Here is a 56,210-nt window from a genome sequence, read left to right as displayed (position 1 = left end):
CCCGGGAGCTAATTCCGCAGTTTTCGAACTAATTCCGCGGTCCGGGATTTAATTCCGCGATTTTCGCGCTAATTCCGCGGCCCGGAAGCTCATCTCGCGGATCTTATTCTTTTTCCAATTAGGGAGGTACAGAAATGATGAGAAAGCCACGTGTAGGTATAGTAGGACTGGGAGGAATTGCGCAGAAAGCATATTTGCCAATCCTCTCAAAAGAGAAAGATTGGCAGTTAATGGGGGCGTTTTCACCAGGTGTGGAGAAGAGAAAGCAAATATGCAGCCAGTATCGAATGCAGGAATATTCCAATTTGCCGGCACTTGCTAGTGACTGTGATGCTATTTTTGTTCATAGTTCGACAGCGTCTCATTTTGAAGTAGTGGCAGAACTTTTGAATAAAGGTATTGACGTTTATGTTGATAAGCCACTGGCATCGACAGTAGCAGAGGCTGAAAAATTGGTCACGCTTAGCAAAAACAAGGGCAGAAAACTCATGGTAGGGTTTAATCGCCGCTTCTCGCCCATGTATGTTGAGGCCAAGAAACAAGCTAAAGATACATCATGGATAAGGTTTGAAAAACATAGAGCACGTTCAATCGGTCCAGGATCCTACCAGTTTACGCTGCTTGATGATTATATTCACGTGGTGGATACGGCTCGCTGGCTAGCTGATAGTGAACTGCTAGTAAAATATTCAGAAATAAAGGTGAATCAAGATAACCACCTAACCAGGGCACAGCATATCTTTGAAGCGCCTGATGGTACGGTGCTGCATACAGCTATGCATCGTCATGCAGGAAGTAACCTGGAACAACTGGAAATGCAAACGGATGGTGCTACCATTCGCATTAAAAATATGCGGTTAACAGAGATTGAACAGCAGCAAGGGAGAACAAGCATAGAGCCTTCATCTTGGGATAGTATCCTTAAGCAGCGCGGGTTTGAAAATGCAGTAGACCATTTTATCCAGTGTATAAATCATGATCTTCAGCCAGAATTGGATGGGGAAGAGGGCTTGAAAACACAAATGCTATTGGACAGCCTGCTGACTGAATCCCATCGATAATGTGATAACCTTTGTGCAAGGTAAATAGAAACGTGTTAGAACTCTAATGAAATGAAAGACTTTCCAAAAAAGTGATTGGAGGATGGATACCATGTTACTAGGCGGCATCGAAGCTGGAGGGACAAAATTTGTTTGTGCGGTCGGAGATGAAAAAGGAAATATAATCGAAAAAGTTAGCTTTCCTACGCGGAACCCGGAGGAAACTCTAAATGACGTGAAAGAATTTTTTAACCATCATCCAATTGAAGCTCTGGGAGTGGGGAGCTTCGGACCGATAGACTTGAATAAAGACAGCACTTCATACGGCATGATCTTAAATACTCCTAAAATAAAATGGAAGAATTATAATCTGCTAGGCAGCTTAAAGAAGGATTTTGATATTCCTATCTTTATTGATACCGATGTAAATGCAGCCTGCTCAGCTGAATATAAATATGGTGCCGGAAGAGATGTGGGCAGCTGTTTATATATAACTGTAGGTACGGGAATTGGTGCAGGCTTAGTACAGGACGGGAGGATTTTCCAAGGGAAAAATCATTCCGAAATGGGGCATATTTTTGTAAGGCAGCATCCGGATGATCCTTTTGAAGGTGGCTGTCCATATCATCGAAATTGCTTGGAAGGCCTAGCTTCAGGACCGGCAATCGAAGCACGTTATGGAACGAAGGGTGCATTATTGGTGGATAATGAGAATGTGTGGGAAATGGAAGCGTATTATCTTGCGCAGGCAATCATGAATTATACGGTCACCCTATATCCCGAACGAATTATCGTAGGTGGCGGAGTGTTGAAGCAGGAAGGACTATATCCATTGATTCGCCGTCATTTAGTGGAAATGATGAATGGCTATATTGATGTAGGGGAAGTGGACAAGTTTATTGTGGCGCCTGAGCTCGGTGATGCTCAGGGGGTTAGGGGCGCAATGTCATTGGTGGTTTTATAGATTGGATATGTCAAGCAGCTAGCCAAAGATTTCTTCATTGGAAGACCAGTCTTGGACTGAACCAGTTGCGTATATTATTGCAAGCAGCAAAAAAGTAACCGTCCCACTGACAAAAGTTCAGGATAGGTTACTTTTTTAGTTGGATTCATAAAGTCTTGCTGCAGGACCTTGGATTTTTAGGTCTTTTCTTTTTTCGATTTTTAGTCTTTTCTCTTTTCAATTTTTTAGCGCTTTTCTCTGCCTTGATACGAGTGCCTGAAACTGGCTAACCCTAAGCTATGCCCGTCTATTCTCCCGCTGGCTGATAAAGAAAATAGTCAAAATCAGCGTGCAGATGCTCACCGGAAGTATCCTGGCACTGCATTCCTACAAATGCCCCTGTAAAGAATCCGCCTCCTTGAATATAGTCATCCGAAAGTTTATAAGCATATAAATCAACCGGAATCAATTCCCAGATTTGGCCATCGAATGAGTAAGAATACTGATAGATATTTGTTTTAACCTCTACGCGCAGGTGAACATATTCCACATCATCTGGAATTTCAATTTCCTTACCTTTAAGCGGGCGGTCAAATGTAAAATTATCACAGGTTGTCAAATCAAGTATTCTCCCTTTTTCTTCATCCCAAGTGATATGCAGGGCAGTCCAGTTTTGTGTATTATAATAGTTTACTAGTCCGGCTGCCTGCTGGAATGAATCTGGTCGGAATGCTACCTTTGTCTCTGCTGTAAAATTAAAATGCTGCCATCTTCTTGCTGCAAATGCTTGCGTGAATTTAGAGGTAAGGGATTCCTTACCGTAAATTCGTAAATGGCCTGGATTATCTTTTAACGATATGGTTTCTTCACCTAATGGAATACGTAACGTCTGAAAATGGGGATTCAATGTTTCGGAATCGAAATCATCCTTTTCATCATAATCCTTTTCCCATCTTACTTCTTCCATATCGGGCCCTTCTATTTCAAGTGAAGGCTGATTTCCACCTGCGACAAATGGCCAATCGTTTCTCCATTCCAATCGTTGAATGGCAGTTTCTCTTCCTAGAGGGCAATATCCTCTTGGATCAAGCAATGGCTGATTTTCTTTTGGTAAGGGACGTCCAACTAAATGCATCAAAAACCATTCATCGGTATGCGTATGTACGATTGAGGCATGACCGGCTTTTTGCAATGGATTTCTTGGATGCTGCATGGAACTTATTAATGGGTTTTCAGGATGCACTTCATATGGGCCCCAGATATCTTTAGACCGGGCGATGGTTGCCTGGTGATCATATACGGTGCCGCCCTCTGCAGTCAGCAGATAGTAATAGCCATTTATTTTATAGAGATGTGGTGCTTCTGTAAGCTTAATGTCAGTTCCCTTGAAAATAATCTCTTTCTTGCCGACAAGTTTTTGACTTTCAGCATGATACTCCTGTAAAACAATCCCATTAAAATTATGATTCCCGACGCGGTGGTCCCAAAGCATATTCAAAAAGTATTTTTTCCCATCTGTGTCATGGAATAGGGAAGGATCGAATCCAGAGCTATTCATATGAATCGGCTCAGACCAATCACCATCAATCGTGTCACATGTAACCAGATAATTATGACTGTCCTTCCATTGACCATCCGTAACCTTGACATCTGTATAAATCAGCCAAAACTTTCCGTCACTATAGGACAGGGCAGGTGCCCAAATGCCGCCTGAATCGGGGTTTCCCAGCATGTTTAGCTGGCTCAGCCGATTTAATGGTCTGGATATTAGCCGCCAATTTTTTAAATCCTTCGAATGGTAGATGCCAACACCTGGAAACCATTCGAATGTAGATACGGCTATATAGTAATCTTCCACAGCACGGCAAATACATGGGTCAGGGTGAAATCCAGTCAGGATAGGGTTTTGAATTTTTGTCATTTTAAATCCACCTCATTGTAATATTTTTTAAGAAACCATAAGGATAGAAAGCGTTTTCTTTTTGTTTTAAGACTATAAAACCAGAAGCTATCTGCTGCCGGATTTATAGACCTTAAATATTTCGATGCTGTCAGCTATGGCTGACTATTTGTTCATTACTGTAATCGCATGATTCGGGCCATTAGTCAAAAACTTTTCTACGGAAAAGGCAGCAACTCCTAAAGCAGTTGAATGGGTCCGCAGTGCCGAAAAGTCAATTTGCAAATCTTTTTGGCTGAACCAAAGTGTTTGGTCGTAGATCCAATTATCCAATGGCTCCTTTAACCAATATTCTGCCGCAGCCATACGGTTCCCGATTATGACTTGCTCTGGGTTGAAAATATTTATGATGTTATTCAGTCCAACACCTAAATATTTCCCTATGTCTTCTAATAAACGGCCGGTTGCAGCATCTCCTTCTTTGGCAAGGTCAATGAGGGAGTCCAGCGAAATAGCTTCGTTTTTTGGCAGTTTTACTCCATTGCGCTTTGCATTTTCCAGCAGAGCCTTCTCAGACGCATACAATTCCCAGCAACCAACATTTCCGCAACGGCATTTTGGACCGTCAAGTTCGATGGTCATGTGCCCAAATTCACCAGAAAATCCATTATTGCCTTTATAGAGTTCACCGTTTAAAATCAGTCCAACCCCAATGCCAATTCCTACACTCACATAGATGATGTTGTTATAATCTTTGCCGACACCGAACTTCCTCTCACCATAGGCTCCTGCATTTGCCTCGTTCTCAATGAGTACAGGGACATGGAATTGTTTCTCAAGAAGCTCTTTTAGTTCGACATTTCTCCAATCAAGGTTCGGGGCAAGTAGGATTTTGCCCTCCTTGTTGACAACCCCAGGTACCCCGACACCGATTCCGACAATACCGTAAGCACTTGGCGGAGCTGATTTCGTAAGAGTGTCGATAATGTTAATGATTTCTTTGTTAATCTCTTCAAAATTCAACTCGTTGATCGTTACCGTTTCTTCATGGCAAATATTCCCCTTTAGGTCAGTTAACACCCCCAATATATAATTAACTCCCAAATCAATACCAATGGAATATCCAGCTAATTGATTGAATTCCAGAATGACAGGTCTTCTTCCGCCGTTTGATTTACCTGGACCAGACTCTGTAATAAAATGCTCATCTAGTAACTCATTGACTAAAGAAGATACCGTGCCTTTATTCAAACCGGTCAAATTCGCGATGGCTGCTCTGGAGATAGGGGAGTTTTCCATAATCTTTTCCAGGACTAAAGATTTATTTTCCTTCTTAACAACATGCTGGTTCCATGTTTTGTTTTCTTTCATAGATGTTCAACTCTTTCGCAATATTTTTAGCAAGTATAGCATGTTATTCTTTCATTATAAACTTTGTTCATCCACTAGACAAACGATGTGACCTTTGTTATTATGATGATAGCTTATAAGTTATAAGTAAAAAAACCAGGGGGTTAAACAATGAAAACAAAGAAAGCGGTTACATTGTCGTTTATTGTCTTGATTTCTGTATTAGTACTTGCGGCATGCAGTGGTTCCAGTGATTCCAGCTCTGCAAGCGGGGATGGTAAGACAGTAAAATTCATGCATCTATGGCCTGAAGGAAGTTCTGCACAGCATTATAAAATTGTAAACGAAATCATTGCCGATTTTGAAGAGGAAAATGAAGATATTAAAGTAGATGTTGAAGTATTAAGCAACGAACAGTACAAAGACAAGATTAAAGTATTATCCACTTCGGATGAATTACCGGATGTCGGTATGACATGGGCGGCGGGATATCTGGAGCCGTATGTTGATGGGAAGATGTTCGCTCCTTTGGATGACACAATTGAAAGCGGTTTATCGGATAGTTTTGTAGCAGGAACAACGGAAGCCTTTGCAATTGATGGTCAAACGTATGGCCTGCCGCTGGAACTGAACATTTCCACCATCTTCTACAATAAAGCAATCTTTAACGAATATGGTTTGGAAGAACCACAAACAATGGAAGAATTAGAGAATGTTATCCAAACATTGAAAGATAATGGTGTAGAACCAATTGCACTTGGAAATAAAGATGCTTGGACAGGTTCAATGTGGTATATGTATCTAGCAGATAGAATCGGCGGTGCTGATGTGTTGACGAAAGCAATCGATCGCAGCGGTTCCTTTGAAGACCCTGCTTTAGTGGCTGCAGCCGAAGAATTACAAGGAATGGTTAATTCAGACTCATTTGTTAATGGATTTAACGGTCTTGCTGATGAAGAAGCAAAAAGCATGTTTATGAGTGAACAGGCCGCAATGTACTTAATTGCGACGTGGGATCTTCCGAATTTCACAACAAATGAAGATATACCGCAGGAATTTAGAGATTCAGTAGGGTACTTCCAATTCCCGACTGTTGATGGGAATGGAGATACGAATAGTTATGTCGGTGGTCCTGGAGTAGGGTTATTTGTTTCTGAAAATTCCGATGTCAAGGAAGAGGCAAAAGCATTTTCTTCCTACTTTGTGGAGCAATGGGGAGAAAGGGCCGTTACTGATGTAGGGATTATTCCTGCAACGAAGGTAGATGCAGCCTCTTTGGATCTTCCGCAAATGTATGTAGATGTTTTAGAAGATCTTAATACAGCAACAAATATTACATTATATGCCGATGTACAAATGAGCGCGGGTACTGCACAAGTGCACTTGGATATGATTCAGGCATTATTAGGAAATGATATAACACCTGAGGAATTTGCCAAGCAGCATGAGGACGCACTTGCAGCAGAATAACGATTAAACAAATTATCCAGTTACTTCGAAAAGGACATATCCTGGAATCTGGGTTGTCCTTTTCTCATTTTAAATAAAACGATGGGGTTGAATGCTATGAATAGAGTAATGTCCAATAAATGGATTATTGCATTATATACGCTTCCTGCACTGCTGCTAATACTTATTCTCATTGGTATTCCTTTAATTCTATCAGGATACTTCGGGTTAATGAATTGGGATGGAATCGGTGCGATGGAGTTTATCGGATTGGAGAATTATACAAATGCACTTCAGGACGCTAAGTTTTGGGATAGTACATTGCATTCCTTTTTACTAGCGCTGTTTTCTGCACTGAGCTTAATTCTGTATCTAGCAGTGGCTTTGATATTGGCTTCGAAAATAAAAGGAGCAAACTTTTTGAGGAAAATATACTTAATTCCTATGCTATTATCTTCCGTGGCAATTGCCCAGCTTTGGATTAAGATTTATAACCCTTCAAATGGGATGCTGAATAGTATCTTAATGGGACTGGGTATTGATAATCCTCCCTCATGGCTGGCAGATCCATCGATTGTCCTTTATTCCATATTTGTTCCGATTATATGGCAATATGCCGGGTTCTATATCCTGATTTATTATGCTGCACTGAAGAACATACCGGAATCATTAATAGAAGCAGCGAAAATTGATGGAGCAACACCAATGCAGATTGCTTTAAAGATCAAATTTCCATTGATTATGAGTGTTTTTAAAGTAACCATTGTTCTAGCCATTGTTGGTTCTTTGAAATATTTCGATCTGATTTATGTCATGACAGGCGGCGGGCCAAACGGTGCCAGTGAAGTTATGGCATCCTATATGTATAAATTGGCATTTTCAAGTTATGACTTTGGTTATGGAAGTGCAATAGGCTTCCTGCTATTGATTATAACACTGATTGTTACCGTGATTATTCGAAAAGCAACAGCTACCAAAGAGGAAATTCAATATTAAAGGGAGGTCTGTATAATGGGACGAATCGGTTATTTTATACTGTATGTTTGTTTAGGTCTTGTCGCTGTGTTTCAGGTCTTCCCAATTATCTGGCTGTTTATGTTCTCCTTAAAAAATAATCAGGAGATCTTTGCTGGGAATCCATTTGGATTGCCGACAGATCCAAAATGGGGAAATTATCTAAAAGTATTTGAAGGTGGAATTGGCACTTATTTCTGGAATAGCATTTGGATAACGGCTGCCGCTACCATACTGACCATTCTTATTGCAAGTATGGCAACCTTCGCTATTACGAGAATGAAGTGGAAATATAGCAATCTAGTATTGGGCATCATCATGGTAGGTCTAATGATTCCTATCCATTCCGCATTGATTCCGTTATACAATATGTTTTTGAATGTAAATTTAATCGATAATCCATTGTCAATCGTCCTCACCTATACAACATATAATCTGCCGATAACGGTTATGATATTGCTTGGATTTTATACAACGATTCCACGCGAAATTGAAGAGGCTGCGATTATTGATGGAAGTTCGATCCATCGTTTATTTTTCCGGATTATTCTTCCGATATCAGCACCTATCATGTCAACAACCGTAATTATCAACATGATCTATAACTGGAATGAGTTTGTCTTTGTGAATACATTTATCAGCTCTGATAAATATAAAACCCTGACAGTAGGAATCCAAAACTTTATCGGACAGTATATGACAGATTGGGGAGCAATTGGAGCGACATTGGTCATAAGTGTACTGCCAATAATCATTGCTTTCTTCTTCTTCAGCAATAAGATTATGGAAGGAATTTCGGCAAGTGCTGTAAAAGGATAAAGAAAAAAAGCGGGGAAAATATTTAAGTCAAAGTAAAATCAGAACGATGCAAATCAGTTTGGGATTTTACTTTGGGATGTTTTCGTAATGAACCATTAATGGAAGGCGTATTTATTACAGCTCCGGGAATTCACATTTCGCACCTTAGATGACTGCTGAGTCTCCCGCCGGAATCTTCGTATTTTCCTGCGCTAGATTGGTAATTTTGCTTCCTAGTATGCGAAGGCGAATATGCCAAACCCAAATGGAGATAGCTTCCCGCTAATAAGCTGGTTGATTGAAGTGGAGGGAAGTCGACTCCTGCGGGAAAAGCACGTGTCTGAAGACCCCGCAGCGGTGGTTTTCCGCGAGGAGGCTGAAGCCGTGCCCTAAGGTGTGCGACTTTCGGAACGGAAATCAACGAAGCACTCACTCATCCCAGCTTTTAGATAGTAACTCACTTGCAAAAATTAACATTATTCCGTTTGGATTGGTGATTTTTTTAATAATATCCTAATCACACAGGATTAGCCTATTTGCTGCCTTTTTTGTATTCTATCGAAAGCATGCAAGCATATCCATGTCGTTATAAATGCATATGCAGGTCCACCAAAAATAAAGAATAAAGCAGGAATACCCCGGAAGATAAAATAGCTGGAAATAAGGGACACCGTAATTAAAAAGCTATGTATCGGGCTGATCAGCATAACCAAAAAGGCATTCCTAATCAATTGGAACACGTTCAATCTAAAGTGCACAAAGCTTGGAAAAATATAGTACAAGAATAAGGCAATGAGCAGCATGAATGCGAATAATGGGATATGGGTCCATGTCAGATTTTCATTGATATTCATTTGAATATAATAAATATCAAAGGCAATCAGAATCAGCATTACGTTAAGGACCAATCCTAACAGATTGCTTTTGACAAATTCCTGCCTGTAATATTTCCAAAAGGTGTTGAACATAGGTTTATCTGTATTTCCTCGGAGCCAGTCCCGAACCATGGCAAACATGGCAATACTAGATGGATAGAAACCGAGAATGATGCCGCCAGCAAATGTGAAAAGAGTCCATAAGATGTTGACATAAGCGAATCGGCTGATCCATTCTAAAATGTTATAAATAGCACTGTTAAAAACGTTCAAAAATATGACCTCCTTTATCATTGGGGGTGGGCGATATAATGCCATTATACGTCAATGTATCACCTTTACTATACTAGAAAGTCCACATGAAATAAACTTTGTTTATCTAATAGACGAACTAAGAATGAAGTGTTATACTATTTTTTGAAAGCATTTACATTAGAGAAGAGAAATTTAAAATACTAATTCTAGGAGGAAAACGAATGGCTTATTTTAATAACATTTCCAACATTAAATTCGAAGGTGCATCATCAACCAACCCATTTGCGTTCAAATTCTATAATCCAGAGGAAAAAATAAACGGAAAGACAATGGAGGAAATTCTGCGTTTCGGTGTAGCTTACTGGCATACATTTACAGAAGATTTATCAGACCCATTCGGTGTTGGATCTGCAATCCGTCCTTGGGATAAATTTCAAGGGATGGACCTTGCGAAAGCACGAGTAGAAGCAGCATTTGAATTCTTTGAAAAACTGAACGTTCCGTATTTCTGTTTCCATGATGTGGACATTGCTCCAGAAGGATCGACACTTAGCGAGTCCAATAAAAATCAGGATACGATTGTAGCAATGATTAAAGAATACATGAAAGATAGCAAAACGAAATTACTATGGAATACGGTGAATAATTTTACCCATCCGCGTTTTGTTCATGGTGCTGGCTCTTCCAACAATGCAGATGTGTTTGCATATGCAGCAGCAAAAGTGAAAAAGGGATTGGAAGTCGGAAAAGAACTTGGTGCAGAGAGTTATGTATTCTGGGGCGGACGTGAAGGATATGAAACGTTGCTCAATACAGATATGAAGCTGGAAATGGATAATCTTGGCCGTTTCTTCCATATGGCGAAAGATTATGCAAATGAAATCGGCTTTGATGCACAGTTCCTAATTGAACCAAAGCCAAAAGAGCCAACAACCCATCAATATGACTTTGACGTGGCAAGCGGGTTCGCTTTCTTACAAAACTATGATTTGCAGGATGTATTTAAATTTAATATTGAAGCAAACCATGCAACGCTCGCCGGCCATACATTTGAACATGAACTTCGCTATGCCAGAATCCATGGAATGCTGGGATCTGTTGATGCCAATCAAGGCCATCCATTACTGGGATGGGATACGGATGAGTTCCCGACAGATATTTATTCTACAACATTAGCAATGTATGAAATCTTGAAAAATGATGGTGGACTTGGTCGCGGAGGACTTAACTTTGATGCGAAAGTTCGTCGGGGATCATTCGAACCGGAAGATCTTTTCCATGCACACATCGCTGGAATGGATAGTTTCGCCGTAGGTCTGAAAGTAGCACAGAAACTAATAGATGATAATGTTCTTGATGGTCTGGTGGAAGATCGCTATAAGAGCTTTGAAGATGGTATCGGTCTCGACATTGTAAATGGAAATACGGACTTCCATAAATTAGAAGAGCATGCACTTGGATTAACCGAAATCAAAAACGAATCAGGGAAACTAGAACGTATCAAAGCAAGCATTAATCAATATCTATTAAGAGCCTATGCAGGTGAATAATTTCTGACGATACAGGGGTGGCTGCAATGAAATATGTTGTTGGGGTAGATTTAGGAACCAGCTCCGTTAAGATTCTGTTAGTCAATCAACATGGTGAAGTGACGGAAGAAGTATCCAAATCCTATCCATTGATCCGGAAACAGACCGGCTATAGCGAGCAGGACCCAAACGAATGGGTAGAACAGACGATTGAAGGATTAACGGACCTACTGAAAAAATTCGATGGTAATCCAGAAGAGATAGAGGGAATCAGTTTCTCTGGTCAGATGCATGGTCTGGTGCTTCTGGATGACCATAATAAGATCTTACGAAATGCAATTCTATGGAATGATACCCGTACCACACGGGAGTGTCAGGAAATTTATGAACGTGTTGGCGAAGAGCAATTATTGGACGTTGCCAAAAACCGAGCATTAGAAGGTTTTACTTTACCGAAACTATTATGGGTGAAAAACAATGAGCCGGAAATTTATCGTCAAATAAATACGTTTGTCTTACCGAAGGATTATGTGCGTTATATGCTGACAGGCAAATTGCACATGGAATACTCAGATGCAGCGGGTACATTACTATTGGATGTGAAGAAGAAAAGATGGAGTGAGCAAGTCGGGGAGTTATTGGATCTCGACCCGAAAATTTTCCCGCCATTAATCGATTCACATGATGAAGTAGGAACGATTACCGGAGAAATTGCCAAAGCAACAGGGCTGCATCCAGCTACCCGTGTATTTGCGGGTGGAGCGGATAATGCCTGTGGTGCGATAGGTTCCGGGATTCTGGAAGAGGGAAAAACATTAGCTAGCATAGGAACGTCTGGTGTTGTCCTCTCCTATGAAGCCAGTGGTGATAAAGACTTCAATGGAAAGGTCCATTACTTTAACCATAGCGCCCCAGATGCATTCTATACAATGGGAGTTACACTTGCTGCAGGATATAGCCTGTCCTGGTTCAAAGATGTATTTGCAAAGGATATCGATTTTGACCAATTGCTGGCAGAAGTAAATACCGTACCGGTAGGATCGAATGGTCTTATTTTCACCCCTTATATTGTCGGGGAGAGGACACCGCATGTCGATGCCAATATCCGTGCAAGCTTTATTGGCATGGATGCCTCCCATGGAATCAAGCATTTCGCCCGGGCAGTATTGGAAGGGATTACATTCTCGCTAAATGAATCGGTCGAGATCTTCCGTGAAAACGGTAAAAGAATTGATACAATCGTCTCTATTGGCGGCGGTGCCAAAAATGAAACATGGCTTCAGATGCAGGCAGACATTTTCGATGCAACAATCGTAAAACTGAGCAGTGAGCAAGGACCTGGCATGGGAGCTGCAATGCTAGCAGCATATGGCTGTGGCTGGTTTGAATCATTGAATGAATGTGCCGGCGAATTCTTGAAAGAGGATAAAGTCTACACACCGATATCAGAAAACGTAGAAAAATATAGCAGATTATTTACGATCTATAAGGAAGTTTATCATAATACGAGTTCGTTAAATGAACGTTTGATGGATTACAGGCAGTAGAATCCTGAGCAATATAAAAAGAATAACAGTCTTTAGTTGGTGTGTCAGAAAACGATTCATTTCCATGTTTTCTTACCATTAAGTAGAAAGCACTCCAATTTCAGCGATACAGCAGAAGTGGAGTGCTTTTCTTTATATTCATATGCTTCAATTAGGACCGAAGAGGTCTGGCGGGATTCCATCATTTAAGGGGAACATATTTTTCAGAAAGAAAGCGGATTCACTCATCGTGATTAACGATCAAAATGGGAGGAGGTACAGAGTAAGTTCTGAGTGGGTTCTTACTCTGGCGCAATAATGAAAAATAAAAATAATTTCTATATTGTTTCGATAACATTGATTGCTACATTAGGGGGGCTGCTCTTTGGATATGATACGGCTGTTATCTCCGGAGCAGAGCAGGCATTGCAAACGTACCTTACAGATAGTCTAGGGTTAAGTTCACTCGTACATGGATTAACAGTATCAAGTGCTCTAATCGGTTGTATTATCGGAGGGCTGATCTCTGGATTCCTTTCGAACAATTTGGGAAGAAAAAATGCGTTAATCGTTGCGGCGGTTCTTTTCTTGGTCTCTGCGCTGGGTTCAGCATATCCGGAAGTTTTCTTTTTTAATGTAGGTGATCCTACAATTGGCTTACTGAATATGTTTATTTTTTACCGGATTATCGGTGGTATTGGCGTTGGTCTGGCATCTGCCATTTCACCAACCTATATTGGGGAAACTGCTCCAGCGCAAATACGCGGCAAGTTAGTGACATGGTATCAATTTGCGGTTATCTTTGGGATGCTTGTTGTTTATTTCGTAAACTGGGGAATTGCGAACGGTCAAACAAGTGAATGGATTAATGATGTAGGCTGGAGGTATATGTTCGCATCGGAAACAATACCAGCCCTGTTATTCTTGGTTCTTCTGTTTTTCGTGCCTGAAACACCGCGTTACCTCGTATCCAAAAATAAAGGTGACGAGGCATTGAATGTCTTAGAGAAAGTGAACAGCTCGAAAGAAAAGGCGAAAGGGATTCTAAAAGATATCCATGAGTCACTAAATACGAATAAAACATCCGGAAAATTATTCTCCTATGGAAAATTGGTTATCGTAGTCGGTGTATTGCTTTCGATATTCCAGCAATTCGTTGGAATAAACGTGGCATTATATTATGCACCGCGAATATTTGAAAGTATGGGTGCCGGCCAGAGTGCATCTATGGTTCAAACGGTCGTCATGGGAATCGTTAATGTTGTATTCACTATTATCGCGATTCAAACGGTGGATAAATGGGGAAGAAAGCCACTTCTGATGATAGGTTCAATCGGAATGGCAGTAGGGATGTTTGGAGTAGCTATGCTGGCATTCCTTGATATTATCGGGATAGGCACATTACTATTTATCATCTTATATACAGCATCCTTTATGATGTCCTGGGGTCCGATTTGCTGGGTATTGCTTTCTGAAATCTTCCCTAACAAAATCCGCGGTCAGGCAATGGCGATTGCAGTTGCCGCGCAATGGGCCGCAAACTTCTTCATCTCATCAACCTACCCATCCATGATGGAGTTCAGCGGAGGCTTAACCTATGGATTCTATGGATTGATGAGTATTCTCTCGGCCATCTTTGTATGGAAATTGGTTCCTGAAACAAAAGGTAAAACGCTTGAACAATTAGAAGAAATTTGGAAACCGAAAACCGAAGAAGTTACGAAGATAGCGAAGTAAATATTCGGGTGAATCATAAAGAAAGGGAATGGACTAGGGTAATAAACCCTGTCCATTTTCTGATATCGGATAGTTCTGCAGGATGAAAAGAATACAGGCAGCTATTCGATTCTTTCTCTGGATTTTGCTTATAATCTAATATGATTCTGGGAAACAAATGGTTGTGCTGTACTTAAAAAGAGGTTTAGCCTTGTGGTGGCAGGTTAAATAAAAGTTAATGGAATAATAGAAGATCCCTTGGAGAGAACTTGTTCTGCAGAATGCTTTAATCAGGAAAATATTGAACGGAAGGAGTGTGTCGATGAATTACAATCAATTAGGAAAGACAGATTTAAAAATCAGTGAATTAAGCTTTGGCACATGGGCAATTGGTGGTGCATGGGGGAAGACAAATGATTCCGAGGCATTAAAAGGATTAGAGCGTGCAATGGATCTAGGGGTGAATTTCTTTGATACAGCAGACGTCTATGGAGACGGCCATGCTGAGGAGCTTCTGGCAAAAGCAACAAAAGGAAAGGAATCAGAAATTCATATAGCCAGCAAATTTTGCCGTGCGGGAGATATCTATGATCCGCAAAACTACTCGATGGACAAGGTCAGAGAGTACTGTGAAAACACCCTGAAACGGCTGGGACGCGAGCAGCTTGATTTATATCAAATCCACTGTCCGCCACTTGAAATCTTACAGGATGGCCAAGTGTTTGACGTGCTTGAAGCCTTAAAAAAGGAAGGGAAAATCCGCTATTATGGTGTCAGCGTAGAGACGGTAGAGGAAGGCATGTTTTGTCTGGAACACTCCAAGGCAAGCTCCTTACAGGTAATCTTTAATCTATTCCGTCAGAAGCCACTAGAAGCATTATTCCCGGCAGCAATGGAAAAAGGCGTTGGAATCCTGGCGCGAGTACCTTTAGCCAGCGGATTGCTGACAGGAAAGTTTAATAAAGATACAACCTTCGACGAAGAGGACCACCGTCACTTTAATAGAGACGGGCAAGCATTCAATGTGGGAGAGACTTTCGCAGGGCTCGAATTTGAAAAAGGGGTTGAACTGAGCCGCCAGCTTGAATGGATTGCAGAGGGCAGAGAGAATATGACAAAGGCCGCTCTGAAATGGATTGTCGAGCAAAAGGCAGTTACAAGCGTCATCCCAGGATTTCGAAATGTGAAACAGGTGGAAGACAACTTAGGGGCACTGCATGTAAGGGATTTTTCGACAGACGAAAAGAAACGGTTAGAAAGATTTTATGAAGATAATGTAAAGGAGCATATCCGCGGGGCATATTGATTGGAGCTTAGAACCAAATACTTAGTACCATGTGCTAAAAGGAGCAACGTATTATCAATTACGCTGCTCCTTTGCTTTTTAAAAATCATGATGCTGCTAAAAGACAGTGGCTACTTATCCAGAGTCTGAAATGTAAAGACGGTCTTCTTTCGATATACCTCATCTGCTTTTAAAATGACAGAAGCAAGGTCTTCATGATTTAGTGAAGAAGGCGGCGCTTGCGTCTCGAAGCACACCCCTAAATATTTTTTTGATGGGCCTTCCGCTAACTCCACTCCTTTTGTCAGGTTCGTGGAAGAATACATAACCAATCCTGGCTGATCGGTTTCAATTGTGAGCACACGGCCGCTCGTTTCCTCTTCCACAGCTATATTACTTTTCCCATCTAAGATAAAGTAATGGTCATAGCCATTGCCGACTATCGTATTCTGCTGGGAGTCCGAGTTAATACCTGCTTCCAGCTTTCTGCCCTCGCGGAAATCGAAAGTTGTGCCGGTCACGTCCTCAACTCTACCGGTAGGAATAAGAGAGGAATCTAATTCCAAGAAATGGTTGCTATCCATTTTCACTGTATGACGATGAACGGTATCTTTTAAATTGCCGCTCAAGTTGAAATAGGTATGATTGGTCAAAGTAAGCGGGGTAGTCTTATCCGTTGCTGCATTGTAATCGATTGCCAGCTGATTATCATTTGTCAGCGTATAGGTAACGGAAGCTGTTATATTGCCTGGATATCCACCTTCCCCATCAGGGCTGGTATGCTGGAGCTTGACACCAACCTTATCATCGACATGAAAAGCTTCTGCATCCCAAACCACTTTATGGAAACCACTTTCCCCGCTATGGAGATGATTTTCCCCTTCATTTGCCTCTAATGTATATGTATTTCCGTCAAGCTCAAATGAAGCCCCTTCAATTCTCCCGGCAACCCTTCCCACAATAGCGCCAAAGAAGTTCGAGTCAACCGAATAGTCTTCATAATTTTTATAACCTAAGACGACATTTTCAACCGTCCCATTTTTATCGGGTACGGCAATTTTTGTGATGATTCCACCGTAGTTGAGAATCTCTACTATCATTCCGTTATCGTTTGTTAATTGGAATAACTTCCATTGATCCTTTAAAATTTTGCCTATAACATCCATGTTTTCAACTCCCCGCTTTGTATACAATTATTATAGCAAAGATGTTGTGATGACAGCCGGGGGAATCGCGCAATACAGGGTGAGAAACGCGCGATATGGTGTGGGAATTGCGCAATAGAGCCAGAAAATCGCGCAATAAGGGGTGAAAAACGCGCAATACGACCAGGAAATCGCGCAATGTGGCCAGAAAATCGCGCGACTCTGCCGGACTCCCGGCAAACCACTCCAAATATCGCCAGCCCCATTCCCTACTTCCCCTCCCCTCGCAACTCCGCCCCAAAATACACAACCCCCCCATAAAGATCGGGAGAGGCTGCTGACAAGCACTCTCCCTTTTTATTTTATATGATTCGATTTACCTGAAAAATATATTGTCTAATCTCGCTTTTCCCTATATACTGAAAATTGCTCTAAGTCTATTAACTAGCCATTGATAAAGATAGAAAACATAACAGTTTATTAGTTGAGAAAGTGTTTGTGGACTCGCTTGTTTTTACTGCTCTTTACCGCCTGGCAAATTCAGAGAGAATGGAGGGAGCAGTATGAAATTTTCGCAGTTTCATCCAACCATCAAGATTCGAATTGTAGAATCTTTCTTGAGTTCTGCAATCGGTAATATGATTTTTCCATTTATGGCAATCTATTTATCCGCCTACTTTGGACTTAAAATCACTGGAATTCTATTATTGATTAATGTATTTATTGGCATTGCATTATCCTTTTTCGGCGGATACTTTTCCGATAACTTTGGCCGAAAGAAAATCATAGTATTTGCAGAGGTCATGCGATTTATCGCATTTACCGTGATGATGATTTGTAATTCTCCGTGGATTACATTGCCGTTGATCACTTATTTTATGATGACGGTCAATACAATCTGCTGGGCGCTTGCTGGTCCCGCAAACCAGGCTATGCTGATTGATGTAAGTAAGCCGGTCGAGCGGAAGTATATGTTCTCCATTATGTACTGGTCCAGTAATATATCTGTTGCAATCGGAGGAACGATTGGAGGATTCCTCTTTAAAGATCACTTATTTGAACTCTTCATTGCATTATCGATCGTATCGTTGATTACTGTATTCCTGATTGTGTTCTTTATTGGTGAAAGCTTTGTACCTAAAGTGAGGAAGAAGGAGAAGCTTATCAGGCATGCATCCCTTATGATAGGGAGCTACCGAGATGTATTCCGGGATAATCTGTTCATTTTATATGCACTGGCAATTGTATTGGTGATGCAGATGGAGTTCCAGCTGGGGAACTATGTCGGAATCCGGCTTGCCGAACAATTGTCGGAACAGACACTGCTCTGGTGGCAGGTTGGCGGGATTGAAGTAGCTGGTCTGCTAAGAACGGAAAATACCGTAATTGTCGCTTTGCTGGCACTGTTTGCGGCAAGCATGGTATCCCGTTTTAAGGACCGCCATGTTATGGTTTTAAGCTCATTTATATTTGTGGCAGGCTATGCAATTGTTTCCTATTCCAATAACCTGTGGTTCCTGTTCATCGCCATGCTGTTTGCTTCACTAGCGGAAGTCATGCGCGTACCGGTCGAGCAGAATTATATTGCAAGCCTGCCGCCGGAAGATAAGCGCAGCTCCTACTTAGCCATCAGCGGAATGGGATATAATCTCGCCCAGCTGATTTGTTCTTTCACCGTCATGATCAGTGCATATATCTCAAGTGCAGGCACATCATTGGTCATCGCGGGAATTGGATTTGCCGGTGTTCTATTGCTTTTGAAAATCGGACCGAGATTGGATAAGCGAGTGGCTGAGACAGTGGAATTGGAAAGTGAACATGCATAATAGATAGGATCCGTTTTATGAACAATTAAGTAAGACCCCGTCCATTCGTGAGCGGGGTCTTACTTATAGAATAGTATGGTTATAACCTTTAAGAAGAGATAAGAATTGGAGATATGGAAATATGGTAATATTTAATAAAGGGATAGGTATCGCTCGCTTTGTTTCGATAAAAATATACCTGTGCGGCAGATGGAATCCTAAAAACCTGAATGTAATGGGGACGCCTTTGGAGAGAATAACTTCTGGGCAATTTTAAATAATAATCAGTAAGCGAGGAATGTCGAAGAATCTGTAAAATAAAAACAAAATGCTTTCCAAATATAGTATAATAGTCATAGTTTTAAGGAGAATAGTTTTACATTATGGAGGTAATCAATTGGATTGGAAAATAAATTATAAAAAATGGAAACAATTTGCGGCGTTGGATCGTCAATTAAAAGAGAAGCTTGAAGAACTTGAAAGTGACAACAAACAACTTGAAGACAGTTTCTATAAAACCCTTGAGTTTGGTACTGGAGGAATCCGCGGAGAACTGGGTCCCGGGACAAATCGTATGAATATCTATACGATACGAAAGGCTTCAGAGGGATTAGCTCGTTACATAGAACAATATGGTGAAGAAGCAAAAATGCGTGGAGTTGCTATCGCCTATGATTCACGCTTCAAGTCACCAGAATTTGCTATGGAAGCTGCTCGAACCCTGGGACAGCACGGAATACAGGCATATGTATTTGAATCGCTGCGTTCTACTCCGGAATTGTCATTTGCCGTAAGATATTTGCATGCCTATTGTGGGATCGTCATTACTGCAAGCCACAATCCACCTGAATATAATGGATTTAAAGTGTACGGAAAAGATGGAGCACAACTCCCGCCTGCAGCTGCCGATGAAGTTATTGTAAAAGTTAATGAAGTGGAAGATGAATTAACAGTAGCGGTTGGTAACGTAGAGGACCTGAAAACGGAAGGTCTTATTACAATGATTGGAGAAACTGTGGATCAAGCCTACTTGAAACAGCTTCAGACGATTAACGTGAATAAGGATATTATTAAAGAGGTTGCGGATGACTTCAAAATTGTCTATACACCTTTACATGGAACCGGTAATATACCAGTACGCAGAGGGTTGGAAGGAATCGGATTCAAGCATGTCCAAGTGGTGAATGAACAGGAGCTTCCGGATTCAAGTTTTTCAACAGTTCAATCCCCAAACCCGGAGGAGCATGCAGCATTTGAATTGGCGATTCAGTACGGTGAAGAAAGCAATGCTGATATGCTACTTGGGACAGATCCTGATACAGATCGCGTAGGGGTAGCGGTTCGAAATAGCAAGGGCGTTTTTGAAGTATTGACGGGAAATCAGGTAGGTGCTCTCCTTTTAAATTACCTGATTACAGAAAAACAGAAGCTAAACGAACTTCCTAAACATGCCACGGTCTTAAAAACGATTGTAACTTCTGAGATTGGACGGGACATTGCTGCAGCACATGAATTGGAAACAATCGATACGTTAACAGGATTTAAATTCATTGGTGAGAAAATCAAAGAGTTTGAGGAGACTGGCGAGAAACGTTTCTTGTTTGGTTATGAAGAAAGCTATGGCTATTTAATCGGTGATTTTGTCCGTGACAAAGATGCGGTGCAGGCATGCCTATTGATCGCTGAAGTTGGTGCCTACTATAAGTCGAAGAATATGACATTGTATGAAGGCCTGTTATCTATTTTCGAAAAGTATGGCTACTATAAAGAGACGCTTGAGTCATTGACATTAAAAGGGAAAGATGGTGTTGAGCAGATAAATGCCATTTTAGCGGCTTTCCGCGAGAATCCTCCAGTTGAAATGATTGGAAAGGCTGTCTTGGCAATAGAGGATTATCAGGCAAGTAAGCGTATGGCAGGAAACCGGGAAGAACAAATACATTTACCGAAATCAAATGTATTAAAATATAAATTGGAAGATGGAGCTTGGTTCTGTCTAAGACCATCGGGAACGGAGCCGAAAATCAAGTTTTATTTCGGTGTAAAGGAAGAATCGCTGGAAGCAAGTGAAAAAGTGGTTCAAGAGCTGCAAAATGCTGTCATGGACCGAGTTAAAGAAGAAATCAACAGACATTAAAGTAAAGGAAGATGAAGATGGCAGGGGAAAAGAGAGCTGGCAAGCGTAGAAAACCAAGACGCCTTTGGTTAAAAATAACTTTATCCGTGCTGTTAGTTTTAGTTTTGGGTGTTGGAATTTATGCCTATTCTATTTATGACAATGCAAAAGGCGCTGTCAATGAGCAGATGCATCAAAAGGTAACTGCAATTGATGAAAAAGTAGGCAAGCAAAAAATTGAGGAAAAGGAATCCTTAAACATCTTATTGCTTGGCGTAGATAAGCGCGGGAGTGATGGTGGGCGGTCGGATGCATTAATGGTCCTTTCCTTGGATCAGAAGAATGAAAAAATGCAGCTCGTAAGCATACCGCGTGATACGAGGACGATGATTGTCGGCAAAGGCTTTGAGGACAAAATCAACCATGCTTATGCATTTGGTGGAACAGATATGTCCATTTCCACAGTAGAAGATTTACTTGATATCGAACTCGATTATTATGTTGAGATGAATATGGAAGGTTTGGCAGATCTCATTGATTCACTTGGAGAGATTACAGTGCAGAATGAGATTGATTGGATTGATGAAGGATTTTACCAAGAAGGCTATCATTACGCAGAAGGTGAACTTACTATGGATGGAGCTCAAACGATGGGCTTTGTCCGTATGCGACATAAAGATCCTCAAGGAGATTTCGGACGTACAGAGCGTCAGCGCAAGGTTATCGGGGCAATTATTGATAAGGGAGCAAGCGTAGCATCTGTAGGAAAGATCAACAGTGTCATAGATGTGCTCGGCAATAATATGGCTACCAATATGGACTTTGACGATATGAAGGATCTACTGTTAAATTATGCAAATGTACGAAGGAATTCTTCAAATTATATGCTGCAAGGCAGCGGAACAACAATTGATGGAATCTATTACTATCAGGTACCTGACGAAGAGCTTGCCAAGGTACATGAGATGATTGCAGAAATGGATTCGTAATAAAGAAATAGAAAAATAGACAACCTGCACTTGGGAATAGAGTGCAGGTTTTTTGCTGAATCAGAAATGTGGAAGTCCATATGGATATAAAGAAAACTTATCCTTTTTAAAACAAGTCCATTCCTATAAAATAAGAATTATATCATTTTTGAAATTAATCAGGAAAGACATCCGAATTTTTCATCGAAAGGGGACTATTATGGAATCTACAATATTTCTAAAAAACTTACTGGATGGGTATGACGTTAGCTTAAGCCATTCCGGGGTAAACGGTGAGAGACTTGCCGCCAGATTAGACGCACTCTCGAAAATTGGCGCTGCAGAAAACGGTGGCGTAACAAGGCTTGGCTATTCGATAGAAGAAAAACAAGCGAAGGAACTGGTCATCGGCTGGATGAAGGAAGCGGGTCTTTCTATTACGATAGATGGGGCCGGTAATGTTTTCGGTAGATTGGAAGGTAAGCAGGAGGCCCCTGCTGTCATGTCAGGCTCCCATCTTGATAGTGTGCCAAATGGCGGAAATTTTGATGGCCCATTAGGGGTGCTCGCAGCGCTTGAGATTGTCGAAGCCTGGAATGATACACGTTACATACCACCCATTCCATATGAAGTAGCCATTTTTACAGACGAAGAGGGATCCAGATTTAAGGCAGGGCTAACGGGAAGCCGCTCTTTTGTTGGCAAAATCACAAGTGCGGAATTGGATCAACTGATCGATAAAGGCGGACAAACCTTTGATGAAATTATTAAGGACTATGGAAGTAATCGACAAGCTTTCTTAGATCCCCATTATAGAACAAGGGCTATTCAGATGTTTGTCGAGGTTCATATCGAACAAGGGCTGATATTGGAAAAGCAAGACGAACCGGCAGGAATTGTAAGTGGCATTGCAGGACCATCCTGGCTGGAAGTTTCATTCAAGGGAAAAGCAGGACATGCAGGCAATACGCCTATGGAAGGCAGGAAAGATCCGGTTATCGCAGCTGGTATGTTTGTACAGGAAATTGAAACTTTGCCAAGACAAGTCAGTCAAACTGCCGTCGCAACAGTCGGTAAATTGGATGTCATCCCAAATGGTGTAAATGTCATTGCACAAGAGGTTAATATTATGGTGGATATCCGGGACATCACCGAAGAATCCCGCGACAGTCTCTTGGATCAGATTTGCCAAAAGGCCGAAGAAATCGCTGCAAATAGAGGAATTGAGGTAACATGGAATATCAATACGAGAATAAAACCATTACCGATTGCAAAGACCATGCAGGAAAGATTGGCAACCGCAATGAAAAAGTTCGATATCAACCCAACCTACATACCAAGCGGTGCCGGACATGATTCTATGATACTTGGCGAGGAGCTCCCAGTCGCGATGATTTTTACAAGAAGCAAAGACGGGATTAGCCATACACCAGAGGAATGGTCGAGTCTGAATGATTGCATTCAGACGGTACATGTATTGAAGGCGTTTATTGAAGACATGATGGAAGGGTAAGAAGGGACCATTGTGTTGAAGAAGGAATCAGAGCTCTATTCTCTGATTCTTTTTTAATAAAAGGCTGTTTTCTCAAAGATTGTTGTTTTTACATAAAATATATAAACTGCGACGTAACAGCAATGCCCGATTTCCGCTCCGGGCAGTCGCTTTTCGCGGGCACCGCTTCAGCTTCCTCAGAAGCAAGCCCGGCTTCTTGCGGGATCTTCACCTGTTGCTTTTCCCGCAGGAGTCGACTGCCCTGCGCTCCAATAATCAGCTTAATAATCGAATATCAGCAATTTGATTCAGAAAGCTTAATCTTAGCGGAGGAAATACACGGAGACTCCTGCGGGAAAAGCGAAGACGCTAAGACCCCACAGAGAGCGAACTTTGCGAGCGAGGAGGCTTAGCGCGAGCCCGCGGAAAGCGCAGTGTATTTCCGGAGCGGAGATTACCACAATATAATTTCTATAAATAATTGACAGAACAGCATAGAAATGAGGAAATTCACTTTGACTTTTTTGTCTTAAGAAAAACTGAAGACGCTAAGACCCCACTAGATGCACCTGCGTCTGCCAGTAACGCTCTGTAGTATGCTTCCTCGGTGCAAGGGAACAAAGAAGTAAACGCAAGTAGTACCCTGGCTCATCGCGAGCCCGCGGAAAGCGCAGTGTATTTCCGCAGTGGGGATAAGACACCAATCATTTCCTGTTACATCGCTGTTTCTATCAAATACAATGTTAGAGATAACAACAATACTTACGAAAAGAGCCTAATAAAAATAACTCAGTAAAAATAAAAAGCGCAGTCCCCCAGCCGCTAAATAGCCGGAGGACATGCGCCATATATCTAATAATGAACAGTCTACCTAACTTGCCCATTTCCATTCATTAAATATTTAATTGTTGTCAATGCAGGCAGTCCCATTGGGCCGCGTGCATGCAGCTTTTGGGTCGAAATCCCAATTTCAGCACCGAATCCCAGTGCACTTCCGTCGGTGAAGCGGGTGGAGGCATTATGATACAATGCGGCTGCATCGACCAGCTTCATGAATTTGACAGCGACCTCTTTGTTTTCTGTGATAATTGCTTCAGAGTGCTTTGTTCCGTATTCATCAATATGTTCAATGGCTTCATCGGCACTGCTTACTATTTTGATGGCAATATCTGTACTTAGATATTCATTGGCCCAGTCTTCTTCTCCGGCAGGAATTGCGCCAGGAATAGCTTGCATGGCGGTTTCGTCGCCATGGACGGCAATGTTATTTTCTGACAAAGTCGATACAAGGGCATCTTTATTTTTTTCGAACCAGTTTTTATGAATAATTGCGGTTTCTGCCGCGTTACAGACAGCGGGGCGGTCTGTTTTGGCATTGACCAGAATTGCCAGGGCTTTATTTACATCTGCATCTGCATCAATGTAAATATGGCAGTTCCCTACTCCGGTTTCCAGAACTGGTACAGTGGCATTGTCAACAACTGCCTGAATGAGTGAACCGCCACCACGGGGAATCAGCACATCGATATGCTGTTTCATGGTGAATAATTGCTGTGTTGCTTCCCGGTCGGTACTTGCGATAAATTGTACGGCATCTTTTGGTATTTTTGTCTGTTCGAGTCCGCGGTGGATGACTTCTACGATTTTCTGGTTTGAATGGATTGCAGAAGATCCACCTTTTAGTACAATTGCGTTTCCAGATTTCAAGGCAAGCCCTGTTGCATCAACGGTTACATTTGGACGTGCTTCGTAAATCATGCCGATAACTCCGAGGGGAACGGTAATCTTTTGTACATTCAGTCCGTTATCCAAGGTCCAATCAGAATCCACGATTCCAGTTGGGTCTTCAAGATCCGCTACCTCGCGCAGGCCTTGTGCAAAGTCCTGAATCCGTTCTTTTGTGAGGCTCAATCGGTCCATATAGGCATTGTTATAGCCTTTTTCTATGCCTTGAGCAAGGTCTTCCTTATTCGCAGCAATGATTGTTGCATATTCAGCATCCAGCACATCGGCTATGGTATGCAGTGCTTCATTCTTTTCTTCGGTGGTCAGTAATGATAAAGTCTTGGCAGCCTTCTTGGCCAAAATTGCCTGTTCTTCGACGTTCACTTTATGAATGACTGTCATCAAACTCCTCCTCAAATAGTATTAAACACCTGCAAGTACAGCGGTGTCGAGCCGGCAGACGAGCTGTTCGCTTTCAATTGCGGCATTGCTAAAGTTTTCGTTGTCGGCAGCTGTATGGTTGATAAATTGATCCAATGCCTTAGAAGAATAATTCACGACACCAAGACCAATTTCTTCACCGGTCACATCAAAGATCTTTACAACAGCACCTTGTCTAAAACGTCCCGTGACACTGTGTATGTCTGATGGATTAAGATTGGTTTGGTTCTTGATGATTGCCTCTTTGGCAGCATGATTGATGGTCAATTCCCCCTCTGGTCCAGAGTTAAAGGCAATCCACTGCTTTTTCTGATTTAAATTTTCCATGTTTTCCTGAGGATTGAAATATGTTCCGAGAGCATTCTTATAAACGGCATCATAAATAATGCCGATCGTGCTTGATTTTCCTAAAAAGGAAGAAATCCCGGATGCCATCGCAATTTTCACTGCGTCAATTTTGGATTTCATTCCGCCAGTTCCGACAGCGCTGCCAGGTTCCCCAGCTGATGCTTCTATTTCCGGAGTGATTTCATTCACCTTGGTTAAAAGCTTTGCACCTTTATTTTTGCGCGGATCACTGTCATATAATCCATCGATGTCAGACAGGATGATGAGCTGATCCGCGTTAATAAGTCCGGCTACTTTTGCAGAAAGGGTATCATTATCCCCGAACCGCAGGAAGTCCATCGTAATGGTATCATTCTCATTAACGATTGGCACAATGCCGCGATCAAGCAGAACATTAATTGTATTGCGGGCATTGTTGTAGCGGTTTTCATCGGAAAAATCACTGCGTGTAATTAAAATTTGGGATGCGACATATCCGTGTGACATGAAAATATCCGAATATGTTTCAATCAGCAGTCCCTGACCAATGGATGCGGCAGCTTGCTTTTCGGATAAGGTTTTCGGTCGGGTCAGGCAGCCAAGCTTGCGATAACCAGCTGCAACTGCTCCTGATGAAACGAGCAATACCTTATGGCCATCATCTTTTAATCGGACAACCTCTGCTACCAATTTTTCCAATTTTCTCCTGCTAACTTCTCCATTCTTGCTTGTCAGCGAACTACTTCCAATCTTAATTACGATCCGTTTTTCCTCGGTGTCAGGTGTCACTTTATCACTCCTAATTTATTGTCATCCTGATTGTTGGCTGTATATTTCTGTGCATTTATAATTTTACTGGTTCCTTACTTAATTTACTTAATTCCTTCGAGCGGGAAGCAGCGCTTTTTACTGCCTCTTCAATGGCTTTCCCGCCACCAAACTTGTCGAGAGCATCGAGTCCAGCAGCTGTTGTACCGTTTGGAGACGTAATATTTCTTCTGAGTTCCGCCGGTGTCTCTTCTTGATCTATAATCATCTTCGCGGCGCCATACAGTGTTTGCGCGCCAATTTTACGTGCCAATTCCCGTTCCATTCCAGCTTCATGGCCAGCTTCTTCCATATGCTCCATTAGCTTGTAAAAATAAGCCGGGCCACTGCCTGCTATACCCGTGTATATATCCATCATGTCTTCGTCAATGAGATACGCTTCCCCAATGCAATTCATCAATTCTTTCGCCATTTTCAGCTGGTCCATATCCACAAATTTCCCCGGGGAAACTGCAGTAGCCGATTCTTGAATCATGCTGGAAGTGTTCGGCATGACCCGAATTACCCGCTGGCGGTCGTTCAGGCCATCTTCCATGTACGATGTTGAGATGCCTGCCAACACAGAAATGAGTAATTGATCGGCGGTGATTTTCTCATGCAAGTCTTCCAATACACCATCAATGTCTTTCGGTTTCATCGCCAAAATAAATATATCTATTGTCTTATAATCTAGTTGATCCTTTGTCACGGCTTCAATGCCATATTTGTCTTTTAATTCACTCAAACGCTCAATATTGCTTCGGTTTGTAACGGTAATTTGCTCAGCATTCAATTTTCCTGATTGGACAAATCCTGAAATAATTGCCTCTGCCATATTACCTGCGCCCAAAAATGCAATCCGTTTGTTATTCAAAATGAAATACACTCCTAATTTTTGATTTCCGTTTTCTTAAGCCGTCTACTAGGGTAACACTCTCAATTTATAGTTCAAGTGTTTTTACATAAGTCGGGTGTATATGGCTCAAATAGTTAAAGTAAGCGGTAACATCGGAAGATATATGGCTTTAATCCTTACTGAGAGTCCTATATCCGTTCTCATCGTTATATATGGAAGGTGAAATAATGGAAGACAAGTTTTATAAATCTAATAAGGGAAGAGATGGAGAATATTGCAATCGAGGAGAAATGGTTTTGTTGGGGGGCTGGGGGAATTAGTTTTACTGGGCAAAAATTTGGTTGTATAAGCTGAAAGGGGCAAGGAAGGAATTAGCCTGGGCGGTGAATGGGTGTTAGGAGGGACTGGAGATTTGGATATGGAAGTGGAAGAGAAGGCTTGAGAGCATGCCGGGCGGTGGAGGGAAGAGATGTAAAGCTATGAGTATGTCGGCGGTGGAGGAAAGAGAGATAAAAGGTTATGTGTATATGGAAGAGAAAGAGTCAGGGCATGGGATGTTGTGGCAAAATATATAGGTATTCAAATTTTTGCCCCTGATTCCAAAATTGAATCAGGGGCAATTTTTACGTATGAGATAGTTAGGGTTTATAAGAATTTAAGACAAATAGGTTCTGGAGCATTTATATCGCTTTGCAATAGCTTCAATTTTCCAGTCTCAGCATCTCTTGAAAAAAGCACAAGATTATTGGTCTCCTGATTTGCCGCAATGAGAAATTTCTCTGAAGGATCTAAAACGAAATCCCGCGGCCAATCGCCTTCTGTAGAAGTGTTCTCAACAAATGTAAGTTTTCCGCTTTCATCATCTACTCGAAAGACAGCAATACTATTGTGACCGCGATTACCCGCATATACAAATTTGCCGTCGGAAGTGATGTGAATTGCGCTGCCCTGGTTATTTTCTGTAAAATCATCAGGAATAGCTCCAATTGATTGCATGATGGAAAAGCTTCCATTACTACTATCATAATTTAAAACGATGATCTCAGAGCTGAATTCAGTCATAATATAGGCAATATTTTCACGCTTTGGATGGAAAGTCAGATGTCTCGGCCCGCTGCCACCTGGGATCTCCAAACGATGGGCCTCCGCTAATTCCCCTTGCTCGCTGACAGTATAGGTAACCAGCAAATCGCTGCCCAAATCTACAGTAATCAAATATTTCTCATCTGGTGTCATGCCGGCATAATGGACATGTGCTTTCTCCTGCCTATGATCTGGGCCGCTTCCGGTATGCTGGATCGTGGAAACAGCCGGGCTGATTGTCCCATCTTCTTCATTTAACAGATAGGAATCGACCGTCCCCTTATGGTAATTTGCACTGAATAAGAATCGACGCGCTGAATCCGTGTTGACATGGCAAGGATTCGGGCCATCCGCCAATTGCTGATTTAAAAATGTAAGCCCTCCTGTATTCTGATCAATGGCATAAGAAGCCACCCCACCCTGACCTTCGTCCTTTGCAATAGAATAGAGGTACTTCTTATCATCTGTAATTTTCAAATAAGTTGGACCGCCAATCTCCGCCGCAAGTTTTACATCTGTTAGCTTCGCCTCATCGGTATCAAGTGAAAATGAATAAATCCCTTTGCTATCCTTCTTCGTATAAGTGCCAATATACCCCGTATATTTCATTGATATAACGCTCCCTTTTTTAGTATGAATGATTGAATGTAGCCGCATACATTTAACAACGAAAGAAATACTTCTAATAAATCAATAGTACCTAACTATTATGGATAAAGGCAAATTATATTGATTTGTGAGAGTAGAGGAGAGGTCCCGGCCGCGGGCTGAAGTCGAAAACGGGTGGATACTGCAGGATCGGGGCGGGAGCGCGTTGCGAGAGCGGGGCGGAGGCGCATTGCAAGAGAGCGGCGCAGGGGCACGTTGCAGTAGTACAGCAGGGATTCCGCGGTTTATCGCATTAATTCCGTGCTAAATAGAATAATTCCGCGAAATTGCGCACAATTCCGCGCTTTTCGAGATAATTCCGCGGAAACAGCAACTAATTCCGCGTTTCGCCGAAAAAAGGAGAGCGTTGCAGGCGCGCTGGCAGGGATTCCGCGGTTTTTCGAGATAATTCCGCGCTAAACAGAATAAATCCGCGGTTTTTGAGATAATTCCGCGCTTTTACGGATAATTCCGCGAAAACAGCAACTAATTCCGCGTTTCGCCGAAAAAAGGGGTGCGCTGCAGGAGCGCTGGCGGGGATTCCGCGGTTTATCGCATTAATTCCGCGCTAAATAGAATAATTCCGCGAAATTGCGCATAATTCCGCGCTTTTCGAGATAATTCCGCGGAAACAGCAACTAATTCCGCGTTTCGCCGAAAAAAGGGGAGCGTTGCAGAAGCGCGGCAAGAATCCCGCAGTTTATCGTATTAATTCCGCTAAATTGCGTAAAATCTTCGTTTCTCTACCTATCCCATTCTAATATGTCAGAAAACCTAACATAAAATTAATAAAATATTAAATGTTTATTGACAATTTAAAAAATAGTGATGTATAGTGTATACATAATACAACATACATATTCTTTTGGAGTGAAAATATAATGAAGCCGATTGAGAAAAGAAAGACTACAAAGGAAATCGTTTATGAACGTTTAAAAGATGCTATCCTGCATGGTGATATTGAACATAAAGAGGTGCTCACGGAGACTTATCTGGCTGATTCACTGGATACTTCGCGAACTCCGATTAGGGAGGCTGTTTCGGACCTGGTTAAAGAAGGGTTGCTTACCCATATTCCGAGAAGAGGGTTTCGGGTAAGGGAAATTACAGAGCATGAAATGGACCAGATTATTTATTTAAGGACTTCTATTGAAATCAAAGGAGTTACATTATTAGCCAGTACGATAACCGATGAGGATGTAAAGGTCTTGAATCATATTATATCTCAGCAGGAGGAAGCAATAAAAAGCAATAATAGGATTGAATATATTGAGTTGGATCAACTTTTTCATAGGAAGATTTTAAGGGCCTCTCATCAAAATCTATTGGAGCAGATTCATAAAGAGCTATACAATCTAACTCGGCTTATTGGCCATGCTGCAATAACGAAAGAAGGAAGAATGGAAGATGTCATAGAGGAACATAAAAATATTGTTCGTGCATTAGAGGAAAAAGATGACCTTAAGGCATCTGAATATATGAAAAATCACTTAATGATTACGGGAGAAATTGTAAAGCAAGTGAAAGATGATTAATCAAATTGGGGGATATTCTAATGATTGCTAATTACAAACTGGAAGTAGATGGAGTTGAAAAGAGCCTTCAGATAACTAGTGCTTATTGTATCGGTTACACGGGAAGAAATGTTGAAAAACAATGGAGCATATCAGAGAACTCTCAGAGATTGGTATACCGGAGCCGGAAGAAGTACCTATGCTCTATCCGGTAAGGATAAGCAGTTTAATTCAGGAACAGCCTCTGGAAGTGATTGGCACTAAAACAAGTGGTGAGGCCGAAATTGTATTGATTTTCGGTGACAATGAGGGTGAAGTTTATGTAACTGTGGGAAGTGATCATACGGATCGTGCCCTGGAAGAAACCGATATCAATAAATCGAAGCAAGTGTGCGATAAGCCCTTTGCTGCAAAGGCGTGGAAGCTCGAATCTGTTATTGATCATTGGGATTTATTGGAGCTTTCGTCTGAAATCTATCTGGATGGACAATGGGTGAAATATCAGAGTGATAAAATCTCAGCAATCTTACCATTTGAGTCGATCAAAGAATACTTGAATAAAAAGGAAATAGCACTGCCGAACAGTATTTTTTTTCCGGGACAGTCCCATTAATGGATGGGTTCAAATATGGTACAAAATTCAAGATGGTTTTTACCGATCCTGTTCATCAGGATGAGATTATAGCAATCTATGAAATTAATAATATCGAAAGGAGAAAATGATAATGAAATTCTCAGTCTATCAAATGGAAATTATCCCAGGTGAGCCTGATCGAAATCGGAAAAAAGTAGAAAAGTGGATTGAAAAGGTAGTAAAAGAAGAACGGTCAGATTCAATTGTATTACCGGAAATGTGGACAACCTCCTACAAATTGACCCATTTAGATGAACTGGCAGATGTGGCGGGCGAGCCGACAAAGTCCTTCTTAAGGGACATGGCAATTCGACACAACGTTAATATTATTGGAGGATCGGTAGCTAATAAAGTGGATGATCAGATATTTAATACGAGTTTTGTGTTTAATGCGTCTGGTGAATTGGTTTATGAGTACAGCAAAATTCACTTGGTTCCAATGCTAGACGAGCCGAAATATTTAACTGGCGGCACCAAAAAGGTGGAAACCTTTGAACTGGATGGTATCAAGATGGGAATCATCATTTGCTACGATCTACGATTTCCAGAACTTGCCCGCTCACTCGCATTGGAGGGTGCTCAAGTGCTGTTTGTTGTTGCCGAGTGGCCGTCTGTCCGGGAGAGGCATTGGACTTCCTTGCAGATTGCCAGAGCTATAGAAAATCAAATGTATGTCGTTTCTTCGAATACTATTGGAACATTTGACGGGGTGGAGTATGCCGGTTCATCCATGCTGATTGATCCGTGGGGAGATGTTATTGAGCAAGGTTCAACCAATCAAGAAGAAACGCTCTCGTGTTCTTTAGATTTGGAAAAAGTAAAACAGGTCAGAGAGGAAGTGCCTATTTTCAGCAGCAGAGTTCCCAATTTATACAATTAATGAGAACTTAAACAAATAAAAATACAAGGAGTTTAGCAAAATGAAAATAAATAGAATAGTTATGGCAAGTGGAATGGCTTTATTGTTACTAGTATTGGCAGCTTGTTCCGGAACTGATTCAGGCGGTGCTGCTGGAGATACTGTCACACTAAAATTAGCACATACAGGTTCGGAAACACATCAATATCAGATTGCGGCTGAAAAATTTAAAGAATTGGTTGAAGAAAAAACGGATGGCTCTATAGAAGTGGAAATTCACGGTAACTCAACGCTCGGTAGTGAAGCAAGTGCTGTTGAACAGGTGATGGATGGTTCGATTGAAATGACGACCGTCTCTGCTGACAGCTCTTTTGCAAATACTGTTCCTGAAATGAACGTTTTCGGACTGCCATATTTATTTGAAGACAGAGATCACGTCTATCGTACATTGGATGGTGACATCGGTCAGGAGTTATTGGATCTGACGGAATCACAAAACATGAAAGGCCTAGGATACTGGGAAGTGGGATTTAGACATATTACAAACAGTACGAAAGAAATCACCACCCCTGAAGATGTGAAAGGACTACAAATCCGCGTACAGCCTTCACCGGTGTGGGAAAGCCATATGAAGGCAATCGGTGCAAGTCCAACCCCTGTTGATTTCAATGAATTATATTCTGCGATGGATCAAGGTGTTGTTGATGGGCAGGAAAATCCTCTTCCTACCATAGATTCCATGAAATTTTACGAAGTGCAAAAATACGTTTCTTTAACTTCCCATACTTACAGTCCAGCTATTGTTGTTATGAATAATGATGTTTGGAATGGTCTGGATGAGGAACAGCAGACAGCGGTACAAGAAGCGGTCGACGAAACAACCACATATCATAGAGAAGCACTGGCAGAAAAAGAAGAGGAAATATTGAAGACGTTAGAAGAAAATGATGTCATCATCACTGAGCCGGACCGTGAGGCATTTAGAGAAGCAACGAAAGATGTGAAGAACGAAGTGAAGGAAGTTCCTGCAGATCTGATCGAAAGAATTGAAAACAACTGATGACGAAATCCGGGAGGGGCTTCCCCTCCAGCGGATTTTTAATTTAAGGAAAGGATGTAGCACGATGGTTTTGAAAAAACTGGATGCTTTTCTTGGAAAATTGCTTGAAGTGATTATTACTGTCTGCCTGGGGGCAGTCGTGGTAGTTACCTTCGCACAAGTCTTATTCAGATACATATTTCAGCAGTCCCTTACCTGGTCACAGGAAGTGCTAATGATCAGTTTTGTGTATAGTGTGCTTTTTGGAGCAGCCTTAGCTATAAAAAATAACGATCATTTAAGTGTTGATTTATTTGAAAACCTACCATCAAGTATCAGAAGAATTTTTAATGTAATAGAGTTTATTATTGTAGGAATCGTCATCGTCGTTGTCTTCTATTATGGATGTCTATTGGTGGCAAGCAATCTTCAGTCGGGACAAATCGTCGGGATACTCCCTATTAAAATGGCTTACGTGTATCTGGCAGTTCCAATCAGTGCATTGTTCATGACGTATTATCATGTTAAGAAGGTGTTCAAATGATTTGGTTAATTGGTCTGTTATTTATCCTTATATTGCTGGGGGTTCCCATTGCTTTTGGATTAGGCTTCGTGTCTATTTTCGGTATTATGCTCTCTGACCCAGGCTTACTGATCAATGTTCCGAGGAGGATATTTAGCGGAATCAATAATTTCACTTTGGTTGCCGTCCCGTTATTTATTCTTGCTGGCGAAATTATGACCAAGGGTGGAATTTCTAAAAGGTTGATTGATTTCTCTAAGACTATTGTCGGTCCATTACCAGGTGGGCTAGCTATTGTAGTCATATTGGCGAGTATGTTTTTCTCTGCATTGACCGGAACAGCAATAGCGGCAGCTGCTGCAATCGGTGGGATGATGATTCCGGCAATGAAAAAAGAAGGATATGACATTCGTTTTTCTGCCAGTATTGTTGCTACGTCGTCCACCATCGGTCCAATAATTCCGCCAAGTATTGTCTTGATCTTATTTGGTGTAATGGCAAGCGTATCTATCGGAGATTTGTTTATTGCGGGAGTGATACCAGGGCTTCTAATGGGGCTGAGCCTAATGATTTACAGTTTCTTTGTCGGAAAGAAAATGAATTATCGCTCAAGTGACCATATAGCTACATTTAAAGAGATTGCTGTTGGAGCCAAGGATGCCTTGCTTGCGCTCATCATGCCGCTAATCATTATTGGTGGGATTGTCAGCGGAATATTTACAGCAACGGAATCAGGGGTAATTGCTGTAGTATACGCCATTATAATTGGTATGTTTGTCTATAAGGAAATTGCTTTTAAAGATCTATGGACAATCCTACTCGCGACAGCAAAAACCTCTTCAGCAATCATTTTCCTGATTGGAACAGCATCCTTATTTATTTGGTTTCTATCATTCAACCAGATTCCAAACCAATTGATAGATATGATGGGCGGAGTGGCAGACAATCCCTTCTTATTATTATTGATCATAAATATTATTCTATTAATAGCTGGAACATTTATTGATACAATCAGCGCAGTATCCATTTTCACACCATTATTTTTACCGTTAGTCCTTGCAGGAGGTATCGATCCGATCCACTTTGGGATTATTCTAGCAGTTAACTTAACAATTGGTATGGTAACCCCGCCACTTGGAGTATGCTTATTTGTAACATCATCAATTGCTAAAATAACCGTACCAAAAATGTTTAAATACCTAATCCCGCAAATAGCGGTATTACTTCTGGTATTAATTTTAATCACCTATGTTCCGGAAATAGTACTATTTCCAGTTGAATTATTTGCAAAATGAAAATAGGAAGTAAGAGAGGAAGTCTCTTGCTTCTTTTTTGCTTTTGATATGGATAGAGGCTGATAATTCCGCGGTCTTGGACAGTGATTCCGCGCAAAAGCGGATAATTCCGCGGTTCGGAGCATAATTCCGCGCAAAAGCGGATAATTCCGCGGTACAGAGCATAATTCCGCGCAAAAGCGAATAATTCCGCGGTACAGAGCATTATTCCGCGAAAAGTCGGATAATTCCGCGTTTCGGAGCATAATTCCGCGCAAAAGCGGATAATTCCGCGTTTCGGAGCATAATTCCGCGCGAATCCGGATAATTCCGCGGTACAGAGCATTATTCCGTGAAAAAACGGATAATTCCGCGTTCCAGAGCATAATTCCGCGCAAAATCGGATAATTCCGCGTTTCGGAGCATTATTCCGCGCCCGCGCACCTTTTTTCCGCGGCCCGCCCGCGCAATAATTAATAATCCCTTGCCTTAGCGCTCTTTCCGCCCTCCCCAGCCAACACCCCAACAATCGCTTTTCTCGCAATCCAAAGCAGCGCTTACTCAAATATCAGTCACGGATTGTCATCCATGGCCGTTCTCTATGCCATTCCACTAAAACATTTTTGTTGAAAAATGAGGATAATCGTTCGCTGGTCAAGACATTCCGGGTATCTCCTTGATCGAAGACTTTCCCTTCGCGCAATAGCAGCGTATGGGTGAAGGTAGGCAGTATTTCTTCAATGTGGTGGGTGACAAAGATAATCGTTGGTGCATTTTCCTGTGTTGCCAGGTTAGTTATAGTAGTCATCAATTCCTCGCGGGAAATGAAGTCAAGGCCGTTGCTAGGTTCATCGAGGATTAACAGGTCTGGCGATGCCATCAATCCTCTTGCAATAAGGATTTTCTGCTTTTCGCCTTGCGAGCAGGTTTGATAGGTCCGGCCGGCCAATTCACTGCAGCCTAGAGACTCCATTATATGTAAAGCTTTTTTAAAGTCTGCATCTGTTGGATTTTCATAGAGTCCCCCTATGGAGGCATATTTTCCGCTGACAACTACTGCTTCGGTATATTCAGTGCCCTTCATTCTTTCTTGAAGCGAGGAACTGACCCAGCCGATGGATTTTCTTAGCTCTCTAATGTCGGTCTTCCCGAACAGCCTGTCCAGCACACGGATTTCCCCCTTTGTGGGCCAGATATATCCGTTGACCATATTAAGCAAGGAAGTTTTGCCTGATCCATTCAAGCCGAGCACGGCCCAATGCTCACCCTTTGACACTGTCCAATTGATGTCTGACAGAATGGTCTTGTTTTCCCTTTTATATATTATGTTTTGCATGTTTATAATTGGATGCACTTTTCCATCTCCTCTATATAATTACAGTAAATTCCTCTCCATTATAAGTCTTTTTATAAATTTATCTAAATATTTTGAAGGAAGTGTTTATTATTTGGATAGAAAGAGGTTTTAGTAAAATATTATTGCTTTTACTGGTACATTAGAGTTACCGAAAATATTTCTACTAGTTAGGGGAAAATAAAATGAAATTAATTGCAATTGATTTGGATGGGACGCTTTTATCAGAAGACGGAACGATAAGCAATGAAAATCGAAAGGCTATACGAGAGAAACAGAGCCGGGGGGATATTGTTGTGATTTCTTCCGGACGTTCGCTGCATGATACCAAACAGATTTTGCTGGATGCTGAGCTAGTCTGTCCGATTATAACTGGAAATGGTGCAGTTGCATTTTATTCCGATGAGATACTTCAGAATTTGTTTTTGGAAGCAGAAGTGATTCAGGAACTAATAGAAACTGTTGAAAGCTATGGTCTCTATTATGAACTCTATACAAATAAGGGTGTCTATGTTGAAGAAAATGGCAGGAAGTTTTTGGATAGAGAGATACAGAAGATAAGCAAGCTGGACGCTGCATTTGAGGTTGAGGCCGCCAATCGGATTGTGGAGATTCAATACGAACAGAATGGGATTACATTAGTGTCAAATTATAAAGAGCTGGACTATAGGCCATTGGAAATATATAAGGTATTTGTTCTTTCCTTTGACTTGGAGGCTCTCGCACAGCTTCGGGACCATTTAGCTGACAGAAAAGATATATCCCTTACTACATCTGGTGCACAGAAGCTGGAGATCGGCAATCCTCGTTCAAGCAAAGGAAACGCACTCCAATTTATTGCTGAGCATTTCGCCGTGCCACTCAAGAATACAGTTGCAATAGGCGATAATTTGAATGATCTCTCAATGTTTGAAAAAGCCGGAACCAGTATTGCAATGGAAAATGCAGAAGAAATCGTGAAAGAGAGAGCTACATATGTTACCAAGGACCATAATGATGATGGAGTAGCCTACGGTTTGCGGGAATATGTTGAATAACGAAGGAAATTGTGGAGGAACAGCTGTTATTGATGTGTATTTAATGCCTCGCTAATCGTTTAAAAGCAGAAAATAGCTGATAATTCGAGATAGAAACAGGCGATTAGGGGAGCTGCTGATATATAGTGAAAAAGCTGATATTCTGAGAAAATTGCTGATATATCGCCAAAAAAAGCTGATATAACATGCAAAAATGCTGATATATCGCAAAAAAAGCTGATATATCATGCGAAAATGCTGATATATAACAAAAAAGCCGATAATCCATAAAACATCCCAAAGCAGATGTATCCACAAAATCCGAGATTAGAATCCAAGCCAGCATGAAAGGCTTCACACCTAAGAAAAGATGCTCAGGGTCTAATCCATGTATCCTATTTCCTATAAACCGACGTACCGCTGGGCAAATAGTTGCTTTTCTGCCAATATTGCTAGAATTCGTCATTTTTTACTGTATAATTAAAATATTCTAACTTTAATAAAGGATGTGGACATGCCTTGAAATGGAAGATTAATCTTAAGTTGAGCTTGCTTTTCGTGCTGTTTGCCGGTATGGCAGTATTTCCTTTTTGGGCTCAGGAGGAGACAATACATGTTAATGCATCCGAAGAAATTAGCACAGATGAAATTGATGAAAATGCCACTTTAGAGGAGAAACTGGCACTTATTCTAGACAATGAACATTTAGACGGAGGGGTAACGGGGGTTAGTGTTAAAGCTGCTGATTCTGGTGAATTACTTTTCGCGCAGAACGGAGATATCCGCCTGCATCCAGCCTCCAATATGAAATTGCTGACAGCTGCGGCAGCGCTTGAGACGCTTGGGGAGGATTACCGTTTTCGTACCGAGGTGCTAACCGATGGAAACGTCAGAGGAAGTGTATTGCATGGCAATCTGTACTTGAAAGGAAAAGGGGACCCTACACTTTTGGAGGATGACTTTACGCAATTTGCCAAGGATTTGAAGGGAAAAGGAATTCGGAAAATTAAGGGAGACCTTATCGGGGATGACACATGGTACGATGATGTTCGGTTGTCACAGGATCTCAATTGGTCGGATGAACCGTTCTATACCGGGGCCCAGGTGTCTGCGTTAACCCTTTCACCTAATACGGACTATGATGCCGGAACCGTCATTGTGCAGGTCAGTCCGGCAGAGAAAGATGGCGGGAAAGCTAATGTAACAGTAAGTCCGGAAACAGATTACGTCACGATCGAAAATAAAACGGAGATGGTGGCTTCTGGTGAGGGGAAGGATATTTCTATTGAAAGAGAACATGGATCCAATACGATTGTAATTGAAGGGACCATGCCGGTTGGCGGCACGAATTCACGCTCATGGGTATCAGTTTGGGAACCTACTGGATATGCAATGGATGTATTTAAGAAAGCTTTGCAGGAGCAGGGAATCCAGTTCATCGGAAATTCAGCTGAAAAAATGGAAGCAGTCCCAGAAAATGCCAGTCTCCTTACATACAAGGAATCGATGCCGCTTAAGGAATTGCTGATACCCTTTATGAAATTAAGCAACAATGGTCATGGAGAGGTATTGACAAAGGAGATGGGAAAAGTCGTCCATCAGGAGGGAAGCTGGGATAAAGGGCTTGAAGTTATAGAGGACGCTGTTGCCGGGTTCGGGGTGAATCCTGATACAATCCAGCTTAGGGACGGATCCGGAATGTCACATAAGACCATGATTCCGGCAAATGAACTATCGCAAATGTTAGTTGAAATTCAGGATAAGAGCTGGTTTAGTTCGTTTAAGGAATCGTTACCAATTGCAGGCGAAGCGGAGCGGTTTGTAGGCGGGACACTGCGTTACCGAATGACGGAAGAACCGGCCAAAGGAAACGTGACTGCTAAGACAGGCTCGTTATCAGGTGTCTCAAGTCTTTCCGGATATGTTACCACAAAAGATGGCAAAGAAGTCGTCTTCTCAATAATGGTAAACAACTATCTTGGATCAAGTGGGAATGTGACTGCCATAGAAGATGCGATTGGGAATGCACTTGCTGGTCATGAGTTTTAGGCTATGAGTTTTTAGGAATAGAAGAAATTTAGGGAGCGGCAGATTATGCTGCTTCTTTTTTTGGATAATTGGGTAGGTAAGCAGATGTTCGAAAAGCAAACTAGAAAAGCAAAAGGGGAACACATTTTTCTTCAAAAAAACAGGAGGGCGATTTCCCCCTGTTTTCGAAACATCGTTCTATAATCCTTAGCGCAAATATCATTAGTCTTCATTCGGGATATTAACCTGGTTTCAATTCAATATCATATATCTTGCTTCAATTTTCTCAGCTGGAACGGGCTTGCTGTAAAAATAGCCTTGGGTGATGTCGCATTTATGCTGTTTTAGGAAATCGAGCTGTTCTTTTGTTTCGACACCTTCTGCAATAACCTTCATTTGAAGGCTGTGTGCCAAGGAAATGATCGCTTTAACAATAATGGTGTCATTCTGATCCTCTGTTATTTCACTGATAAAGGATTTATCGATTTTTATGTAGTCGATTGGGAAATCTTTGAGATATTTTAACGAACTGTATCCTGTTCCAAAGTCATCGATGCTGATACAGATGCCAAGTGCCTTCAACTGCTCCAGAATATGAAGGGAGTAATCAATGTCCATGGCCATATATTCCGTTATTTCAACGACCAGATATTCAGGATTTAGTCCCGTCCGCTCAAGAACATTCTCGACAAATTTCACAAGATCCTGTGTAAGGAACTGCTGTGTCGATAGATTGACGGCAATTTTGATAGGGAGCATGCCGGCATCCTGCCATCTTTTGTTTTGGGTGCAGGCCTCGTTGATCACCCATTCGCCAATCTGTGCAATCATGCCAGTGTCCTCAGCCAGTTTAATGAACTTTTCTGGAAGGAGCATGCCGAGCTTCGGATGATGCCATCTTATCAATGCTTCCATTCCAACCAGTTCAAAGGTTTCATTATCCACCTGTGGCTGGTAATGCAGGGTGAATTCATTGTTTTCAATTGCTCTTTTCAAATCCCATTCGAGCTGCAATTCGTCAATCATGTTGGCATGCAATTCATTCGTGTGGACAACATAACGATTTCTTCCCTGCTTTTTAGCTTGATACATGGCATTATCCGCATAGATCATGAGCTGCTCTGACGTAATCGGATAGTCAGGATATATGGCAATACCGATGCTGACAGTTGTCGACAGCTCATTTGCACCAACTTGAAAAGGCTCCTGAAACAGGTTCATAATATGTTCTGTTTTTTGAATGAGCGCATCTCTGTCTTTGAAGTCCTTTAGCAGTAACACGAATTCATCGCCGCCCATTCTGGCAACAACATCATTTTCGCCGAGGTATTTGGCAAGCCGCTTGCTAACCTCTGTCAGAAGGATATCCCCATGGGAATGCCCAAAATTATCATTAATCACCTTAAATCGATCCAGGTCCAAGAAGAGCATTGCCCATTTCCGCTTATTTCCGACGCTTGCGTCTTCGATTAACTGTTCCATTTCTTTCTTGATATGCCGACGGTTAGGAAGATTGGTGAGGTCATCATGGAAAGCCATATAGTTATATTTTTCCAATAAATTCCTTTCCGATATATCCCTGAACTGACCGAATGCGCCAACCATTTGCTGATCTTCATAGATTGGTTGCGCATCAAACAGGCAATCAACTCGTTCGCCTTTATAATTGTCAAACTGAAGAACTTCATTGTTAAAAATTTCCTCATGTTCAATGACCCTTTTGAAATAGTCGCCTGTCAGCGGAGAATCGATCATATTCTCTCCTAGCGCTACTTCCCTGCTTTTCCCGGAAATTTGTTCTGCAGCTGTATTGAATCCTGTGGTAATTCCAATTTTGTCCGTTACGACGATTCCATTATTGGTACTGCTCAGCATAATTTGGTTCATGATGTTCAGTTTTCTGTTTTGCTTTCTGAGCAATAATTCCCGTTCAATGGAATCAACTGTCTGGGACAGCATCGTAAGGAACAGTGGATTCTGAAATGGCAGTGGCATCATCAGAGAAACGCTTCCAAGAAGACTATCCTCATCCGTATAATGAAAGGCTGCTCCATAACAGGCTATTTCATGCAGGAAGGAATGATAATGATTTTTACCTATTAAGCTTATCGGACGCCTCTGCTGCAAGGATAGGCTAATGACATTCGTTCCAGTATCTTCCTCAACAAACCGGCTGCCTATCTTAATCCCGAAATGCTCAATGGTTGATTTGATCGAATCATCTCCTGCAATATCCAGCAGATAACCATCCGCATCAGAAACGCCCACCAATATAGGTGTTCCCTTTAATGAATCCAATAATTTATTCGAGAAAAAGCTGACGACAGATAGGATTTCACGATAGGAAATCCTCTTTTCCTCTAATTCGTCCGCATTCAAAAACGTTCTCGGCCGGGCTATCACATTTGGATCCATGCCCAGCTCTTTGCACTTACGCTTAGAATCACTTATAAAAAATGGTTCCTTTTCATGCACTATGATCACTCCAAAAAACTACCATTATGTAACACTTTATTATAGGTTGATAAAAGAAATAATGTCAATTCGGGACGGCGGACAAAGGCGGGGATTTAAGAGGAGCTATGCCCTGTGCGTATAACGATTTTATTGGCGAGTTTGTGATGAGGATGATTGTTGGAGGGATTATGTCAAAAAGAAGGCACCTGATTTTAGTGTGTGCTATCCACATAAAAAAAGGAAGGGAATTTCACAATGGAAATTCCCTTCCTTGCTGGTTGGTTATGCATTCTTACGCATAGCTCTCATAATCAGACTGACGATGAAAATCAGTACGATAGCACCGATTAATGCTGGTATAATGAAAAATCCGCCAACCTCTGGTCCCCAGCTTCCTAATAGTGCTGAACCTAACCAGGCACCGATAAAACCTGCAATAATGTTACCAATAATTCCTCCTGGTACATCTCTTCCTACGATAAGGCTAGCTAACCAACCTAAAATACCACCTATAATTAAACTCCAAATAAATCCCATGTTATGTTCCACTCCTTCTTATCTGTGATGTACTATTTGTATTACCTAAATTGTTTGTTTCTAAACTATTTTTAAAAAACCCTTGTTATTACCCTTCGACGGGGGGAATCTGGAGCTTACATTCCAAGCCCTTAGTGAAGAGACATTTGACAATCCGCCCCTATCTTTCAGTGCACCATTACCAGCTTTGCTGATAGTCTTCCTCTATCACGGCACTTTATTCAAGAAAAACAATATAAATAGAGCCACTTTATTATTTTTTTGAGATGTGAGGGAAGTACAAGGATGTTCATTATATAAAATAAAAAATCAATAAACTTAGATAATTTAAGTAAATATGAGGAAATACGAGTAAAACGTTCGTTATAATGGAATAATCATGATTTTTGCCGTTTTACGAAATGTATTAGGTATTCTATACTATGAACAAGTTGTTCGTTATAAGATACAAAACGTCTTTAAAATGAACGGAACATCGATATCTATCAGGGGGTGAGATTATTGGGAAAAAGTTAGTTGTATCTCTATTGGCGGTGGTAGCCTGTCTCTCTTTTTACGTTTCCGTGAATGCCGATACATATCCAGAGTTAAGGGTCCCAAACTGGTATGAAAAAGTATCACAGTTCAGTAAAGAGGAATTGCTTGAACGTTTTGGATCTATAGAAGAAGTTTCAACAAAATTGCTGGTAAAGGAAAGCAAAACCTCATTTGAAAGTTTTCTGGAAAATTTTCTTCTTGCTTGCATCAGCAGCTCTGAGGAAGAAGTGGCGAATCACAGCAAAACATATTTGTCGCAATTAGATGAAGTAAAGAGTGAACTGACAAAAGAAAATTTGGACGAATACAACGAAAGTAAGGCACAAGCGATCAACCGGGAAGTCAACGAAGAAGCGAAACAGCTGTTATCAGAGCTTTTAGGCGAATAGAAGCAATTCTTTCATTAACAAATAAAAAAATAAGAAAACGAAAGGGAGATTTGATATGAAATTATTATTAGGAACGGTAAAAGGGAAATTGATTGCAGGAACTGCAGCAGCAAGCTTAGTAGTAGGCGGAGGATTTGCGCTAGCCAATACAGATGCAGGTGCACAATTGCAAGCTTGGTACGATGCTGCTTTTGGCGAAACAAAAACGGCCATTGTCGATGAAGTAACGGACTATGGTGAAGGCTTACTCCCAGGATTATATAATGAATATAATGGGATGAAAGCAGATGCAGGGACAGCAATTAACACAACAGCAGACAGTGAAATTGGCGATGCCCAAACATCCATCACCAATGCTAAGGATAGTCATCTAGCTGCATTAGAAGGTACGAAAGAGGAAATATTAGCAGATATTCAAAGACAATTTAATGATGAAGTTTTCTTGGAGGGGTATTTCCAGATACAGAATTTAGCTGGACAAGCTGAAACATATGCTACGAATGAGCTAACAGCATATACAGATGCCAAAGGCAATGAAGCTGTAGCAAAAGTTACCGATGATTTGGAACAGGCCAAAAGTGATGCCGTTTCCGACTTAGAAGCAGCAATTGCAGCAGCAATTGGTGAGCTTGAAGCAGAAATCGATAATCAAGAAGAAATTGTGACACGTAATCTGAAAAACCAAGTTGACTGGGCAATTGATTATGTCCGAGCAACGTTAGAGGAACTCTTGGATGAACTTGTTGAAGAACAGCAGGTAATCATTGCAGATGCGGCTGCCGAGCTTGAAGGAGATGCAATAGATGCACTGGATGATGTTGTAGCAGGTATGGGTGAGTAATTTTGCAGAAGGGTCTCTAATCGAGGCCCTTTCTCTATATGAAGGAGGTTTTGAATATGTTTGCACGAAAAGAAAAGCATAAAAGAATTGGCGGGCGCTCCCGCTCAATAAGTTTAAAAATAATGATGGGAAGCATATTGTCCGTTATCGTCATTTCCGGAAGTATAGGCATTGTATTTGCCGACCAGGATCTCGAATCGGTATTGCTTAACTGGTTTAACAATAAGGAAGCAAGTGCAATTTCAGACATCGATCTTGCTGTTGAGAAAGAAAAGGCAGAGCAAATGAAACGCTTGAAATCAGCCATGCAGGAAGAGATAAAAAAATCTGAAATAGAAATGGACAATTTTAAAGATAAAGAAAAACAGAAAATAACGGCCTCACTGAAACAATATGCTGATCAATTGATAAGTGGCATGGAAATCGATAATACAGAAGAAAAGAGCCAATTAAAGAGTCAATTGGAATCCATTTTATCGGATGCCGAAACCAAGATGCAGCAAGTTTACATACCGGATGCGGATGCCTCACAAGAGGATCATGCAGAAAAAGAAAAAGACGATGAGATTCGGAATAAGGAAGTAATCAGTAAGGAAAAGGCCAAAGAGAGTGAAGCCTCCTCGACAAACGATGATGCGGAATCTGAAACAGCCGACCAAGCATTTGATGAAGAATCCGGAAATGAGATGCAACCAGAAGCGATGGATGAAAAAGAAAACACTGAAGAACAAGAAGGCGGTAGCAACAAAATTTTAAACGAACAGGGGGACGAATAAGTGGAATCAAACCTGTATGAAATGAATGAACCTGCAGTAATCAAAGAAAAAAAGGAGAAGGATATAACAAATATCGGCAGCTGGATTGTTTTTGCCGTGATACTAGCCGTCGTATTTTTCACGTTTCGCTTTGTGATTGGAATAACCGTTGTCAGTGGCAATTCAATGTCACCTAGCCTTGAGGATGGCGACTTTTTGGTTTCCAGCAATATCTTTTATACACCGGAAGCGAACGACATCATTATATTCCATAATGAAAATGGATTTGATGTCATTAAACGCGTCATTGGACTGCCAAACGATACAGTGGAGATAAAGAACGGTGTGGTGCTGATTAATGGAAATCCGCTGAACGAGGACTATATCGCAGGAGCACCCAATGACATGGCGAAAATCACCGTGTCAGAGGATTCCTATTTTTTGATGGGGGACAATAGAACCCCGGGCGAGAGTCTGGACAGCAGGAGCCCGGATGTTGGAACAATCGCTCGTGACGCGATTCGGGGAGAAGTCTTTGTTTCTGTATATCCATTCGATTTATTATCGACTAAGTGAGGGGACATGGAGCTTTTGCTGTGTTCCTTTTTTTATGGGAGAAATTCGTTTCCTTATATAATTTTCCTTACATATTCGGATAGGCAATTAAATTGAATTTGAAAATCGGGGTGCTACTATAATTATAATTCATAGTAAAAACATGAGAATAATAATATATGCTGGAAAATAAGAGGAGGAGAAAGTGATGAACACGATCCCGTTGGTCGTTACAACAGAATGGCTGGAAGAAAGACTGGATGATTCCAAGTTGAGATTGATCGATGCAACAACCTATATGCAAACAGAGAATGGGGAAGTGAAGCTATGGCCGGGAAGAGAGACCTTTTTAAAAGGCCATATACCTGGCGCTGTTTTCGCTGATCTAATGAATGATTTCTCGGATCCGGAGGCAGATTTCGGATTTACTGCTCCATCGCGCGAACAGTTCATTGAGAAAATAGAACAGCTTGGTGTCGGCGATGAGGATACATTCACTGTCGTATATGATCAAACCTACGCAAACGTTGGTTCAGACGCCATTGCATCGGACTGGGCATCCCGCCTCGCCTGGCAGCTACGCTATGAAGGGCTTGATAATGTAGCGGTACTTGACGGAGGATTCGCAAAGTGGTCCGAAGAGAATCGGCCTGTTTCCACTGAAGTCACAGCCTATCCTAAAGCAGTATTTACAGGAAAACGCCGACCGGAACTATTCGTGAATAAAGAGGACGTAAAGGCAGCGCTGGATAATGACAATGTGATTCTGCTTAATAGCCTGGGGGAAGCGGATTTTAATAGCGGACGGATTCCAGGCAGCTGCAATGTTCCCTTTATCAGTCACTCCAATCCAGAGACAAAAGGACTTTATGACGAAGAAAAATTAAAGGAAGCATTCGAAAAAGTTGGCGCACTCGACCCGAACAAAAAAGTCATTACCTATTGCGGTGGAGGGATAGCAGCTACTTGGAATGCACTCCTTCTGAATAAGCTGGGCCAGAAAAACGTGGCAGTCTATGATGGTTCAATGGTGGAATGGACAGCGGATAAGGAATTACCGCTAGAGAAGTAGCAGGGTTTAATAGTGGATTTGATGGCGAACAGTGTGGGAGCTGTTCGCTTTTTTGTGTGTGGTTGGAATAAAGAGTGAGACTTAAAGAGTGCTGTGTATGATTAATGAATGAAGGAAAAATAGGTCCTTAAACTAATATTAAAATTTTTTTCTAAAAAAGTTAAACATTATCGAAATGTGCCGATATATATAATAGATCATCAGGGAGGATGATTAGCATGGCCTTAACGTTAGGGAGACAACCCGGAGAAAAGCTCTACATCATCAGTCCAAATGGCGAGGAAATAGAAATTGAGGTCGTCAAAGGCGATCGCAACAAGCCTGAGGATTATATACGATTACGAGTGAATGCTCCAAAAGATTTCAAAGTTCTCAGAGGAGAGCTGCATACCAATTCTGGTATTAACCCCGAATAAGGGTTGATATATAACGCGGGACATAAGGATGTGACCCGCAAAAAAACAAATACACTTACATGGAGGTAAGGAAAACATGATTATCAATCACAATATTTCAGCTCTTAACGCACATCGCCAATTAGGAGCAAACCAAAGTTCAACACAAAGTTCTTTAGAAAAACTTTCTTCAGGACTAGGAATCAACAAAGCTGGAGATGACGCAGCAGGTCTTGCTATCTCTGAAAAAATGCGTGGACAGATTCGTGGATTAGAGCAAGCTCAAAGTAATGCTCAAGACGGTATTTCTTTAATTCAAACCGCTGAAGGTGCATTGAATGAGACCCATTCAATTCTTCAGCGTATGCGGGAGCTAGCTGTACAAAGTGGAAATGATACGAATACTGATTCTGACCGTGCTGAACTTCAAAAAGAAGTAGATCAGTTAGCAAATGCTTTAACTGATATTTCTGAAGACACGGAATTCAATACAAAGAACCTATTAAATGGTCAATTTAAAGGAACTTTCCATGTTGGAGCTAACGAAGGACAAAATTTATCAATTGAAATTGGTAATATGGGTGCAGAGAAACTAGGAGTTACTGAAGATTACACAGTAGTTGCTGATGCAGCTTCCGCAACAGCAGAAGGCGATATCTATTTCCAAGCTGAAACTGCTGGTTACGATGCTCAAGAGGTTACAGCTGATTCTACTGATGGCTCAACAATTTCTTATACAGATACTGAAGGTAATACACAAACTGCAACTTTTGATACAGATGGTTATTACAATACTAATAATCAATTAGTACTTGGAGGACCTCAATTAGATGCAGATGCAACTGCTGACATTGCAGCTGGCGAAGGTTCAGAAGCAGGTTACTATAATCATGAAGATAAATTAGTAATTGCTTCTGAAACTGAAACTCACTCAGCAGGTGATGCAGTGCAAACTGGTATCAATATTTCTTCTCAAGAATCAGCTGATGATGCAATCACAACTATCCAATCAGCTATTGACACAGTTTCAGCAGAACGTTCTAAACTAGGTGCTGTTCAAAACCGTTTAGATCACACTATCAACAACTTAGGAACTTCTGCAGAAAACTTAACTGCTGCGGAATCACGTATTCGTGATGTTGACATGGCTAAAGAAATGATGGAGTTCACAAAGAACAATATCCTTTCACAAGCAGCACAATCTATGCTGGCTCAATCAAATCAAATGCCACAGGGAGTATTACAACTTCTTCAGTAATTGATTTGAAGGGCGTCTAATCTGGTAACGGATTAGAGGATCACTGGGTGAATTGCTGGAACTTCCTAAAGTGTTTTGTACCACTGCGGAGCTGGAAACGGCAGACGTGAAGGTTAGAAAAACAAAACAATAATACAATGGATAATCAGCAGCCAAGCGCCTGTGGCGAAAGCCTGGCGAAGGTTCAACGACTAGAATGCACTGCCTAAAGTGAAAACCATGGCAATGAGATTCGTAGGGTGATGATAGTTTTCATCATTCGAAGTGCCCAGCCCCTTATGAGAATAAGGGTGAAGATATAGTCTATTCTACGATCGAAAGACGTAGCGGCAAAGCAAGCCAACCAACAACCACAAGGTGTATTACAATTATTACAATAATCACTATAGAAGAAACTCTAGCTTATCAACTGCTAGAGTTTCTTTTTTATGGGATTTTACCGCTCTTTCTAAGCTCTGATAATTTATAAACTATTGACCAATAGCTCCTATTGACTTGTGCAGCTATTTCCTTGTCCGTCTTCCCTTCTGATTTTAATGAAATTATCATTGGACTTCATTTGAAGAATAAGTCCTTGTTCTGCTGGAATCGCTTGCTATAACTTGATAGTCAGGATACACTTTTTTTAATTTTTCAGCTTCTGTTTTAAACCGATATTCCCAATTAGTTTTGTAATACATAGTAGGGCAAGTAAAAGTGACTGCGGAAATAGTATTCAGATACATAAATGTCTATTCAACGGATGTTGTCCTCAATATATAACCATAACCATCCTTTCTTCTTACCTATCTTTAAAGTGATATTGAAAGTGGTTGATATATGTGTATTTAGGATATGTAGGTCTTCGAGGTGGTAATTCTGCAAATAGAGATATATATGTGGGGTGAGGTAAATTCTTTTTTTATGCGGATTTATTCTCGGTGTGATGCATAGTGAACCATCATCCATATAAAGTATTGCCAGGAAATGAGGCAATGTACAGTGTTCTAATAGCTTGGCAGGTATCTGCTTTTTACCATCCGTGCTATAGAAAAGGGGATATAATTCTGTGAAAAGCGGTGAGGACTTCGAACGTAGTGTGCTGCTCTTTGATGTGAGGTAAAATAGACCATTCATATAGCCTTCCTTCCACTTTCGATATTCCAGCTGTTGAATACCGTAGTGTTCACGATAACTATTATTCTTTCTCCTGCTGTTCTTATAAATCTTAGTAATTTCACCATCACCAAGAATACTTGCAATTAGTATATTCCTTTGTACTGGCTCTAGATCAATAAGACTATCCACTGCTATTCACCTCAATGGGAACATGTGTTTCTATTATAACATAATTCTTATAATTTAATTGCTAATCTATTTAAATATATCTAAATCACAATTAAAGTACTTCATTCTTTACTCAGTTGAATGCAGGATGCTGATAGGGTTAAGAAACGATAAACTTCGTTGAGATGCAATGTCCCATTAATTTCTAATTTCACCCATTTTCCTGTAAAATAAAATGCGGTGTTTTTATAAACATACTTTCATATAAAGGTGGCGTTCATCATGAATGGAACAGCACATGTTGCCATAGGCGCAGCAACCGGGTTTATCGTCGCCAATCAATTCAATTCCACTCCAACCGAGACATTGGTTTTAGTAGGGCTCGGCGGTGTATCCGGATTGATGCCTGACTTGGATGTTGATGGCAAGCTTCGCAATCGAATCACCTTTTCCCATAAGGTCATCCAATCGGTCGCACAATTGATCGGGCTACTGATGATCATCTATAGCATTTATGAGGGAAGTGCTGGGAATCAATATTCCGGGGTTGGAATCGGTGCGGTGATGCTGATCCTATCTTCTCTGATCAAGCAAAAGCATATGCTGATGATTACGGGAATCGGAGTTGTCGCCGGCGGGATATTCTTACAGGAAGCATGGCTTATCCTGCTTGGTGTATTTATTTTGGTTGCATCCTACGTTTCACACCGAAGCTATACCCATTCGATATTGGGGGTTATTTTTTTCGGATTTATTGCTTCCAAATTAGAGATTTCACTTGGGATGAATGGGGTTTACTATGCCTGTCTCATCGGATACATCAGTCATTTGATTGCCGACAGCAAGCTGCTGCCAGTCAATAAGCGTGGAATTAAATTATTTTTGCCTGTTTCATCAAGGGAATGGTAATCGGAGTACAGGCCTATGCCTGACTCCTTGTCCCATTTAAAACCGCTTCTCGAATCCGAAGAATGCCAAATCCCTTTCAGCCGTATAATACGCCCCAGCCTTTTTATAACCGAGCCGGGCAAATAGACGCTGCGCCTTCTCGTTAATGGAATAGGTATCAATCTTCATACCGGATAATCCGAGCTTCTGAAAGAATTCCTCCACAAATGTGATCAGAGCTGAAGCGACATTTGACTGGCGCTGATCCGGATCAACCGTCAAACGGTGAAAGGTTCCGCAACCATCAATGGGAAATGTCCATTCTACTTTTTGGTAGTCCTTCGTAAAGTTTTGGTCTGCCGTAATGAATCCCGCAATTTTACCAGCTTCCTCATAAACGAATAGGGAAGAATGGAGAATGTCCTCCCTGAAATGACCAATCACTGGATATGTTTCATCCCACTGGTCACTGCCCTCTGCATTCATGACCTTAACGGCTCTGCCTGCAATGCTGACAATTACCTCTAAATCCTTCATAGTGGCAAGCCGAATCATAGGCTTCCTCCTTTTAAAAGTGAATGTTTTAAGTGCCGTAGTTATTATAATACAATGCTATTTGAAAGGAAAATTTCCGGAAGTCGGATCAGAACAGTTTCTTGTTTTGCGCCACACATTTTATGGCAATCGGAAATTTTGAGAGGCTGTGAAGATGTGTCTGGATCGATTATGGTTCCAGAACTTGCAATATGGATAAGAGTAGCTCTTCTTATAAGCATTGACCATTAAAGAAGGTTACCACCAGTTCAAGCGGTAACCTTCTTGGTCAAGCAACTTAATCCGCTATTCTAAATTTCCTGACCTGTTCCTGCATTTCAGTCGCATAATTCTCCAATTCACCAGCCAGATGGTTCAGCTGCTCCATCGATGCCGTCTGTTCCTCAATCGATGCTGATACTTGCTCGGTCCCTGCTGCCGTTTCTTCGCTGACCGCTGCGATATTCTGTGTATTGGAGGAGATGATTTGCTCCTGTTCAACCATCGTTTTCATGACGTCCATCGCTTCAATGATTAATTGGTTGTTTGTATGGATGGCTGATTGAATGTCGGTAAAAGCCTGCTCCGTATCATTGACGGATTTCGCTTGTGTTTGTATGACGTCATTTGTCTCGCCGATTAATAGGACGGATTGCTTTGTTTCGGCTTGCATTTCTTCAATCAAGATTGAAATATCCCCTAGGGCACTCTCTGATTGTTCGGCAAGCTTTCGCACCTCGTCAGCTACTACTGCAAAACCACGTCCATTTTCGCCCGCCCGTGCCGCTTCGATCGCTGCGTTTAATGCGAGCAGATTCGTCTGGCTGGAAATGGCTGCAATTTTAGAAACGATGTCATTGATGTTGGTCGATTTTTCATCTAATGATTGAATCGCCTTGGTCACTTTAATGGTGATTTCACCGGTATTCTTGGATTGTCTGCGCAGCAATTGGACCGTCTCCGTACCCTTTGCGGAAAAATCATTCATGACCATGGATTCTTGATGGATGTTATTGTTATAGTCTTCCACCTGTTTAATATAGGTGGATAAGTGTTCGATTGCGGCGGCATTCTTTTCCATCAATTCCGATTGGTCACCAGCCCCGCCCGAGATCTGCTCCATAGTTGTTGCAACTTCATTGGATGCGGCAGCATTCTCCTCAGAGCTTGCCACTAATGTCTGTGATGCCTCCGATACTTTAAAGGATATATCATTAATGTTAACCATCATCTGCTGTATCCTGCGCAGCATTTTTTCAAAGCTTGCCGAGAGCTGGCCAATCTCATTGGTGGATGCAATATTCGTCCGGGCTGACAGATTTCCCTCTTCCACCTCCAGCATGGTGTCCTGCAACGCGTTAATCGGCTTCGTAATTCGTTTCGAAATCCAAAAAGCGATGATAAAAGCAAGGATAATAATACCGCCGAGTGTCAGCAGTATCGGCAGCAGCGTCTTTGTTGCAATACTCTCAAATTCACTCTCAAAGACAGTCTCGGCCAATACCCAGCCCGTAATGCCGTTTGTCGCATAGCCAAGCAGTTTGTTATCTCCATCCTCTTGATAGTCTACGAGACCACTGTCGCCGCTCTCCTGAATTTTATCGTAAACAACCCCGTCCGCAGCACTTTCGCCAAGCAGTTCTTCATCCGGATGTGATATATAGTTGCCGTTGGGGCTGATAATCATCGTATATCCTGATTCACTCGAATTTGTGTTATTCGCCATTTCCAGTAAGGTGTCAACCAGAATATCCGCCCCATTGGCCCCAATCAGGTTGCCATTATCATAAATGGCCTGTGTAGCAGTGATGACCATATTGCCGGTAGCGACATCAACATAAGGCTCCGTCCAGACGACTTCTCCCTCTGCCTCCACAGCCGCTGTATACCAATCTCTAGTCGTCCCATCGAAATCTCCCAAATCCGCATCCGGATAGATCGTCGTATTCCCATCCGGGCTTTCCACTGTATAAAGATTGATAATATCCTCATCCGCCTCCGCAGTAGCCTCAAAGAGACCCATTACTTCATTATAATCTTCATTCCTGTCAAAATTTAAAATAATATCATTTTGCGCAAAACGTTCCAATATATTTTCCTTATTCGTAAAAAATGTATTAAAGGTATCATCTAGGCTCTTCATCTGCATCTGGATGGCATTTTCTTTCTCGGTAAGCAGTGAATTTTTACTGAGTGTGTAACTGGTAATGGCAATAATGGTCCCGGCAATAATGATTAATGCCAGAAACGGTATCAGTATCTGATGCTGCAGTTTACTCGGTCTTTTACCCTTCGATTTATCTTTTTTCATAAATACCTTACTCCCTCTAAACTGTATTTTGAATAATATGTATATTTTATATATCGACCAAATTATTTATATTTTTAGAAAATATTTCAATTTTTGCAGGGGAAGTAGTGAAATATGCCTAATTAGTAGAGGGATTGCAGAAATGGGGATTCCTGTGAGGAGACAATTTGACATAAAGTTCTACTATATAGCAGAATTCGAGCAGCTCCAACCCAGTATCGCGCGACACGCCCCTGTTTCGCGCAATCCTCTCCCAGTTTCGCGCGACTCCACCCCAGTTTCGCGCAACTCCCCCAGTTTCGCGCGACTCCCCCGCAGTTTCGCGCAACACCCGCCCAGTTTCGCGCAACACCCGCCCCAGTTTCGCGCAACACCCGCCCCAGTTTCGCGCGACTCCACCCCGGTTTCGCGCAACTCCACCCCAGTATCGCGCAACTCCACCCCAGTATCGCGCGACTCCGCCCCAATATCGCGCAACTCCACCCAATTTTCGCGCAACTCCCCGCCAGAGCAATCCCACCCAATCCCCACGCAACTCCCCGCCATAGCAACTCCACACAATCCCCACGCAACTTCCCCCCCCGCGGACGTGAAGCTGTACTCGACAGTGAAGATTGTGCAGGGATCCAGAAGAGACTTACCAACATACCAACTCGATAGGTAGACGCTCCTAAGTTAGGTTTTCATTATTTAGGGTATATAAAGGGAAAAACGTAACTGAAAAGAAGGAGCACACTATGAAAATAAATATTAATGAGCTGCCAGGTGTGGGGAAGAAAATATCATTTATTAATGGAAATGACCAAATGCTTGTCTTGGTTACCCACCATTCAGGGAGAAGAGAATTATATTTTTTTGAAAATAAGGATGATGATGAGTCCGTTTCTTCTTTCGCCATGTCTTCCGATGAGACAAAACAGCTTGGTACTCAGCTGCTGGGCAGCGCTGCTTCATTCGATAATGGGGAAATGCAGAAAATGAAAATAGCCGGAAAACAGATCATATTGGATTGGATTAAAGTAACCAATAAGATGAAAATAACCGGCATGGAAATAGGGGAAATCAATCAGTTGATTCCTTTGGGTGCTTCTTTTATTGGCATTATTCGGGATGACGAGTTTACAGTGGAATTGGAGGAAGACTCCAGAATAGAAGCAGATGACACGATTTTGATTGTTGGAAAAAGGGAAAAGGTTTCCGAGTTTGCTGAGCAATGTAAAGGGGACATCCGATAATGGAAATTCCTGAATTACTGAGCGCAGGCATCCTCATCCTCATCCTGTTTGTTGCTGGAATTACTGGTATGAAATTTAAAACCCCTGGGATTATTTTGTTTATTATAGCTGGAATTATTGTAGGTGGGTTCCTATCAGATACACATCTGCTTGAATTTGCAGGAGAAGTAGGCATTGTCCTTCTCTTCTTTATGATGGGGATGGAGTTTCCAATCACGCAGCTTTTATCGATGGCAAAAAAAGTATTGGCATCAGGACTACTGGATTTGGCTTTGAACTTAGGGGTCACAACCATTATTTGTATGCTGATGGGATTAGGCTTTACCACATCCCTTGTCATTGGCGGTGTAGTGTACGCTACAAGTTCAACCATTACAGCGAAAATGCTTGAAAACACGAAACGAATGGCAAATCCGGAATCCGAATACATGCTTGGGCTGCTCATTTTTGAGGACATTATTGCACCTATTGTTGTGGCTATACTGCTTGGAATGTCCTCTGGCTCTGAAGTGACTTTCACCTCGATGGGAGGACTCATCTTAACGGTAATAGTGATGATTGCAGGCGCCGTTCTGATGGGGAAATTCATCTTCCGCAGGCTTGGACCGTTTTTTGAGAAATATATGAATGATGATATTTTCATATTATTTATTATCGGAATGGCCCTTACATATGGCGGACTGGCTGTGTATCTGAACTTGTCTGAAGTGCTTGGAGCGTTTCTTGCCGGAATCATGATTGCCGAGGTACGCAAATCCGATGAACTGGAAGAGATGGTAATATACAGCAGGGATTTACTAATGCCAGTATTCTTTCTATACTTTGGTACCACCATCACATTAGATAAAGGTGTACCGATGATTCATTTATTGATTGTTGTACTGCTTTGGTCCATCGTTGCAAAAATCATTACAGGATATTTTGGCGGCAAATGGTATGGCCTTTCCAATAAAGTATCATTAAGGGCAGGACTATCCCTGACGCAGCGTGGCGAGTTTTCCATCATTATTGTGGGAATCACATCCGGAACTGTAAGCGTATTTGGCAGCATTTATATATTGCTATCTGCCATCATAGGCGTCACCCTATTCCAGCTCGCCCCCAAACTCTCAAAAAAAATATTCACTTAAGAGTGCCTGTCACTTCCCGAATTTTGTCGAATCCCCCGGAGAGGGTTTTTCATGTTAAGATAGGGTTAAAGAACTTAACATAGGGGTGAATGAAATGAACATAGCAACTATTGGTACAGGGAGTATTGTGGAACTGTTTCTTTCAGCGGTTGAAGAGGTTGACGGTGCGCAATGTCTGGCGGTCTATTCACGTAAAGAGGAGACTGCAGAACGTTTAGCAGATCAATTCGACATCTCTGCAATTTATACCGATCTGGCTGAGATGCTGCAAAACGAAGCAATCGACTGTATTTACATAGCTTCGCCAAACAGTCTGCATTTTGAACAGGCATATCTTGCTCTTCAGCATGGTAAACATGTAATCGTTGAAAAGCCATTTACATCGACCTCACGCGAGGCAGAACAATTGATTGAGCTTGCGAAAGAAAAACAGCTGATGTTATTTGAGGCAATATCGACCATTCATATGCCGAACTATAAATTGATTCGAAATCACCTTGATAGCCTCGGGCCAATCAAATTCATTCAGTGCAACTACAGTCAGTTTTCAAGCAGATATGAAAAATTGATGAATGGCGAGACACCGAATGTTTTTAATCCGAAATTCTCTGGTGGAGCACTCGCGGATATCAACATTTACAATATGCATTTTGTGATGAATCTTTTTGGAGTGCCAGAGAGGGTCAGCTATATGGCAAACAAGCACGCAAATGGAA

At 41.6% G+C, this 56,210-nt stretch carries 46 protein-coding genes (1 of these 46 only partly in view); 32 read left to right on the top strand and 14 right to left on the bottom strand.

Annotated features, from left to right (window positions below):
- The first annotated feature begins 137 nt into the window (after window positions 1-137).
- Both OMHG_RS02760 and OMHG_RS02755 read left to right on the top strand, forming a co-directional pair.
- Window positions 138-1,061, top strand: a complete 924-nt coding sequence (locus tag OMHG_RS02760; RefSeq protein WP_010648118.1) for a Gfo/Idh/MocA family protein — start codon at window positions 138-140, stop codon at window positions 1,059-1,061.
- Window positions 1,062-1,152: 91 nt separating this feature from the next.
- Window positions 1,153-2,004: an ROK family protein gene (locus tag OMHG_RS02755; RefSeq protein WP_010648115.1), complete on the top strand. Its 852-nt coding sequence runs from the start codon at window positions 1,153-1,155 to the stop codon at window positions 2,002-2,004.
- A 286-nt stretch (window positions 2,005-2,290) separates the two neighbouring features.
- Here OMHG_RS02755 and OMHG_RS02750 read toward each other — a convergent pair whose 3' ends face one another.
- Window positions 2,291-3,904 carry a glycoside hydrolase family 43 protein gene (locus OMHG_RS02750; protein ID WP_010648113.1) on the bottom strand — a complete coding sequence of 538 codons (1,614 nt, stop codon included), beginning with the start codon at window positions 3,902-3,904 and terminating at the stop codon, window positions 2,291-2,293.
- Between the two features lie 144 nt (window positions 3,905-4,048).
- Window positions 4,049-5,254, bottom strand: coding sequence for an ROK family transcriptional regulator (locus tag OMHG_RS02745; protein ID WP_010648112.1), 1,206 nt, complete (start codon window positions 5,252-5,254; stop codon window positions 4,049-4,051).
- Between the two features lie 150 nt (window positions 5,255-5,404).
- On the opposite strand from OMHG_RS02745, the gene OMHG_RS02740 reads away from it, so the two are divergent.
- The 3 genes from OMHG_RS02740 (at window position 5,405) to OMHG_RS02730 (ending at window position 8,515) form a co-directional block, all read left to right on the top strand.
- A complete protein-coding gene (locus OMHG_RS02740; protein WP_010648110.1) occupies window positions 5,405-6,703 on the top strand; it encodes an extracellular solute-binding protein in 1,299 nt (432 codons plus the stop codon).
- 96 nt (window positions 6,704-6,799) lie between these two features.
- Entirely contained in the window at window positions 6,800-7,678 is an 879-nt protein-coding gene (locus tag OMHG_RS02735; protein WP_010648109.1) for a carbohydrate ABC transporter permease, read from the top strand.
- A gap of 15 nt (window positions 7,679-7,693) precedes the next feature.
- The gene (locus OMHG_RS02730; RefSeq protein WP_010648106.1) at window positions 7,694-8,515 is read left to right on the top strand and encodes a carbohydrate ABC transporter permease; all 822 of its coding nucleotides are present in this window, start codon (window positions 7,694-7,696) and stop codon (window positions 8,513-8,515) included.
- A 506-nt stretch (window positions 8,516-9,021) separates the two neighbouring features.
- On the opposite strand, the gene OMHG_RS02725 is transcribed toward OMHG_RS02730, so the two are convergent.
- On the bottom strand, window positions 9,022-9,642 hold the full coding sequence (locus tag OMHG_RS02725; protein WP_010648104.1) for a YesL family protein: 621 nt from the start codon (window positions 9,640-9,642) through the stop codon (window positions 9,022-9,024).
- Between the two features lie 203 nt (window positions 9,643-9,845).
- Between OMHG_RS02725 and xylA the strand changes: the two genes are divergently transcribed.
- The 4 genes from xylA (at window position 9,846) to OMHG_RS02705 (ending at window position 15,701) form a co-directional block, all read left to right on the top strand.
- Window positions 9,846-11,174: a xylose isomerase gene (xylA, locus tag OMHG_RS02720; protein ID WP_010648102.1), complete on the top strand. Its 1,329-nt coding sequence runs from the start codon at window positions 9,846-9,848 to the stop codon at window positions 11,172-11,174.
- 26 nt (window positions 11,175-11,200) lie between these two features.
- On the top strand, window positions 11,201-12,700 hold the full coding sequence (xylB, locus tag OMHG_RS02715; RefSeq protein WP_010648100.1) for a xylulokinase: 1,500 nt from the start codon (window positions 11,201-11,203) through the stop codon (window positions 12,698-12,700).
- A gap of 297 nt (window positions 12,701-12,997) precedes the next feature.
- Window positions 12,998-14,416 carry a D-xylose transporter XylE gene (gene xylE / locus OMHG_RS02710; RefSeq protein WP_187116573.1) on the top strand — a complete coding sequence of 473 codons (1,419 nt, stop codon included), beginning with the start codon at window positions 12,998-13,000 and terminating at the stop codon, window positions 14,414-14,416.
- 301 nt (window positions 14,417-14,717) lie between these two features.
- On the top strand, window positions 14,718-15,701 hold the full coding sequence (locus OMHG_RS02705) for an aldo/keto reductase (protein ID WP_010648098.1): 984 nt from the start codon (window positions 14,718-14,720) through the stop codon (window positions 15,699-15,701).
- 110 nt (window positions 15,702-15,811) lie between these two features.
- On the opposite strand, the gene OMHG_RS02700 is transcribed toward OMHG_RS02705, so the two are convergent.
- Complete coding sequence (locus OMHG_RS02700; RefSeq protein ID WP_010648097.1) at window positions 15,812-16,846, bottom strand: aldose epimerase family protein; 1,035 nt, start codon at window positions 16,844-16,846, stop codon at window positions 15,812-15,814.
- A 542-nt stretch (window positions 16,847-17,388) separates the two neighbouring features.
- On the opposite strand from OMHG_RS02700, the gene OMHG_RS02695 reads away from it, so the two are divergent.
- From OMHG_RS02695 to OMHG_RS02680, 4 genes are all read left to right on the top strand, one after another.
- The gene (locus tag OMHG_RS02695; RefSeq protein ID WP_010648096.1) at window positions 17,389-18,651 is read left to right on the top strand and encodes an MDR family MFS transporter; all 1,263 of its coding nucleotides are present in this window, start codon (window positions 17,389-17,391) and stop codon (window positions 18,649-18,651) included.
- Window positions 18,652-19,027: 376 nt separating this feature from the next.
- Window positions 19,028-20,767, top strand: a complete 1,740-nt coding sequence (locus OMHG_RS02690; protein ID WP_010648094.1) for a phospho-sugar mutase — start codon at window positions 19,028-19,030, stop codon at window positions 20,765-20,767.
- Window positions 20,768-20,784: 17 nt separating this feature from the next.
- Window positions 20,785-21,735, top strand: coding sequence for an LCP family glycopolymer transferase (locus OMHG_RS02685; protein ID WP_010648093.1), 951 nt, complete (start codon window positions 20,785-20,787; stop codon window positions 21,733-21,735).
- A gap of 199 nt (window positions 21,736-21,934) precedes the next feature.
- The gene (locus tag OMHG_RS02680; RefSeq protein WP_044476757.1) at window positions 21,935-23,227 is read left to right on the top strand and encodes a M20 family metallo-hydrolase; all 1,293 of its coding nucleotides are present in this window, start codon (window positions 21,935-21,937) and stop codon (window positions 23,225-23,227) included.
- Between the two features lie 846 nt (window positions 23,228-24,073).
- On the opposite strand, the gene OMHG_RS02675 is transcribed toward OMHG_RS02680, so the two are convergent.
- The 4 genes from OMHG_RS02675 to OMHG_RS02660 all read right to left on the bottom strand — a co-directional run bounded on the left by OMHG_RS02675 (window position 24,074) and on the right by OMHG_RS02660 (window position 29,054).
- A complete protein-coding gene (locus tag OMHG_RS02675) occupies window positions 24,074-25,333 on the bottom strand; it encodes a glutamate-5-semialdehyde dehydrogenase (protein WP_010648090.1) in 1,260 nt (419 codons plus the stop codon).
- Window positions 25,334-25,354: 21 nt separating this feature from the next.
- Window positions 25,355-26,488 (bottom strand): glutamate 5-kinase, encoded by a 1,134-nt coding sequence (gene proB / locus OMHG_RS02670; RefSeq protein WP_010648088.1) that lies wholly within the window; start codon window positions 26,486-26,488, stop codon window positions 25,355-25,357.
- Window positions 26,489-26,543: 55 nt separating this feature from the next.
- A complete protein-coding gene (gene proC, locus OMHG_RS02665; protein WP_010648087.1) occupies window positions 26,544-27,380 on the bottom strand; it encodes a pyrroline-5-carboxylate reductase in 837 nt (278 codons plus the stop codon).
- Window positions 27,381-28,007: 627 nt separating this feature from the next.
- On the bottom strand, window positions 28,008-29,054 hold the full coding sequence (locus OMHG_RS02660) for a lactonase family protein (RefSeq protein WP_010648086.1): 1,047 nt from the start codon (window positions 29,052-29,054) through the stop codon (window positions 28,008-28,010).
- Between the two features lie 920 nt (window positions 29,055-29,974).
- Between OMHG_RS02660 and OMHG_RS02655 the strand changes: the two genes are divergently transcribed.
- The 6 genes from OMHG_RS02655 to OMHG_RS02630 all read left to right on the top strand — a co-directional run bounded on the left by OMHG_RS02655 (window position 29,975) and on the right by OMHG_RS02630 (window position 34,957).
- Window positions 29,975-30,628 (top strand): GntR family transcriptional regulator, encoded by a 654-nt coding sequence (locus tag OMHG_RS02655; RefSeq protein ID WP_010648085.1) that lies wholly within the window; start codon window positions 29,975-29,977, stop codon window positions 30,626-30,628.
- 121 nt (window positions 30,629-30,749) lie between these two features.
- Window positions 30,750-31,220: a DUF2848 family protein gene (locus OMHG_RS02650; RefSeq protein ID WP_010648084.1), complete on the top strand. Its 471-nt coding sequence runs from the start codon at window positions 30,750-30,752 to the stop codon at window positions 31,218-31,220.
- Between the two features lie 112 nt (window positions 31,221-31,332).
- On the top strand, window positions 31,333-32,121 hold the full coding sequence (locus OMHG_RS02645; protein ID WP_010648083.1) for a carbon-nitrogen family hydrolase: 789 nt from the start codon (window positions 31,333-31,335) through the stop codon (window positions 32,119-32,121).
- Window positions 32,122-32,161: 40 nt separating this feature from the next.
- Window positions 32,162-33,160, top strand: a complete 999-nt coding sequence (locus OMHG_RS02640; protein WP_010648081.1) for a TRAP transporter substrate-binding protein — start codon at window positions 32,162-32,164, stop codon at window positions 33,158-33,160.
- A 64-nt stretch (window positions 33,161-33,224) separates the two neighbouring features.
- Window positions 33,225-33,683: a TRAP transporter small permease gene (locus OMHG_RS02635; RefSeq protein WP_010648080.1), complete on the top strand. Its 459-nt coding sequence runs from the start codon at window positions 33,225-33,227 to the stop codon at window positions 33,681-33,683.
- Entirely contained in the window at window positions 33,680-34,957 is a 1,278-nt protein-coding gene (locus tag OMHG_RS02630; protein ID WP_010648078.1) for a TRAP transporter large permease, read from the top strand. Before OMHG_RS02635 ends, OMHG_RS02630 begins: the two co-directional genes overlap by 4 nt.
- Window positions 34,958-35,504: 547 nt before the next feature.
- Here OMHG_RS02630 and OMHG_RS02620 read toward each other — a convergent pair.
- Window positions 35,505-36,290 (bottom strand): ABC transporter ATP-binding protein, encoded by a 786-nt coding sequence (locus OMHG_RS02620; RefSeq protein ID WP_010648076.1) that lies wholly within the window; start codon window positions 36,288-36,290, stop codon window positions 35,505-35,507.
- A gap of 185 nt (window positions 36,291-36,475) precedes the next feature.
- On the opposite strand from OMHG_RS02620, the gene OMHG_RS02615 reads away from it, so the two are divergent.
- Both OMHG_RS02615 and dacB read left to right on the top strand, forming a co-directional pair.
- Window positions 36,476-37,327, top strand: a complete 852-nt coding sequence (locus tag OMHG_RS02615; protein WP_010648074.1) for a Cof-type HAD-IIB family hydrolase — start codon at window positions 36,476-36,478, stop codon at window positions 37,325-37,327.
- A 552-nt stretch (window positions 37,328-37,879) separates the two neighbouring features.
- On the top strand, window positions 37,880-39,355 hold the full coding sequence (gene dacB / locus OMHG_RS02610) for a D-alanyl-D-alanine carboxypeptidase/D-alanyl-D-alanine endopeptidase (RefSeq protein ID WP_044476755.1): 1,476 nt from the start codon (window positions 37,880-37,882) through the stop codon (window positions 39,353-39,355).
- Between the two features lie 231 nt (window positions 39,356-39,586).
- On the opposite strand, the gene OMHG_RS02605 is transcribed toward dacB, so the two are convergent.
- On the bottom strand, window positions 39,587-41,809 hold the full coding sequence (locus tag OMHG_RS02605; RefSeq protein WP_010648071.1) for a putative bifunctional diguanylate cyclase/phosphodiesterase: 2,223 nt from the start codon (window positions 41,807-41,809) through the stop codon (window positions 39,587-39,589).
- Between the two features lie 264 nt (window positions 41,810-42,073).
- On the bottom strand, window positions 42,074-42,328 hold the full coding sequence (locus OMHG_RS02600; protein WP_010648069.1) for a GlsB/YeaQ/YmgE family stress response membrane protein: 255 nt from the start codon (window positions 42,326-42,328) through the stop codon (window positions 42,074-42,076).
- Window positions 42,329-42,855: 527 nt separating this feature from the next.
- On the opposite strand from OMHG_RS02600, the gene OMHG_RS02595 reads away from it, so the two are divergent.
- From OMHG_RS02595 to OMHG_RS02565, 7 genes are all read left to right on the top strand, one after another.
- Window positions 42,856-43,254: a hypothetical protein gene (locus OMHG_RS02595; protein WP_010648067.1), complete on the top strand. Its 399-nt coding sequence runs from the start codon at window positions 42,856-42,858 to the stop codon at window positions 43,252-43,254.
- A gap of 55 nt (window positions 43,255-43,309) precedes the next feature.
- Window positions 43,310-44,095 (top strand): hypothetical protein, encoded by a 786-nt coding sequence (locus tag OMHG_RS02590; RefSeq protein ID WP_010648065.1) that lies wholly within the window; start codon window positions 43,310-43,312, stop codon window positions 44,093-44,095.
- Between the two features lie 56 nt (window positions 44,096-44,151).
- A complete protein-coding gene (locus OMHG_RS02585) occupies window positions 44,152-44,871 on the top strand; it encodes a hypothetical protein (protein ID WP_010648063.1) in 720 nt (239 codons plus the stop codon).
- Window positions 44,872-45,426, top strand: a complete 555-nt coding sequence (gene lepB / locus OMHG_RS02580; protein WP_010648062.1) for a signal peptidase I — start codon at window positions 44,872-44,874, stop codon at window positions 45,424-45,426.
- A 187-nt stretch (window positions 45,427-45,613) separates the two neighbouring features.
- The gene (locus OMHG_RS02575; RefSeq protein ID WP_010648060.1) at window positions 45,614-46,477 is read left to right on the top strand and encodes a sulfurtransferase; all 864 of its coding nucleotides are present in this window, start codon (window positions 45,614-45,616) and stop codon (window positions 46,475-46,477) included.
- Between the two features lie 218 nt (window positions 46,478-46,695).
- Window positions 46,696-46,893: a carbon storage regulator gene (locus OMHG_RS02570; protein ID WP_010648058.1), complete on the top strand. Its 198-nt coding sequence runs from the start codon at window positions 46,696-46,698 to the stop codon at window positions 46,891-46,893.
- Between the two features lie 76 nt (window positions 46,894-46,969).
- The gene (locus OMHG_RS02565; protein WP_010648056.1) at window positions 46,970-48,130 is read left to right on the top strand and encodes a flagellin N-terminal helical domain-containing protein; all 1,161 of its coding nucleotides are present in this window, start codon (window positions 46,970-46,972) and stop codon (window positions 48,128-48,130) included.
- A gap of 735 nt (window positions 48,131-48,865) precedes the next feature.
- On the opposite strand, the gene OMHG_RS18920 is transcribed toward OMHG_RS02565, so the two are convergent.
- Entirely contained in the window at window positions 48,866-49,417 is a 552-nt protein-coding gene (locus tag OMHG_RS18920; RefSeq protein ID WP_010648055.1) for an LAGLIDADG DNA endonuclease, read from the bottom strand.
- A 261-nt stretch (window positions 49,418-49,678) separates the two neighbouring features.
- On the opposite strand from OMHG_RS18920, the gene OMHG_RS02555 reads away from it, so the two are divergent.
- Window positions 49,679-50,305 (top strand): metal-dependent hydrolase, encoded by a 627-nt coding sequence (locus tag OMHG_RS02555; RefSeq protein ID WP_010648053.1) that lies wholly within the window; start codon window positions 49,679-49,681, stop codon window positions 50,303-50,305.
- A 36-nt stretch (window positions 50,306-50,341) separates the two neighbouring features.
- On the opposite strand, the gene OMHG_RS02550 is transcribed toward OMHG_RS02555, so the two are convergent.
- A complete protein-coding gene (locus OMHG_RS02550; protein ID WP_010648052.1) occupies window positions 50,342-50,839 on the bottom strand; it encodes a GNAT family N-acetyltransferase in 498 nt (165 codons plus the stop codon).
- A gap of 277 nt (window positions 50,840-51,116) precedes the next feature.
- Complete coding sequence (locus tag OMHG_RS02545; protein WP_010648050.1) at window positions 51,117-53,129, bottom strand: methyl-accepting chemotaxis protein; 2,013 nt, start codon at window positions 53,127-53,129, stop codon at window positions 51,117-51,119.
- A gap of 737 nt (window positions 53,130-53,866) precedes the next feature.
- Between OMHG_RS02545 and OMHG_RS02535 the strand changes: the two genes are divergently transcribed.
- The 3 genes from OMHG_RS02535 to OMHG_RS02525 all read left to right on the top strand — a co-directional run.
- Window positions 53,867-54,364, top strand: coding sequence for a cation:proton antiporter regulatory subunit (locus tag OMHG_RS02535; protein ID WP_010648047.1), 498 nt, complete (start codon window positions 53,867-53,869; stop codon window positions 54,362-54,364).
- Complete coding sequence (locus tag OMHG_RS02530) at window positions 54,364-55,494, top strand: cation:proton antiporter (RefSeq protein ID WP_010648045.1); 1,131 nt, start codon at window positions 54,364-54,366, stop codon at window positions 55,492-55,494. Before OMHG_RS02535 ends, OMHG_RS02530 begins: the two co-directional genes overlap by 1 nt.
- A gap of 94 nt (window positions 55,495-55,588) precedes the next feature.
- Window positions 55,589-56,210, top strand: partial view of a Gfo/Idh/MocA family protein gene (locus OMHG_RS02525; RefSeq protein WP_010648044.1) — the 5' portion only. 356 nt of this gene lie beyond the right edge of the window; the window shows 622 of its 978 coding nt (coding positions 1-622); the start codon lies at window positions 55,589-55,591; the stop codon falls past the right edge of the window.

This window comes from Oceanobacillus massiliensis str. N'diop (assembly GCF_000285495.1).
In the GTDB taxonomy this organism is placed as follows: Bacteria; Bacillota; Bacilli; order Bacillales; family Amphibacillaceae; genus Oceanobacillus; species Oceanobacillus massiliensis.
Note: the sequence above shows the minus strand (reverse complement) of the source record. Positions and strands in the feature narration are given on the sequence as shown.

Excerpts from the sequence above, each read along its gene's own strand:
- OMHG_RS02760 (WP_010648118.1), top strand. The coding sequence starts at position 138 with ATGAGAAAGCCACGTGTAGGTATAGTAGGACTGGGAGGAATTGCGCAG.
- OMHG_RS02755 (WP_010648115.1), top strand. The coding sequence starts at position 1,153 with ATGTTACTAGGCGGCATCGAAGCTGGAGGGACAAAATTTGTTTGTGCG.
- OMHG_RS02750 (WP_010648113.1), bottom strand. The coding sequence starts at position 3,904 with ATGACAAAAATTCAAAACCCTATCCTGACTGGATTTCACCCTGACCCA.
- OMHG_RS02745 (WP_010648112.1), bottom strand. The coding sequence starts at position 5,254 with ATGAAAGAAAACAAAACATGGAACCAGCATGTTGTTAAGAAGGAAAAT.
- OMHG_RS02740 (WP_010648110.1), top strand. The coding sequence starts at position 5,405 with ATGAAAACAAAGAAAGCGGTTACATTGTCGTTTATTGTCTTGATTTCT.
- OMHG_RS02735 (WP_010648109.1), top strand. The coding sequence starts at position 6,800 with ATGAATAGAGTAATGTCCAATAAATGGATTATTGCATTATATACGCTT.
- OMHG_RS02730 (WP_010648106.1), top strand. The coding sequence starts at position 7,694 with ATGGGACGAATCGGTTATTTTATACTGTATGTTTGTTTAGGTCTTGTC.
- xylA (WP_010648102.1), top strand. The coding sequence starts at position 9,846 with ATGGCTTATTTTAATAACATTTCCAACATTAAATTCGAAGGTGCATCA.
- xylB (WP_010648100.1), top strand. The coding sequence starts at position 11,201 with ATGAAATATGTTGTTGGGGTAGATTTAGGAACCAGCTCCGTTAAGATT.
- xylE (WP_187116573.1), top strand. The coding sequence starts at position 12,998 with ATGAAAAATAAAAATAATTTCTATATTGTTTCGATAACATTGATTGCT.
- OMHG_RS02705 (WP_010648098.1), top strand. The coding sequence starts at position 14,718 with ATGAATTACAATCAATTAGGAAAGACAGATTTAAAAATCAGTGAATTA.
- OMHG_RS02700 (WP_010648097.1), bottom strand. The coding sequence starts at position 16,846 with ATGGATGTTATAGGCAAAATTTTAAAGGATCAATGGAAGTTATTCCAA.
- OMHG_RS02695 (WP_010648096.1), top strand. The coding sequence starts at position 17,389 with ATGAAATTTTCGCAGTTTCATCCAACCATCAAGATTCGAATTGTAGAA.
- OMHG_RS02685 (WP_010648093.1), top strand. The coding sequence starts at position 20,785 with ATGGCAGGGGAAAAGAGAGCTGGCAAGCGTAGAAAACCAAGACGCCTT.
- OMHG_RS02680 (WP_044476757.1), top strand. The coding sequence starts at position 21,935 with ATGGAATCTACAATATTTCTAAAAAACTTACTGGATGGGTATGACGTT.
- OMHG_RS02675 (WP_010648090.1), bottom strand. The coding sequence starts at position 25,333 with ATGACAGTCATTCATAAAGTGAACGTCGAAGAACAGGCAATTTTGGCC.
- OMHG_RS02660 (WP_010648086.1), bottom strand. The coding sequence starts at position 29,054 with ATGAAATATACGGGGTATATTGGCACTTATACGAAGAAGGATAGCAAA.
- OMHG_RS02655 (WP_010648085.1), top strand. The coding sequence starts at position 29,975 with ATGAAGCCGATTGAGAAAAGAAAGACTACAAAGGAAATCGTTTATGAA.
- OMHG_RS02650 (WP_010648084.1), top strand. The coding sequence starts at position 30,750 with ATGGAGCATATCAGAGAACTCTCAGAGATTGGTATACCGGAGCCGGAA.
- OMHG_RS02645 (WP_010648083.1), top strand. The coding sequence starts at position 31,333 with ATGAAATTCTCAGTCTATCAAATGGAAATTATCCCAGGTGAGCCTGAT.
- OMHG_RS02640 (WP_010648081.1), top strand. The coding sequence starts at position 32,162 with ATGAAAATAAATAGAATAGTTATGGCAAGTGGAATGGCTTTATTGTTA.
- OMHG_RS02635 (WP_010648080.1), top strand. The coding sequence starts at position 33,225 with ATGGTTTTGAAAAAACTGGATGCTTTTCTTGGAAAATTGCTTGAAGTG.
- OMHG_RS02630 (WP_010648078.1), top strand. The coding sequence starts at position 33,680 with ATGATTTGGTTAATTGGTCTGTTATTTATCCTTATATTGCTGGGGGTT.
- OMHG_RS02615 (WP_010648074.1), top strand. The coding sequence starts at position 36,476 with ATGAAATTAATTGCAATTGATTTGGATGGGACGCTTTTATCAGAAGAC.
- dacB (WP_044476755.1), top strand. The coding sequence starts at position 37,880 with ATGGCAGTATTTCCTTTTTGGGCTCAGGAGGAGACAATACATGTTAAT.
- OMHG_RS02600 (WP_010648069.1), bottom strand. The coding sequence starts at position 42,328 with ATGGGATTTATTTGGAGTTTAATTATAGGTGGTATTTTAGGTTGGTTA.
- OMHG_RS02590 (WP_010648065.1), top strand. The coding sequence starts at position 43,310 with ATGAAATTATTATTAGGAACGGTAAAAGGGAAATTGATTGCAGGAACT.
- OMHG_RS02585 (WP_010648063.1), top strand. The coding sequence starts at position 44,152 with ATGTTTGCACGAAAAGAAAAGCATAAAAGAATTGGCGGGCGCTCCCGC.
- OMHG_RS02575 (WP_010648060.1), top strand. The coding sequence starts at position 45,614 with ATGAACACGATCCCGTTGGTCGTTACAACAGAATGGCTGGAAGAAAGA.
- OMHG_RS02570 (WP_010648058.1), top strand. The coding sequence starts at position 46,696 with ATGGCCTTAACGTTAGGGAGACAACCCGGAGAAAAGCTCTACATCATC.
- OMHG_RS02565 (WP_010648056.1), top strand. The coding sequence starts at position 46,970 with ATGATTATCAATCACAATATTTCAGCTCTTAACGCACATCGCCAATTA.
- OMHG_RS02555 (WP_010648053.1), top strand. The coding sequence starts at position 49,679 with ATGAATGGAACAGCACATGTTGCCATAGGCGCAGCAACCGGGTTTATC.
- OMHG_RS02550 (WP_010648052.1), bottom strand. The coding sequence starts at position 50,839 with ATGATTCGGCTTGCCACTATGAAGGATTTAGAGGTAATTGTCAGCATT.
- OMHG_RS02545 (WP_010648050.1), bottom strand. The coding sequence starts at position 53,129 with ATGAAAAAAGATAAATCGAAGGGTAAAAGACCGAGTAAACTGCAGCAT.
- OMHG_RS02535 (WP_010648047.1), top strand. The coding sequence starts at position 53,867 with ATGAAAATAAATATTAATGAGCTGCCAGGTGTGGGGAAGAAAATATCA.
- OMHG_RS02530 (WP_010648045.1), top strand. The coding sequence starts at position 54,364 with ATGGAAATTCCTGAATTACTGAGCGCAGGCATCCTCATCCTCATCCTG.